Here is a 56797-nt window from a genome sequence, read left to right as displayed (position 1 = left end):
CAACCGATGCGCAGCGACGCCAGGCCGCTTTCCTGAAAAAGCGCAATCTCTTCTTCGATCCGCTTCAGCCGATCCAGTAACTGGACGGCCTCGTCGAGCATGTAGCGGCCCGCGGGGGCGATTTGCAGCCGCTGGTTCTCCCGCGTGAACAGACGGATGCCCAGGGTGTCCTCGAGCCGCGCGAGCGCATGGCTGGCGGCGGACTGGGTGATGCCGAGCTGCACGCCGGCTTGCCGGGTTGACCCCGTGGTCGCGATCGCATGAAAGATCTCCATGTCGCGCACGCTGATTTCTGCCCGCATTCCCGGCTCCATACATCACTTGATGAAAAAACATCATATGTTGACAGACAAAAACAGGAAAGTGAGACTCCGATCCACAACGACGTTGAGCAAAACCACCATGGCACGGCGCTCTGCCGGATAGAGGCATGCTATGAACAAAGTTGCTCACCCCCTTCACGCAGCCCCCCGGCATCGCCCGCTTCATGGCCGGCGATGGGCGATGACGCAGAGAGCCCCATGCTTGACATCCACATCGTTTCCGAATACCTGCCGATGCTGTGTCAGGCCGCCGGCACCACGGTCGAACTCACCCTGTTGGCGACGATCCTCGGTCTCGTGATCGGTCTGGCGGCCGCTTTGGGGCGACTCTCGCGCCACGCCGCCGTGCGCGCCGTGGCGGGCAGCTACGTCTGGCTGATCCGCTCGACGCCGCTGCTCGTGCAGCTGTTCATCATCTACTTCGGTCTGCCGCAATTCGGCGTCGAACTGTCGCCGTTCGCATCGGGGGTGATCGGCCTCGCGCTGAACGTCGGGGCATACAACGCGGAGACGATCCGCGCCGGGATTCTCGCGGTTCCGCACGGGCAGATCGAGGCGTCGCGCTCGCTGGGATTTGGCGCTGCCAAAACCATGCGGCTCGTGATCCTGCCGCAGGCCCTCCGGCTGATCGTGCCGCCGCTTGGCAACAACCTGATCATCCTGACCAAGGACACGTCGCTGGTCTCCACGATCACGCTGGCCGAACTGTTCATGCGGACCCAGCAGCTCGTCAGCGCCACGTTCAAGCCGTTCGAACTCTACTTTGCGTGCGCGATGATCTATGCGGTGCTCACGACCGCCACGAGCCTGGTCCTGCGGCAACTGGAGCGGCGCCTGGTCCTGCAAGGAGGCCGGGCATGAACGCCGCGCATCCGGATGGCGCGCAAATCGCCCTGCGCGGCGTGCGCAAGACCTACGGCGCGCTGGACGTGTTGAAAGGTATTTCGCTCGACGTGCAGCAAGGCGAAGTGCTGGTCCTGATCGGTCCCAGCGGGTCGGGCAAGAGCACCTTGCTGCGCTGCGTGAACCTGCTCGAGATGCCGACCGGCGGCGAGGTGTGGATTCGGGGCAGCCTCATCAACGACGCCCGCCGCGGCCATCGGGCCCAGGAGCGGTATCTGAACGCGATGCGCATGAAGGTCGGCATGGTGTTCCAGCACTTCAACCTGTTTGCGCATTTGACCGTGCTCGAAAACATCATGCTCGCGCCCGTGCAGTTGCTCGGCCACGGCGTCGCCCAAGCGCGCGCCGAAGCGCGCGCCTTGCTCGAGTCGGTCGGCGTGCTGGACAAGCAAGACGTCTATCCGGGCAAGCTCTCGGGCGGCCAGAAGCAGCGTGTCGCAATCGCCCGCGCGCTGGCGCTCAGACCGGACGCGATGCTGTTCGACGAGCCGACCTCCGCGCTCGACCCCGAGATGGTCGCTGGCGTGCTGGCCGTGATGGAGAAACTCGCGCGCGCCGGCATGACGATGATGGTCGTGACGCACGAAATGCGCTTTGCCGAGAAAGTAGCCGACCGCGTCGTGTTCATCGCGGGCGGTCGGGTGATCGAAGAAGGCCGGCCGGCCGCGATCTTTCATCAACCGGCGCACGAGCGCACCCAGGCTTTTCTGGCCGATATCCTGGTGTCCTGCCCTGCGAATAGCGGCACATGAAACTGCGCCTTTCGCGCCATGGCGGCGTTGCAAATCCTCGCGATACCTACGGGTATCGCTGCGGTTTGCGCCTTGCCCTGACGCGAAATGCATCCGTTTCATTTTGTGCCGCTATTCGCAGGGCAGAACACTGGCCGGACCCCGCATCGAAACCGCATCGAGGAACTGCCGTGCCTGACTATCTGTTCTATCAATCGGCAGTGAAGCTGCCGACCATCGCCCGGGCCCAGGGCGTGTATGCCTGGGACGTGGACGGGAGGCGCTATGTTGACGCCTGTTCGGGCGCCATCGTGGCGCAGATCGGCCACGGCCATCCGGCGGTCCGCGCCGCGATGCTGGATCAGTTGGACAAGGTCGCATTCGCGTACCGGACGCAGTTCGAGAATCAACCCGCGCTCGATCTGGCGCAGCGCTTGGTCGATCTCGGCGGCGGCCGCTTTGACCGCGTGTTTTTTTCCAGCGGCGGTTCTGAGTCGGTCGAGTCGGCGCTGAAGATCGCGCGCCAGTACTGGGTGTGCAGGGGCGAGCCCCAGCGCAAGGTGTTCATCGCGCGCAAGCCGTCCTATCACGGCGCGACGATGGGTGCGCTGTCGATGACGAGCTACACGCCGTTGACGCAGCCCTTCGGGCCAATGTTCCCGCTGTATCCCAAAGTGGCGTCGCCGACCCAGTACCGCGTTCCGGCGGGCCGCAGCGTGGCCGAGCACGCGCTGGCTTGCGCCGACGAACTGGAGGCGGCGATTCTCGAAGCGGGGGCCGCGCACGTGGCCGCCTTCATCGCCGAGCCGATCGGCGGCGCGAGCACCGGGGCCGAAGTTCCGCACGCCGGGTATTTTTCGCGCATCCGTGAAATCTGCTCGCGGCACGGCGTCCTGCTGATCCTCGACGAGGTGATGACGGGCATGGGCCGCACCGGCCGCTGGTTCGGCTACGAGCACTGGGACGTCCGAGCGGACATCGTCTGCCTCGCGAAGGGATTGGGCGCGGGCTACTATCCGGTGTCCGCGATCATGACGCGGGCGGAGGTCACCGATCCCGTGCTGGCCGCAGGCGGTTTCCAGCACGGCTACACCTACGCGGGCAATCCGCTCGCCAGCGCGACGGCGCTCGCCGTCATCGACGTGATCGAGCGCGAAGGGCTGGTCGAGAACGCCGCGAGCACGGGCGCGTATCTGCTCCAATCACTCGAGCAACTGGCATCGCGCCACGGCTTCATCGGCGACGTGCGCGGCCGGGGTTTCTTGCTCGCCGTCGAGTACGTGGCGGATCGCGCGAGCAAGGAGCCCTTTGCGCCAGCGCTCTGCTTCGGCGACGCGATCACCCGCGCGGCGCGCGATTGCGGGCTCATCGTCTATCCGCGCAAATCGCTGATGGGCGAGACGGGCGACCACACGCTGATCGCTCCGCCGCTGATCACGACGCCCGCGCAGTGCGACGAAATCGTCGATCTGCTCGACGCGGCATGCACTGCCGTACAACGCACGGCGGACGCACGATGAGCAAACGCAGGCAGTTGGCGGAAGTCATCGAGGCGATTCCGGATGGCGCGTCGATCATGGTGGGCGGCTTCGGCTCGCCGGGCACGCCGTTCTCATTGCTCGCCGAACTCCAGCGCCAGCGCAAACGCCGTTTGACGATCATCAAGAACGACGCGAATCAGGACGGCTACGGCGTGTCGCGGCTGATCGAGGCGGGCGTGGTCAGCCGGCTGCTGACCACGCACCTCGGTCTGAGCGCACCCGCGCGGCGGGCGCATCTTGCCGGCGCGCTGCAAGTCGAATTTTTCTCTCAGGGGCTGTTCGCCGAGCGCATCCGCTGCGCGGGCGTGGGCTTGCCCGGCGTCGTCACGGATATCGAATTACCCGACGAGCTGGGCGTGGCGCGCGAATCCATCGAGGTGGCCGGTCGTCAGCTGTTCTTCGAGCCGGCGATCAGGGCGGACTACGCATTGCTGCACGCCGATCGGGCCGACGGATTCGGCAATCTGCGCTATCGCGGCGCGGCGCGCAACTTTTCACCGCTGATGGCAATGGCCGCCGACCAGGTCTTCGTCGAAACGCGCACGATCAGCGACGCGCCGCTCGCGCCCGACAGCATTCACACGCCCGGCATGTACGTGCAGGGCCTGGTCCAGGTCGCCGGAGATTCCCATGAATACCAGCCGATCCCCCGCTGATCCGCGCCACGTGATCGCGCGGCGCGCCGCCCGGGAGGTGTCGCGCGGACAGATCATCAATCTCGGCATCGGCTTGCCGACGCTGATCCCGCACTACGTGGACGCGGCTTCGGGGGTGTGGATCCATTCGGAAAACGGCATCCTCGGCGTCGGACCGTCAGGCGACGTCGATGCGCTCGACAGCGAACTCATCGACGCCGGGGGCGGGTACGTGTCGATCGTGCCCGGCGGGGCGGTGGTCGATAGCGCGGTGTCGTTCGGCATGATCCGGCGCGGCATGATCGACATCACGTTTCTCGGGGCCTTGCAGGTTTCGGCGCACGGGGATCTGGCCAACTGGCTCGTGCCCGGCAGCCTCGTGGCCGGCATCGGCGGCGGCGCGGAACTGGCGCAGAGCGCGCGGCGCGTCATCGTCACGATGCTGCACACCGACAGGAACGGCCGGCCGAAGATCGTCAACGCATGCACGCTGCCGCTGACCGCGCGGCGGCGCGTCACCCGGATCGTCACCGAGCACGCGGTGTTCGCCTGCGGCACCGAGGGCCTGCAACTGCTCGAGGTGCTCAGCGACATCGGGCCTGCCGGACTGCGCAACATCACCGACGCGGATTTTCAGGCCATTGCGGACAGCCATGCATGACCGCGGCGGCCAAGGATCGACCAACCCCTCCCCCACCCACTCTGACAGGAGAATTCAGATGACCCGTTTGAAGAAAATCGTGACCGCTGCCTGTTTCATCGTGCTGAGCGCCGCAGCCCATGCCGACGATCTCGACAAGGTGAAGCAGACCGGTCGGCTCACGTTTGCCTTGACGGGCAAGTACCCGCCGTTCAGCTTCATCGACGCGGCGGGTCAGTTGCAGGGCTTCGACGTCGATATCGGCAGCCAGATCGCGAAGAAGATCGGTGTGCAAGCCGTCCCGGTGACGACGGCCTGGGACGGCATCGTCGGCGGCCTGCTGGCCGGCAAGTACCACGCGATCATCGGCAGCATGGCGATCACGGACGAGCGCCTCAGGGCCGTCGATTTCACGCAGCCGTACTATCGGTCGGGCGCGCAATTGTTCGTGCCCAAGGGCAGCGGGGTCGAAGGCATCGACCAGCTGAACGGCAAGGTGCTGGGCGTCACGCTCGGCGAGACCTATGAGGCATGGCTGCGCAAGAACCGCCCCGAGGTGCAAATCAAGACCTACAAGGGCTTGCCCGATATCCTGATCGACCTCCAGAACCGCCGCATCGACGGCTTCGTCACCGACAAGATCGCGGGCATCCTGACCATCCGCGACAAGCAGATCAACGCGAAACCCGTTGGCGCGCTGCTGTACCCCGAGAAAATCGGCATTGCGGTGCGCAAGGACAGCCCCAGGCTGCGCGAGGCGATCGACGCGGCGCTCGGCGAGATCGTGCGCGATGGCGCATACGGCGACATGAGCAGGAAGTGGCTCGGCACCGACGTCCGTTGATCGATGGACCGGTATCACCGCACGCCGGACCATAAGAGGAGTCCATGGACATGCTGGCTTTTTTTCATTCCGAGCAACTGAAACATCATCCGCGCGCCTATCTGTCGCGCGGGCAGATGCGCACGCCGCAGGAAGTGCCCGAGCGGGCACTGCGGCTCGTCGAGGCCGCGAAGTCGTTGGGCTTCGAGGTGCGCGAGCCGGCCGATTTCGGCAGGACGCCGCTTGCCGCCGTGCACGGCATGAACTATCTGCGCTTTCTCGAAGAGGCCCATGCCGAATGGAAGAAGATGCCGCCGGATTGGGGGGACGAAGTGATGTCGAACGTCTACGTGCGCGAGGGCAATCCAATGCGGGGCGTGCTGGGCAAGGCGGCGTGCTATCTCATGGACGGCAGCTGCCCGATCGGCCCGGATACCTGGCGTTCGGCGTACTGGTCCGCGCAGGGCGCGGCCGCTGCGGCTGCCGCGATCAACGCCGGCGTGCGCGAGGCCTACGCGCTGTGCCGTCCCCCCGGCCACCATGCGCGCGCGCAAGGCGCGGGCGGGTTCTGCTATCTGAACAACGCGGCGATCGCTGCGCAAATGCTGCGCGCGCGTTTCGCGCGCGTCACGATTCTCGATACCGACATGCACCACGGGCAGGGTGTGCAGGAAATATTTTATGACCGCGACGACGTGCAGTATGTGTCGATCCATGGCGACCCGACGAACTTCTATCCGGTCGTCGCGGGCTATGAGGACGAGCGTGGCGCAGGCGCAGGCGATGGCTACAACGTGAATCTGCCGATGCCGCATGGCTCCAGCGAAGAGACGTTTTTCGAGCAGCTGTCTGCCGCCGTGCGCGCGGTCCGGCGCTTCGAGCCGAATGCGTTGGTGCTTGCGCTCGGCTTCGACATTTACCGCAACGACCCGCAGTCGATGGTGGCCGTCACGACGCAGGGATTCGGGCGCCTTGGCAGCGTCGTCGGTGCGCTGGGACTGCCCACCCTCATCGTGCAGGAAGGCGGCTACGACCTCGAGAGCCTCGAAGCGAACGCGCGCTCGTTCTTCCATGGATTCGCATTGCCGCGCTGACTGCTCGAAGTTAAGATCCCGATCCCTTGGGGTACCGCTTCCAGTCTGGTGATCGCGCTCGGTACAAGCGCGTAGCCTGAGGAGGTGTGCCATGAGCGCACAGGGATTTTCGTGGTTGCTCATTGCAGCCAGTGTGGGTGCCGAGGTTGCGGGCACGATCGCGCTGCGTTTCGCGGACGGGCTCACCCGCCCTTTGCCATCCATCGCCGTTTTCCTGTCGTATGGTGTGGCGATCTGGCTCATGTCCCTCGCGGTGAGACAGCTCGAAGTGGGTCTTACCTACGCCGTGTGGGCCGGCAGCGGGACAGCGCTCATCGCGCTGATCGGGATCCTCTGCTTCAATGAGTCGGCCCATGCCATGCGCTTGCTGGGCTTCGTCTTCATCGTGCTGGGCGTCGTCACTCTGAACGTCAGCGCGCGCTGATTGCCAGCGCCCGTTCATTGCGCGCCCGCAAGCCTGCGGGAGGCAGCGACCCCGCAAGTAGATAAACATGGATAAACTCCGGGCATCGCCCATTGATACCCCAAGGTGTTGCCATGCGTCAGACCGAATTGCACTTGACCGAAGAAGACCGCGCGGTCTTGGACGATATATGCAGCAAGGGGCAGCATCGTGCGCGCGAGGTCAGGCGCGCGCACGTGCTGTCCTGCCTGGACCGTGGCGTGCCGGAGTCCCAGATCATGGCGGTACTCGGCATAGGGCGCACCACCGTGTGGCGCACGCGCTTGGCGTATCTGCAAGGCGGAATAGATTTGGCGGTGTTCGATCTGAAGCGCTCGGGTCGGCCCCGGCGGTACAACTCGGACGACGAAGCGCGGGTGGTCGCGCTGGCCTGTTCGACGCCCCCCGCAGGCCGAAAGAGTTGGACACTGGGGGAACTCCAGCGCGTCGCGCGCCAGGAGCCCGGTCTGGCCGGCATGGGACGGGAAACCGTGCGGCGCATGCTGAGGAAAACGATTTCAAACCCCGGCGCAGGGTGATGCGCTGCACCGGCGGGCTTGCGCTGTGCTTCAGGCGCAAGCCCGCCCTGTCATGGGGCGCTTACTGCAGCGCCTGCACCCCGGCCACGAGCCAGCCCATGTTGCCGGTCTTGGGCTTGGTCATGTTCCAGACTTCGCGGAAGGGGCTGGGGCCGGCAGAGGGCTCTTCGCGGATCATTCCGGAGAATTCGACGCTCGCCATGTAGTCGTCGCCCAGGTCCTCGATGCCGAGCAGTTGGGCCTCGATCATGACCACGTCCGTATGGTTCGGCTGTGCGCCGCGCTGCGCGGTGCTCTCCTTGAGCTGCGTGCGGATCTCGCCGAGCATGCTGTCGGTCATCATGGAGCGCAGCGTGTCGATTTCCGCACCGTCCCAGGCGGCCTGCAGCGTGACGAAATTGCGCTTCGCGGCGGACAGGAAGCCTTGCATGTCAAAGCCCTCGGGAATGCTCCAGTTCTGCGCGCCCGACAGGCCCGAGCCGATGACCGTGCCGCTGCCGCTCTGCATCCCCTGTGGCTGGCGCCCGGAATCGAAGTTCGTTGCGCCGCGCTCCCAGGGGCGCGCCGATGCGTCGTTGCCCACGTTGCCGGGGCTGTACTGCGCGGGCGCCTGCGCTGCGTCCGCGCCCTGGAAGGCGAGCGCGGAGCCGCCCTGGCGGGAACGCATCAGCATCTTGAAAGCGGCGTACGCGAGCAGCGCGAACAGCCCGATCAAGAGCGCCTGGCCAAAGCCTGCGCCCAGGCCCAGCGAATGGGCCAGCCAGGCCAGCCCCAGACCCGCAGCCAGACCGCCGAGCATTGCGCCCCAGGGTTTCTTGGCTGCTGCGGCCGGCGGCGCAGCCGTGGCCGGCTTGGCCGCAGCGGCGTTGGTGGCGTTCTGTGCCGGGGCACTTGGCGCTGCCGACTCGCGTTGCGTGACGTTGCCCGACTGCCTGCCGACCGACTTTCCGCCCCCCAGTCGACGGGCGTCGGCATCCGCGTGTACCAACGCCAGTGCCGCGACCAATACCACAGACCACAGTTTCTGCATCATGACTTCTCCGTTTCTTCATTTACCGGGCGACATGCCCATTCAACATTTTCAACACTTGATTCCAACATGCAGGGCCACGATGCCCCCGGTCATGTTGTGGTAGTCCACGTGCCCGAAGCCATTTTTCTGCATCAGGCTCTTGAGCGCTTCCTGCCCGGGGTGCATGCGGATCGACTCGGCCAGGTAGCGGTAGCTCGCCGGGTCGCCCGCGACCAGCCTGCCCAGCTGGGGCAGCACCTTGAACGAGTACCAGTCGTAGATCTTCTCCAGTGGCTTGGCGACCTTGGAAAACTCCAGCACCAGCAGCTTGCCGCCCGGTTTGAGCACCCGGCACATCTCGGCGATGGCCCGGTCCTTGTGCGTCATGTTGCGCAGGCCGAAGGCCACGCTCACCAAGTCGAAGCGCGCGTCCGGAAAGGGGAGTTTTTCTGCATCGCAGACCAGCGTTGGCAGCACCACGCCGGCGTCGATGAGGCGGTCGCGGCCCATGCGCAGCATGGCTTCGTTGATGTCGGTATGCACCACGCACCCCGAGTGTCCCACCTTCTTGGCAAAGGCCAGCGCCAGATCGCCCGTTCCGCCCGCAATGTCGAGCACCTGGCTGCCCTCGTCCAGGTTCGCCGCGAGCACGGTGCAGGCCTTCCAGACGCGGTGCAGGCCGACCGACATGAGATCGTTCATCAGATCGTATCTGGCGGCGACGGAGTCGAACACGGCGCGCACGCGGCCCGCCTTGTCCTGCGCGTCGATGGATTGAAAACCGAAGTCTGTGTGGCTCATGGGGAGCATGCTAGGCGCATGGGCGCCAAAGGTACAGCGACAACCCTGCGCTGAATCCGGGAATTTGTTGCAAATTTGCCAATTTCTTGGGCAATGGCGTACGAAACCCGGGGCGGCGCTCAGTCCCGCGAGGCGCGCCGCTGCACGCAGGCGACGTAGGCCTGGCCGTCGGGCGGGCCGCCTGCGCGCTGGCTTTCCCAGAGCATCTCGCCGAGGCAGTCCATTGCCGCGTGGTGCGCGTCGTGCAGCGAATCGAGGCGTGCGCTCAGCCGCTCTACCGCCTGGCGTATTCCGGGCGGCTGGTCGATGCTGCACTGTTCGCTGATCGACAGGTGCATGGACAGGTGCAGAAACGGGTTGCCCTGCCCCGGCGCTGCGTCGTAGTTGCGCGCCACGGCCGCGTCGGCGTCGCGCAGGTCGGCGTGGTATTCGGGATGCTCGGCAATCCACAGGCTGGCCAGCGTCTCGATGGCCTGCAGGGGGGCGCCGCTTCGGGTCCTGGCGTACACCCCGCAGAAAAAGTGGCGCGCGTCGGCTCGGGAGGGACTGAACATGGCACGCGAGCGTAGCACGCAGCCTCTGCCCGCAGGCGGCTGCGTCGGACCCGGCGCACGGCCCGCGCCTGCCGCTCAGCGCTGTCGCCTGCGTGCAACGCAGGGGCCCCGTCCGTGCCATACATTGCGGCACCGGCCCGTCCGCCCGTGCGGAGACTTCGGCGCCCATTTTTCACGACCCCCAGGAGACCCCTGCATGAGCAGCACAGCACAAGCCTTCATCTGCGACGCCATCCGCACCCCTTTCGGCCGCTATGGCGGGGCGCTGAGCAGCGTGCGCACCGACGACCTGGGCGCCATCCCCATCAAGGCGCTGATGGAGCGCAACCCCGGCGTGGACTGGGCGGCGGTGGGCGACGTGCTCTACGGCTGCGCGAACCAGGCCGGGGAAGACAACCGCAACGTGGCCCATATGGCCAGCCTGCTCGCGGGCCTGCCGATCGACGTGCCCGGCGCCACCATCAACCGCCTGTGCGGCTCGGGCCTGGACGCGGTGGGAACGGCGGCACGCGCCATCAAGGCGGGCGAGGCGCAGCTGATGATCGCCGGCGGCGTGGAAAGCATGAGCCGCGCGCCCTTCGTCATGCCCAAGGCCGATGCGGCGTTCAGCCGCAACAACGTGGTGTACGACACCACGATCGGCTGGCGCTTCGTGAACCGGCTGATGCAGGAAAAGTACGGCGTGGACTCGATGCCCGAGACCGCCGAGAACGTCGCCGCCGAATTCGGCATCGAACGCGAGGCGCAGGACCGCATGGCCCTGGCCAGCCAGTTGCGGGCCATGGCAGCGCAAAAGGCCGGCCACCTGGCGCGCGAAATCGTTGCCGTGCGCGGTGCAGGAAAGGGCGAAGCCAGCGTGCTGAGCCAGGACGAACACCCCCGCGAAACCAGCCTGCAAGCGCTGGCCGGGCTGCGCAGCGTGGTGCGGCCCGGCGGCACGGTGACGGCGGGCAACGCATCGGGAGTGAACGACGGCGCCTGCGCACTGCTGCTGGCCAGCGAGGCCGGTGCCGCGAAGCACGGCCTCGCGCCCCGCGCGCGCGTGCTCGGGATGGCCGTCGCCGGTGTGGCGCCGCGCATCATGGGTTTCGGCCCGGCTCCCGCGACGCGCAAGCTGCTGGCGCAAACCGGTCTCGCCATCGAGCAACTGGACGTGATCGAACTCAACGAAGCCTTCGCCGCGCAGGGCCTGGCCGTGCTGCGCGCCTTGGGCCTGAAGGACGACGACGCGCGCGTGAACGCCTGGGGCGGCGCCATCGCGCTGGGCCACCCGCTGGGCGCCAGCGGCGCGCGCCTGGCCACCACGGCCGTGAACCGCCTGCACGCAACCGCGGGCAGGTACGCGCTGTGCACCATGTGCATCGGCGTGGGGCAGGGCATTGCCGTGCTTCTGGAGCGCGTGTAGGCGGGGTATTTTGCGCAAGGCGGCCGCATCAGCCGTCGCGCGCGCCCTTGGCCGTGTCCGGGAAATCGCTGAACACGCCGTCCACCCCGAGGTCGAAGAACAGCCGGTATTCGGCCCGGGGGTCGCCCCGGAAGTCCGACGCCAGGCGCCGGGCCTCGTTGCGGAAGGTGTAGGCGTGCACGAACAGGCCAGCCGCATGCGCGTTCTTGAGCACTTCGGTGGCGGGCAGCAGCACCCGGTCGCGCTCGTCGATCGTGCCGTCGCCGTTCAGATCGTCGGCCTTGCCGTCCTGGTTCGTGTCCACCTGCCGGGAAGAAATCAGATACGGCTTCCAGGGGCCGATTCCGTCGGCGTAGGTCTTGACCTCCTTCAGGCCCTCGGGGGTCAGCAGGCTGGCGAAGGTGCGTGCATCGCCGGCCACGGCAAAGTCATAGGGCCGGTCGTAGGGCGCGCTCAGGTCCATGCTGCCGTCGGGATGGACGCCGTTGGCGTCGACCAATTGCACCAGGCGCAGCCCGGTCTTGCTGCGCAGGTACTTGAGGTTGGAGACTTCGAACGACTGCACGATGACGGGCGCAGCCGGGGTGGTGTAGCCGTATTTCGCGAGGATGGCGAGCAGGCGGTCCTCCAGCGGCAGGCCCTGCCTGGCGTGGTAGCTGGGGTGCTTGGTCTCCGGGTACACGCCCACGCTGCGGCCCGCTTTGGCGCCCTCGGTTTTGGCCAAGTCCAGCACCTCCTCGAACGTGGGTATCTGGAACTTGCCGTTGTACGACTGGTCGCGCTCGGCCATGGGCTGGACGGCGCGCAGCGTCTTGATTTCCGCGAGCGTGAAGTCCGTGACGAACCAGCCCTCCTCCTGCACGCCGTCGATCATTTTCTTCGTCTTGCGGCTGGCGAATTCGGGGCGCTGCGACACATCGGTGGTCGCCGTGATGTTCGGCTCGTGGCGCGCGACCAGCGCGCCGTCGCTGGTGGCCACCAGATCCGGTTCGATGAAGTCGGCGCCCAACGCGATGGCGCGCCGGTAGCCCTCCAGCGTGTGCTCCGGCAGGTAGCCGCTGGCGCCGCGGTGACCGATGACCAGGGGCTTGTTGCCGTCGAGCGTGGGGTAGTCGGGCGCATCGCTGCCGCTACACGCCGCGAGCGCGAGCACCAGGGCCGACGCGCCCCATTGGGCACCAGAAACAGAGGGGGTCGATTCAGGAAGAGGTCCATGCAGCGCGCTGTCCTTCATGCCAACTCCGATAGTTTTGGAAGCGCGATTGTGTCGCGGTCCGCGAAGGCAATCGGGAAAAAATCACCGGGATGAATGGTAAGAACTTGCTGCCTTGTCCAACGGGGTACGGAGCCTGAAAGAGCCCCCTGTTTCCCTTCTTTCAGTCCGCCATCCCGACCCCGCCGGCTGTGCCCGGTGTCGCTTCTTGAAGTTTTTGCAAGCCATGGGCAGACAACGCGCTGTCTACCCCCAGCGCAATCCCTCCGATGATCCCTGCATCACGCCCTGCCCGTGCGCTTTCAATGCTGAGCCGGCGGGTCGCCAATGGGGGAGCGCGGCGATAGACCGCAGCCCGCACACCCGACAGGAGGTCATCGCTCATATGCGCCAGTTTTCCACCCAACACGATGCATGCCGGATTGAACATGTTCACCAAAGTGGCCACGACCTCTCCGATCTGAGCCGACGCTTCGCGCACGAGTCTTATGGCGGTGATGTCCCCCGACGAAACGAGTACGCCCAGCTCTGGCAGTTCGATGGTCTCGTCGCCTTTGGCCACCCTGATTTGGCGCATGATCGAGGGCACGGAGGCAACGGCTTCGATGCAACCTGTATTGCCACAGACGCATGTCAGACCAGACGCCTGCGCTACGCGAATATGGCCGATATCCCCGGCGTCACCGTCTGCGCCACGGTGCAACGCACCCCCCTGGGTGATGATGCCGCAACCGATGCCGCTGGCGACCTTGATGAAGATCAAGGGAGACTCGGATGGAGGGCGTGAACGAGCCTCTCCGAGGGCCATCAGATTCACGTCGTTGTCCACCAGCACGGTCACATGCATTCGTTTCTCAAGCCACTCCCCAACCGGGAACCCATCCCATCCAGGCATGATCGGGGGCCGCACCGGAACGCCTCTTTCGAAGTCAACAGGACTCGGTATGCCCACCACCATGGCGCGGAGCGGAATATCCACGAGCTGTTGTGTCTGGAACAGTTCCTGAAAGCGTGATGCAATGCGCTCCAGCATGGTCTCGGGAGGAACGGAATAGTCGGGAGGGAGCGCGTCCTCTGCCAGTTTTTGACGCGCCAGATCCGTCACCACCAAGCGCACGTGCGTAATGCCGATGTCGGCCACCAGAATGATCCCGGCCCGCGCATTCAGCGTCAGCCCCAGCGACGGACGCCCTCTGCCGGCGTAGCGGGCCTTTTGCTCGCTGAACAAGCCCGTATCGAGCAGTGGCTGTATGTGGTCCGAAACGGTGGAGCGGGCCATTCCCGTGATGCGCGCGACGTCCGCCCGGCCAATACCCGGTTGGTCTGAAATCAAATGCGCCAACTCACTTTGAACTTCCAGCCTTCTGAGCCGGAACGCCATTCCCAGTGATGGGCCCACGGCGTCCATCCCGGAAGTTCTTGCTGCTGTTTGCATGGTCTGCTTTGCGGAATCGGCGCGTGCCAAGGCAGTCGTCCCCTGATCCACGCAGCTTTTTTTCGGGTTTATTGGGCGTTCGCGGGCATATCCATTTCGCCGCGTGGCGAATTTAGCATGATAAGCGTTTGGTATTAACCCTGATCTATTGATAGTTCTGCTATTTACGACGGAATCAGTCATAAATCATACAAAATATGGGAAAACTTTCTCTGCGCATAGACTCCCGGCCAATTTAATAAGCGCATGTAGCGCGGCAGGAGACAGGAATGACGACCTTGGGTTTGGCTATCGCCAACGCAGGAACGATTGCATTTTGGTATGGGCGAACCACGTTGGCGAGCGCAAACCGCCCGGGCCAAGGCTGGGTCGCGGATGCCGCGCGCCCTGTCATGGGGGAGCTTTCCCAGGGACCGAAGACGCAGACCGCAGCGCAGAAGCCGTTGTGCGCGCTCCACAGCAATATGGATACCTGACACGCTATCCACCGGGCAACAAAAACTGCGCAACCGCGCGACAGGAGAGCACATGAAACCGAAGAAAATCGCCCTCGCACTGGCAGCCAGCGCAGGCATGGCTTTTGCCCTGATTGCAAATGTCCACGCTGCTGACTACGCCATCGTCCTCAAAACATTGGCAAGCCCGTACTGGGTGGCCATGCGGGATGGCATAGCCGCCGAAGCCAGGAAGCGCGGAGTGCAGGCAGATGTCTTTGCTGCTGCTGGCGAGGATGACATCACCGGACAACAGCGCCTGCTGGAGGATGTGGTGAACAAAAACTACAAAGCCATCGGCGTCGCGCCAATCTCTCCCGTGAACTTGATTCAGGCCATGGCCGCAGCAAGCAAGAAAGGAATCTACGTCGTGAACATCGACGAGCGTGCTGACATGGGTCAGCTGAGTTCTGCCGGGGGCAGCGTGGTGGCCTTCCTGTCCACCGACAACCTGGCATTGGGCGAGAAGGCAGGCGGGTTCATTCTGAGCAAGATGGGTTCTGCGGGTGGAAAAGTCGCCATCGTCGAAGGCAAAGCGGGAAACGCGAGCGGCGATGCACGCCGGGACGGTGTGAGAAAAGCACTGCAGACCCAATCCAATGTGCAACTCGTGGCCAGTTTGCCGGGTGACTGGGATCGATCCAGGGCCCTGGACGTCAGCAGCACGATTTTGCAGCGCAATCCGGACCTGAAGGCCATTTATGCAGCGAATGACACAATGGCTCTGGGCGCATTGCAGGCCGTGAAGAATGCGAACAAGCTCGGCAAAGTGCTCGTCATCGGCACCGACGGTGTGCCGGAAGCCATCCATTCGGTCAAGCAGGGGGAGCTCACGGCAACAGTCGCCCAAGATTCAGCAGCCATGGGCGCCAAGGCATTGGGCGTAATGATCGACACGCTCAAGAGCCGGCCGGTCATCAGGGTGGATCAGCCACCCCTGTTCATCGCAGTGGATTCCAAAATAGTCTCCAAAGACTGATGCGCCAGCGCCATGAACAGCCTGGTCGCCGTTCGTGACCTTGTGAAACGGTTTGGCAGCGTGACCGCGTTGCAGGGCGTCAGTTTCAATGTTCTCCCGGGAGAGGTGCATGCCTTGTTGGGAGAGAACGGTGCAGGCAAGTCGACATTGATGAAAATTCTCAGCGGCATCCATCAGCCCACGGCGGGTGAAATTCAGCTGGGTGAATCAACGTACAAGGCGCTCACGCCTGATGTATCGAAGAAATTTGGCATCCGGCTGATTTATCAGGAATTGAGCGTCATCGACTATCTGTCCATCGAGGAAAACCTGTTCGTCGGCAATTTGCCGACCCGCAGGGTGCTGGGCGTTCCCGTGGTGCATCGCGCCCTGATGCGCGAGAAAACGGTGCACGCACTCCGGCGGGTGGGTTCGAAGCGGGACCCGGCAACGCCAGTCGGTCAGCTGTCCCTGTCTGAAAAGCAGCAGGTCGAGATCGCCAAGGCCTTGGTGAGTGATGCGCGGCTCATCATCATGGATGAACCCACTTCCTCGCTCACGGATGAAGAAGTCGGGCACCTGTTTCGAATAATTCATGAACTCAGGGCCGAGGGTATCGGGATTGTCTACATTTCCCATAAGCTCAAAGAGATTCCCGTCATCGCTGACCGGGTTTCGGTATTGAAAGACGGCTGCCATATTGCCACGTATCCGGCGAAGACCACCGAGCCCCAGCGCTTGGTGGCGGCCATGGTCGGGCGCGAGCTGGAAGCGGGACGGCCTGTACCATGGGATGGTGCAGAGCACGAGGAAATCTTCAAGGCTGTGAACTTGCAGACGGTGGACGGACGGGTCCGCAACGTCAGCTTTGGCTTGCGGCGCGGAGAGATTCTGGGCTTTGCCGGCTTGATCGGGTCTGGCCGCAGCGAATTGATGGAAGCCATTTTTGGCGCCCGCAAACTCCAGTCAGGCCATGTGCAGTGCCGGGGCAAAACGGTCAGCGTGGAATCGCCCTATGCAGCTGTCAAAGCGGGCATGGCTTTTGTGACAGAAGATCGACGCCATACGGGATTTTTCCACAATTTCTCCATCGCAGAAAACATTTCCATTCTGCATTTTCTGAAAAGTGCAAAGCGTCAGTTATCACTGGAACGCATCAACTTTTCCAAGGAAAAAATTCTCGGGGAAGAATACAGGTCCAGGCTGCGCATTCGCTGTACATCCGTCAGGCAGAACATTGCTGAGCTGTCGGGTGGGAACCAGCAGAAAGTCATCATTGCCAAATGGTTGGCAGCCGGCAGTGATTTGTTCATTTTTGACGAGCCCACGCGCGGAATCGACGTCGGGGCCAAGAGCGAAATCTACCGGATCATGCGCCAGCTGGCCGGGTCTGGCAAGGGCATCTTGATGGTGTCTTCCGAGTTGCCGGAATTGCTCGGCATATGTGACCGCATAGCAGTCTACAAGGATGGACGCATCGCCAGTATTTTGAATAATGCAGACGCCACGGAAGAGAAGATTGTCCGGATTGCAACAGAGTGAAGGCCGATCGAGCATGAAAGACAGCGTGACGAGTGCCCATGAAAATGCGGGTGGCACAGCTTCGAGAAAACCGGGTCTGGCTCTCGGGACGCTGTGGCAAAGCAGCGGAACCCTCGCGATTTTGTTGCTGCTGCTGGCCATTTGCAGTGTCTTGTCGCCGCAATTCTTTCTGACCAAAGACAATCTGGTGCAGGTTCTTCTGCAAAGCTCCGTGATGATCTTGCTGGCCTGTGGCGTGTTCTTCACCATCCTGATTGCAGGGATTGATTTGTCCGTCGGGTCCATGCTCGCGCTGACCGGGATGGTGACGGCGCAGCTCATGGTGGCGGGCTGCCCACCCTGGCTCGCCGTATTGCTCGGGGGTGTGCTGCTGGGGGCCTTGCTCGGTGTCGTGAACGGTTTTCTGGTGAATGTCACGCAATTGCATCCCTTCATCATTACGCTGGGAATGATGGCGATTTACCGGGGATTGACCTTGATCATTTCGGATGCCCGTTCGGTGTTCGGGTTTCCGGTCGGTTTTTCGAATGTGCTGGCGGGGCGCGTGCTGGGTATGCCCGTGCCCGTGCTGGTCGCTATTGCGGTGGCGGGATTTCTGTATTTTCTGGCGTCGTACACCAGGCTGGGTCGTAATATTTATGCACTGGGGGGAAACGCCCAGGCGGCCTGGTTTTCCGGAATCAACATCAAGCTGCACACCTTGGTCGTTTTCGTCATTTCGGGCGTTTGCTCCGGAATTGCCGGTGTTCTCACGGTAGCGCGCACCGGTGCAGCGGAGCCGAATGCCGGCACCGGCTTTGAGACCCTGGCCATTGCCTCGGCCATCATCGGTGGAACCAGCTTCTTTGGTGGCCGTGGCCGGGTCACCGGCGTGGTGGTGGGCGGCTTGATCATTGGCGTGATCAGCAATATCCTGAACATCATGAACGTGCAATCGTACTACCAGCAAATCGTCATGGGTGCCTTGATCATTGGCACCGTCACCGCAGACAAGATTTTCGGCAAGAAGAAGTAATCCAGGATTTCCACCTCCATAGTGCGAGCTGCCATGATGCCATCTGACAAAACCATTCTTCTGGTTCCTGCACCGCGCAAGGTCGCAGACATCTTTACGGAAAACCAATTGGAGCGCTTGCGTGCCCTGGGGGAACTCCGTATCCATGACGATGGACCTCCCACGCAGGCCGAATTCGAAGCGCTGGCGCCGAGGCTGCAAATACTCATCGGCCAGATCGATATGCCGGAATCGCGTTTGCGCATGGCGCCTCATTTGCGGGCGATATTCAATGTGGAAGGCAATTTTCTGCCGAACATCGACTATGGCTGCGCCATGTCACGGGGTGTCCGGATCCTGAACATCAGCCCCGTATTTGCTGAGCCGGTCGCAGAAGCAGCGCTTGGCATGGCCATCGATTTGGCGCGTGGCATCAGCCGCTCGGACCGGTATTTCCGCGAGGGGACAGAGAAATACGGCCTCGATGCGAATCGGGGAGCCTATTCCTTGCGCCAACAAAACGTCGGGTTCATCGGCTTTGGCGATCTGGGCCGCGCCATCGTGCCCTTGCTCGCGCCGTTTCATCCGCTGGTCAAAGTCCATGACCCGTGGTTATCCCGGGAGTACATTCGGTCATTTGGCTATGAGGCCGCTACGTTGGAGGCGGTGCTGACGAGCTCGAAAATTGTATTCGTGGTCGCGGGCGTGACCTCTGAGAACCAGGGCTTTCTGGGTCGGGAAGCCTTTGCGTCCATGCAGGCGGGGGCCTCGCTGGTGCTCGTCAGCCGTGCCGGGGTCGTGGATTTTGAAGCCATGCTGGACGTGGCCGCGACAGGCCATATTCGCGTAGCGACGGACGTATTTCCGGTCGAGCCATTGCCTTTGGACCACCGTGCCCGCAGGGCTGATTCCCTGTTGCTTTCGCCGCATCAGGCGGGCGCTTTGAATGCGACCCTGGCTGGCATCGGAGCCATGGTGACTTCGGACGCCGAACTGATCTCCCGCGGCCTGCCCCCCTGCCTGTGCAAGGTCGCGCAGCCGGAAACGGTGGCACTGCTGCGCAGCAAGCCCGTGGACAAGAGCTGATTTTCAAGGCACGTATGCGCGCCGGGGAACATGCGCTTTCGCTGGAAATTTTCAAAGGATGGCCTGCCATCGTCCTGCGGCAGGGGGACTTGGCGCTGAGTCTGGTGCCTGCCGTGGGCGGTCGTCTCATGGGAATTCGTGCGGGTGTGCACGAGCTGTGCTTTGTCCATCCCGGTTTGCAGGGGAAAACCTTCTCCGGGGATGAACGGCAATGGCGGGACCTTTGCGGCGACTGGGCGTTTCCGCTATGGGGCGGAGGAAAGACCTGGGTGGCCCCGGAGTCTGCGTGGCCTCGCGGGTCCCCCCACCGGGATCTGGACAGTCTGGCTTGGAAACTCACGGCGTCCTGGTGCCATGCAAGTGCCATGGGACTTTCGCTGGAGAGTCCCATCTGCTCGGATTCAGGGCTGCAAATCATCCGCCGATTGGATTGGCCCGTGGGCGCGCGGGAGTGGAGCATTGCGCACACGCTTCGCAATGCGGGGACACGGACCGTGCGCTGTGGCGTATGGGACGTGCTGATGCTGCGCCGGCCAGCCATTGTCCGGATTCCATTGCCTCCGACGCCTTCTGGTTCGGCGCCAGGCGTGACGTCCTTGCCCGGAAAAGCATCGGTCGCGTCGCTGATGGAAGAAGGAATCATCGATGGGACGGCTTGCAGCGCGCATGTGCACTGCCATATCGCCAAGGAATTCAAGTGCGGATTCCAGAGTGAGCGGGGTGAGATCGAAGTGGAATTTACCGAATGGAACGTTCGCTATGCCAGGCGTTCCGAGGTCGATGCGACGCGGGCCCATGCACATGCCCATCCGTTGGAAGTCTTCAATGCAGCGCAACTGCCTTACTTTGAAGTCGAGACCCATTCCCCTTTGCAGACCCTGGCGCCTGGGGACTTCATCCACTACGCGATCCATGAACGGGTGGAGTTCACGCAATCACTCGGCCCCTCGGCGCGGCCGTGAGCCTCGACCCATGGTGCTCGGCTGCGCGGTACCGGCGCGTGTGAATGCAGGCGACGAGAGCAAGGGATCGCGCATGATGCGCATCGCGCAGCGCCGCATACGGGTTTGTGCGCCGCAGGGAGAGGGCAGGCTCGATCGCCTGCGCTGCGCCCCAACATGGCCAAGAAGGCCGATGGCGTCGAGGCCACCGACCCTTTCCAGAAGGTCATGAACAGGTCCGTGGCTCCGCATGGGGCATTCGGATTCAGAAAGAACGACCAGGATTTGCGCGCCGCGTTCAACAAGGGGTTGCTGCCATTCATCGGCTCCGGGGAACACCTGGCCCTCGTGGCACCGTTCGGTTTCGGCAAAAAGGGGTTTCTGCCGACGAAGACGACCGCGCAGATTTGCGGCGCATGACGCGGGCCTGTGTGCCCGCATGCCACGCGCTGCACGCGAGGCAGGCTCAGCACTCGACGATGTTCACGGCCAGGCCGCCGCGCGCGGTCTCCTTGTATTTGCTCATCATGTCGGCGCCGGTCTCGCGCATGGTCTTGATGACCTTGTCCAGGCTCACGTGGTGCGTGCCGTCGCCGTGCAGCGCCATGCGCGCGGCGTTGATGGCCTTGACCGAGGCGATCGCGTTGCGCTCGATGCAGGGGATCTGCACCAGGCCGCCGACCGGATCGCAGGTCAGGCCCAGGTGGTGCTCCATGCCGATTTCGGCGGCGTTCTCCACCTGTTCGGGCGTACCGCCGAGCACCGCGCACAGGGCTGCGGCGGCCATGGAGCAGGCGACCCCGACCTCGCCCTGGCAGCCGACCTCGGCGCCGGAGAGTGATGCGTTTTCCTTGTACAAGATGCCGATCGCGGCGGCGGTCAGCAGGCAGTCGACGACGCCTTCGGAACGGGCGCTGGCGACGAACCGGGTGTAGTAGTGCAGCACGGCCGGAACGATTCCCGCGGCGCCGTTGGTCGGCGCGGTGACGACCCGGCCCCCGGCGGCGTTCTCCTCGTTCACCGCGAGCGCGTAGAGGTTCACCCAGTCGAGCACGCGCAGGGGATCGTCTGCGCCACCGATCGGGTTTCCGGGCCCGGAGTGCGCGCAGAGCCTGGCGTGCAGGTCGGCGGCGCGCCGCTTCACCTTGAAGCCGCCGGGCAGCACGCCCCGGGTCCGGCAGCCGCGCACGACGCAGGCCTGCATCACGTCCCAGATTCTGAGCAGGCCCGCGTCGATCTCGGCGTCGCTGCGCCAGTGGCGTTCGTTGTGGCGCATCAGGGCGGCAATCGACAGGCCGCTGGCCCGGCATTGCTGCAGCAACTCGTCGCCGCTGCGAAAGGGATGGGGCAGCACGGTCTGGTCCGGGAGCAGCATCCTGTGCTTGCGCCCGTCGGCGAGCACCTCGTCGCTGACCACGAAGCCGCCCCCCACCGAGTAGTAGCAGCGGTTGAGCAGTTCCACGCCCGCGGCGTCGTACGCCACGCAGCGCATGCCGTTGGGGTGAAAGGGCAGGGTCTCGCGCCGGTAGAACGTCAGGTGGTCCTTCTCCCGGAACGCGATCGGGTGCTGGCTCGCCAGGTGCAGTTCGCCGGTGTCGCGGATGCGTTCGAGCAAGGAGGCGATGGCCTCCACGTCCACGCTTTCGGGGTCATGGCCCGCGAGCCCGAGCAGCACCGCCTTGTCGCTGCCGTGGCCCTTGCCCGTTGACCCCAGCGAGCCATAGAGCTTGACCTCGACGCGGGCGCAGCCCGCGAGCAGCCCCTGGTGCAGCAGGCGTTCGGCGAACAGGCGCGCCGCGCGCATCGGCCCCACGGTGTGCGAGCTGCTCGGACCGATGCCGATCTTGAAGATGTCGAAAACGCTGACGGCCATAGGGGGGTCCTTCGTGCGGCGCTGCGCGCTTTGGCGGGAAGGCAGTATCCCCCTTCGGGGCCCTGCGCGTCAGGCGGCCTGCGCGAGCAGCCCGTGCGGGTCGATGACGAATTTCTTCGGCGCCCCGGCGTCGAACTCGGCGTAGCCGGTCGGCGCCTCGTCGAGCGGGATCACCTGCACGCCCACCACGTCGGCAATCCGGATGCGCTCCCAGAGGATGGCCTGCATCAGCGCGCGGTTGTATTTCATGACCGGGGTCTGGCCGGTAAAAAAGCTGTGCGACTTGGCCCAGCCCAGCCCGAAGCGGATGCTCAGCGCACCGTGCTGCGCGGCCTTGTCAGCGGCGCCCGGATCCTGCGTGACGTACAGGCCGGGGATGCCGATCCGCCCCGCCGCGCGCGTGATCTCCATCAATGCATTCAGGACCGTCGCCGGGGCCTCCACCTGCGCGCCCGCGTGGCCGTGGCCGCGCGCCTCGAAGCCCACCGCGTCGATGGCGGAATCGACTTCCGGGGTTCCCAGAATCTGCCCGATTTGTTCCGCCAGCGTCGCGTCCCTGGACAGGTCGGTGGTTTCAAAGCCCACCTTGCGCGCATGCTCCAGACGCGCCGGATTCACGTCGCCGACGATGACCACTGCCGCCCCGAGCAGCCGCGCCGACGCGGCCGCCGCCAGACCCACCGGCCCGGCTCCCGCCACGTACACCGTGCTGCCCGGGCCGACCCCGGCAGTGACCGCGCCGTGGTAGCCGGTGGGAAGAATGTCGGACAGGCAGGTCAGGTCGCGGATTTTCTCCATCGCCTGCGCGCGGTCGGGGAACTTCAGCAGGTTGAAGTCGGCGTACGGAACCATCACGTATTCGGCCTGCCCACCGATCCAGCCGCCCATGTCAACGTAGCCGTAGGCACCGCCGGCGCGCGCGGGGTTGACGCTCAGGCAGACGCCGGTGTTTTGCTCCTTGCAGCTGCGGCAGCGCCCGCAGGCCACGTTGAACGGCACGGAAACCATGTCGCCGGGTTTGAGCGTCTCGACGTCGCGGCCGGCCTCCAGCACCTCGCCCGTGATTTCATGGCCCAGCACCAGCCCGGCCGGCGCCGTGGTGCGGCCGCGCACCATGTGCTGGTCGGAGCCGCAGATATTGGTGCTCAGAACCCGCAGGATCACGCCGTGCTCGGCGCTCTTGCCCAGGGGATCGAGCAGCTTGGGGAAGGGGATGGACTGGACCTCGACCTGGCCCGGGCGCAGGTAAACGACAGCGCGATTCGTTGACATGGGGAGTCTCCTTGGGTTTTGCTTGGGACGAAGATTTCATCGCCGGAGCGCCGCCGCGACGGCGGGCAGGCCGTCCTGGCCGGAAAAGGTTTTCACGCCCTGGAGCCATCCGTCGAGCAGGGCGGGGTTTTTCTTCAGATAGGCTCTGGCCGCGGCGTTGGGCCGGGCTTTTTCGAGAATGCCGAGCATCACCGCGTTTTCGACGTCGGTGCTGAATTGCAGGTTTTTCAGCAGCGTCGCGACGTTCGGGCAGCGTGCCTCGTAGCTTGGTGGAATGGCGGTGAATACCTTGGCCTCCCCGAAGTTCGGGCCAAACACGGCGTCACCGCCCTCCAGGTATTTCATCTTCATCTGCACGTTCATGGGGTGCGGCTCCCAGCCCAGAAAGACGATCGCCCGGCTGCCGCGCGCCGCGCGCTGGACTTCGGCGAGCATTCCCGCTTCGCTGGACTCGACCAGCCTGAAGCCTCCCAGGCCGTACTCGTTCTTGTCGATCATGCGTTGCATCAGCGCGTTGCCATCGTTGCCGGGCTCAATGCCGTGGAGCTTGCCGTCGAGTTCCTTGCGGAACCCGGCGATATCGGCAAAGGTTTTCAGCCCCTTTTCGTACAGATACGCAGGGACCGCGAGGGTGTACTTGGCGCCCACCAGATTCGGCCGCTCGAGCACCCTGATCTGCCCGGCCTTGACGAAGGGCTCGATGATCGGCGTCATGCTCGGGCTCCAGTAGCCCAGGAAGGCGTCGATCTGCTTGGCCTTGATGCTGGCAAACGCAATCGGCACCGAGGCCATGGTCACGGTCGGCTTGTAGCCCAGACCTTCGAGAACCACCGAGGCCAGCCCCGTGGTCGCCGCAATGTCGCTCCAGCCCACGTCGGCAAAGCGCACGGTTTTGCAAGCGGCGTCCTCCGCCCAAGCCGCAGGCGCGCACAGCAGGGCGATCGAGACGCCCAGCGCGGGGAGTCCGGGGAAAGCGGCAGCGGCATTCGATGGCATGGCCTGTTCCTTGTGCATGGGAGACGACGACGGCAGGCGGTACGCGGCGCTGGCCGGGGACCCCGCACTCTCACAGCTTGGCGCGCAAGGGCTTGGCCGCAAACGACGCGAAGTTGTCCGCAAACGGCATCTCTGCGGTGCTGTGTGGCGGGTTGCGTCCGTGGCGTGCGCCCCGCATGACGGTCCATCACCGAGGTTGCGCGAGGAGAGCACCACGTGTTCATGCCCTTGTTCCGTGCCAACCAGGCATCGTTTCGTACAAATTATGTAACGTTCAATCCAAATCATTGCTTTCAAAGTTACCATGTGTCATTCCTTCTTCACACGACCCGTCAGGCAGTTCTGACATGTTCCGCACGCTCTCCGACACATGCGTTACCAAGCTTTTGTTTTGACGCAGGCAACGGCTGGCTGCCAGGGGGCACAGCAGATATGCTGGATGAATTTACCGACGCAAGTCCCTGATTGCGCAAACCCCGGGAGTTATGATGACTTCTATCAAGAGAAAAATCTTTCGCTGGACTATTTTTCTGGTGCCGTTGATGATTTTTCTTTATTGGAATCATTGGTTCAGAACTTTTGAAGATCGTTCTTTTGAATCCATGTTGATTGAAAAATTGATCTTCAATAAAGAGGTAAAAATCAATGAAATAATCCAGAAAGGAGAGCGTGTGTGCTTTTTTCCCTCATACGCAACGCCGAATCGAGCGATGTCATTGTCCAGGACGCAAATAGATTTTCTGTATGGAATAATTCATTCCCCCAATAACTTGGGCGATCATGTTTGGTGGATTGTTGTTCTGTCAAAAGATGAAGTTATTAATGCCTACAGGATGTCTGCTGGTGTCAGGTCAAATCTCAAAGGCGGCATATGTGTAAAACAAAAAGATTCGAAACTTATATTTTCCAAAAAAGATAGATTCACCGTATATTTCGATCTTTTAGAAGAATTTCGATTACGATAGAAGTTGTGCCAGTAGCAGCAACATACCGAAGATTGCGTAGTCACCGAACCCCGGGGCCTGATGGTCATTGTTCCCGACAGCGCCATCATGGGTGCAGAGGTCACGCTGGAAAGTTCTATTGTTTTACGATGGAGTTTTGTTGTGTCTTGCAAAAAAACCTGATGCCGCCCGCGTGCCATTGCTGAAGGTCAGCAAGATTTTTTCCGATCACCGGAAACTGACGAACAACTTTATTTTTGGCAACCTGAACATGCTGTTGCTGGGGCGTGGAATGGAACCCGGAACAGGTTGTAGAGATTATTTAACCGCTGCAGTTTTTTCAGGGGTGTAATGATGGGAAGTGGGGGCAGGCCAGAGGTTGGTGATATTTTCAAAGCCAATGATGATGCAGCGAATTGCCTGCTGGCAAAGATGGGTCCCCGCCTACGCCGTGCCAAGCACCACCTGCGCGGAGAACGGGGCGAAGTGCGGCAGGGCCGCGGGTTCGAGCCGGGCGCTGCGCGCGGGCGAGGCACTCGCGCGCCATGTGGTGGTGCGTGGTTGCGCGGCGCCGGCGTGGCGGCGCCTTTCTTCGCTGGGTGAATGTCCGAACAGGCTGCGGTAGGCCTTGCAGAAATGCGATGACGATTGGAATCCGCAAGCCACCGTGACCTGCATGATCAGCAGGCTGCTGTGCGTGAGCAGTTCCTGCGCGCGGCGCAGGCGCAGGTGCATGTAGTACTGCGCGGGGTTCATGCTGAAGTAGCGGTGGAACAGGCGCTCCAGTTGGCGCAGCGAGAGTCCGACGCAACGCGCCAGCTCGGTCAGCGGCAGCGGCTCTTCGATGCGCGCGGCCATGATCTCCACCGCCTCGGTCAGGTGCTGGTAGCCCGGCCCGATGCACGCGGGCTGGGGGATGCTCTGGCGCTCGTCGCTGGCGCGCAGCCGCTCGACGAGGAATTGTTCCGAGATGTCCATCACCAGCTGGGCGCCGTGGTGCGCGCGCACCAGATGCAGCATGAGGTGCAGCGGCGCGGTGCCGCCGGAGCAGGTGATGCGGTCGCGGTCCAGGACGAAGATCTCGGAAGAGAACCGCACCTTGGGGAATTCCTCGCTGATGGCGGCGAGGTTCTCCCAATGGATCGCGCAGCGGTAGCCGTCGAGCAGGCCCGCGCTGGCGAGCGCGAAGGCCCCCGTGCAGAGCGCGCCCATGGGCACGCCGAAGCTGGCGCAGCGGCGCAGCAGCCGGCGCACGGCGTCGCTGGTGTTGCGGCGGACGTCCACGCCGCCGCAGACGAACACCATGTCGCACCCGGGCAGGTTCGCGGGATCCGCGCTGGCCGTGATGGCCAGACCGTTGCTTGCAGGCACCGCCGTCTGGTCGGGACTGAGCACGCTCCAGCGGTAGAGCGCGCGGCGACTCAGGTAGTTGGCCATGCGCAATGTTTCCACGGCATTCGCGAAGGCGATCATCGAATAGTCCGGCAGCAGGATGAAGCCCACGTGCGTGCCATGCAGGCCATGCGCTTCGGCAGCACCGGCGCCCTGGGTGTGCATGCGCTTGTCGGGAATGGCTCCAGGGGAGACGCGCAGCATCGGGGGCCTCCTGTTTTTTTGTGCGCGCTGGGCTCAGTTTGCGCGATCCTGGTGCGCCACGCCGAAGCTTTCGGTGAGCCGGTCCAGGATGATCGCCAGCAGCACCACCGCGAGACCGCTTTCAAATCCCAGGCCGATGTCCAGGCGCTGTATGCTCGCGAGCACGTCGTTGCCCAGGCCGCCGGCGCCGACCATGGACGCGATGATGACCATCGACAGGGCCATCATGATGGTCTGGTTCACACCGGCCATGATCGTCGGCAGGGCAATGGGCAACTGCACCTTGAACAGCAGCTGCGTCGCGGTGCAGCCAAAGGCGTTTCCGGCCTCCACCTGTTCGACGTTTACTTGGCGGATTCCCAGGCTGGTCAGCCGCACCATCGGCGGCATGGCGAAGATCACGGTGGCGACCGTTCCGGGAACCCGGCCCAGGCCGAACAGCATGGCTGCGGGAATCAGGTAGACGAAGGCCGGCATGGTCTGCATGAAGTCGAGCACCGGCCGCACGCAGGCGTTCACCCGGTCGTTGCGCGCGCACCAGACGCCCAGCGGAATGCCGAAGAACAGGCTGATGAGCGTTGCCGACAGCGTCAGCGACAGGGTCACCATGGTTTGCGGCCAGAAGCCGGTGACCACGATCAGCGTCAGCGAGAGCAGCACGAACACGCCAAAGCCCGGCCCCAGGCGGCGCCATCCGAGCACGGCGACGGCCGGGATCACGAGCCAGAACGGCACCGCGAGCATGCCCTCCTCGATCCACTGGGCAAAGCCCTCCACCAGGGTGCCGATCGAGTCGAAGAAGGTGGCGCCGTGGTCGAGCAGGAACTTCACGCCCAGGTTCACCCAGCGCCCCAGGGGCAGCAGGTCGTGCAGGGCGTCGATGGCGGGGCGCAGCAGCTCAGACATGGCGGGCCTCTTGGGACATTCTGGCGAGCAGGCTGCGCGCGGAGATGCAGCCGAGCAGGCGGTCGGTGGCGTCGAACACGCCGATCGGTTGGTCGATTCCGAGCACGGTCTGCATGGCTTCGGGCAGCGGGGTGGACCAGGGCAGGCGCGGGCCGCCGCCGTACGAGTGGCCGTTCAGCCCGGGGTCGATCAGGTCCGCCGCGGTCAGGTAGCGCGAGGTGTCGATGCCCTCGAAAAACTTGCGCACGTAGGCGTTCGCCGGCTGGGTGATGATCTGGTGCGCGCTGCCTTCCTGCACCAGATTGCCGCTTTCCATGATCGCGATGCGGGTGCCGATGCGCAGCGCCTCCTCGAGGTCGTGCGAGACGAAGATCACGGTGCGCTGCTGCGCGCGCTGCAGGTCGAGCAACAGGCTCTGCATCTCCACGCGCTTGAGCGGATCGAGCGCGGAGAAGGCTTCGTCCATGAGCAGGATCTCGGGATCGACCGCGAGGGCCCGCGCCAGGCCGACGCGCTGCTGCATTCCGCCCGACAGCTGCGCGGGGTACTTGGCGGCGTAGGTTTGCAGGCCGACCTGGGCCAGCACCTCCATGGCGCGCGCCTCGCGCGCCTTGCGCGGCGTTCCCGCCATCTCCAGACCGAGGGCGGCGTTCGCCAGCACGTTGCGGTGCGGCATCAGCGCGAACGACTGGAACACCATGGCCACCCGCCGGCGCCGCCATTTCACGAGCTCGGCCCGCGACAGCGCGGCAATGTCCAGCCCGTCCACGTTGATCGAGCCGCGCGACGGTTCGACCAGCCGGTTGATGAGCCGCACCAAGGTGGACTTGCCCGACCCGGACAAGCCCATGAGCACGTAAATCTCGCCGGGCTGCACGGCGAAGCTGACCCGGTTCACGCCCACGACGTTCCCGGTCTGGGCAAAAATCTCGTCCTTGCTGCGCCCCGCGTCGAGCAGTTCGATGGCCTGCGGGACGTTGTCGCCGAACACCTTGCAGAGGTTCTTGACGCTGATTTTCGGGTCTGGCATCGCGCGGCTCTCCGTGGGTTTTCTTGCGGCCGGGCCGCAGTATTTTCAATTCGACGCTGCGCCGTGTCGCGCCGCAGCGTTCCCCGAGATTGGCAGGACTGCCGCGCCACCGGAATGGTTATTACCCTTATTCCATTGCCACGCCGTGCGGCAATGGGTCTGCGCTACCGGTCCAGTGCAATGTCGCTCAGGGCCCTGCTGCAGCAGGGAAGGATCCAGCCCTGGTCGATTTCACGCTGCCGAATTCCACCGGAATGCCGGATTTCCACCTGGCCGGATATTTTCTTGCTCTTGCACGTTCCGCAGGCGCCGTTGGCGCAGGAGAAGGGCAGGCGCAACCCGGCCGCAGTCGCCGCTTCCAGTATGGTTTGCCCGGGAAGGCACGCAAATTCCGCGCCCGTTTTTTGCAGCCGCACCTGGTAGCTGGTGGCGCTGGACGTGGAGCGCTCGCTGCGCGTCTCTGCGGCATCGGCGGCTTGCGGCGCTTCAAAGGAGAAGCTCTCCTGCCGGTAGCGCGACATGGCGAATCCCGCGTCGGCCAGCTGCGCGCGGATGGTGGCCATGAACGGCGCCGGACCACAGGTATAGATGTCGCGTTGCAGGAAGTCCGGGGCGATGTGCGCCAGCCGCGCGGCGTCCAGGCGGCCCAGATGGCCGGCGTACGCGCTGCCGGGGACTTGCTGCTCGCAGACCATGGCGAGCCGCAGGTGCGGCATATTCCGCGCCATCAGGCCGAGCTCTTCGGGAAACAGCAGGTCGGCGGGGCTGCGCGCGCAGTGCACGAAAACGACGTCGGCGTCGCTGCCCAGGTCGTGCAGCGCCCGCGTCATCGACATCAGCGGCGTGATGCCGCTGCCGCCCGAGAGAAACAGGTAGCGCTGCGCGGGCGCCGCGAAGCAGCTGAACGCGCCGCCCGGGCCGCGCACGCTGAGCGCCATGCCCACGCGCAGCGCGTCGTGCAGCCAGTTCGACACCGGGCCGCCCGCAACCCGCTTCACCGTGATGCCCACCAGGTCGGGGCGCGTGGGGGTGGACGAGAGGGTGTAGCAGCGGTTCATCCGGCGGCCCGCGACGTCCAGTTCCAGCGTGATGAATTGGCCCGGCAGGTAGCGAAAGCTGCGCGGCGCGTCGGCCCCGAGCACAAAGGTTCTGACGTCGTGTGTTTCCTGCCGGATCTGCACGCAGCGCAGGGTCTCGTCGCGCTCGGCGCACCAGGGCTGCGGCGCGGGCGCCGCGAAGTCGGAGGGCAGCAGCATGGGCGCAATGGCTGCGGCAGGGACGGACATGGCGGCGCGCCGGGGCGAACAGGGGACGGTTCAGCGGACCAGCGCGCTGAGCCGCTGCACGTACCAGTTGCAGAACTTGTCGAGCAGCCCTTCGATGAACGGGGAGAACGGGCCGGGTTCGTAGGCGCCGCTGGCGATGCCGATTTGCGACTCTTCGACCAGGCGGCGGTCCTGGTCGTTGGTCGCGTTCCACACGGCGGTCAGGTTCTCGACGCTGTAGTCCACCCCCTCGACCGCGTCCTTGTGCACGCACCAGGTGGTGCGCACCAGCGTCTTGCCCGCGGTGATCGGCAGCACGCTGAAGCTGATGATGTGGTCGCTCATGAAGTGGTGCCAGGAATTCGGCTGCGTCCAGAATGAGAGCCCGCCGAGCGCCGGGTCCACGAAGTCGGCGAGCAGCTTCTTCGACGCGACCTCGGTGTTCAGGGTCTGCGACTGCCCGCAGCGATCGAGCGGCAGGCGCTGCGTGCGAAAGCCGGTGACGCGCTCGTCCAGGGTGTCGATCTCGGCCGACGGCAGGCCCATGGCTTCCCAGCGGGCGTGGCTGCGCTCCAGGATCTCCTGGAAGCCTTGGAGCTTGTCCGCGTTGTGCGCGTCCGGCTTGTAGCCAAAGCCGTGTTCGTACAGCGAGACGGTGAGCTCGGGGTGGGTGGCCAGGCAGTGGTAGCACTCCCGGTTGTTCTCCATGGTGATCTTCCAGTTGCAGTTCTCCACCAGATCGACCTGCGCCGCGACCTTGCACTGCTGCAGCTGGTGCGGCGCGAGGTAGGGCGTCATGGCGGTGGCCATCTGCTCGAAGTCTTGCGGCGGCGCATCGCCCAGGCAGATGAAGATCAGGCCCAGGAGGCTGCGCACGTGCACGGGTCGGAGGTTCAGGTCGCTGAAGTCGAAATCGTCGGGCATGTGCTTGGCGTGGACCAGCTTGCCCGTCAGGTCGTAGGACCATTGGTGGTAGGGGCAGACGATGTTCCCCAGCACGCCCTGGCGGTCGGCGCACAGGCGCGACCCGCGGTGGCGGCAGACGTTGTGGAAGGCCCGGATCTGCAGGTCGTCGCTGCGCACGATGAGGATCGAGCGGGAGCCCATGTCGATCGTGACGTAGTCCCCGGCTTCGGCAATTTGCGGCTCGACGGCGACGAAGATCCAGTGCGCGCCGAAGATGTGCTCCATGTCGGCCCGGAACAGCTCCTCGCTCAGGTAGAACGGGGCCTCCAGGCCGTAGCCGGGGCGGCGGCGCGCGAGCAGGTCGCGGACCATCAGGGTGTGTGCGGACAGGGGCTGGGGGTGGTTCATGGGAAGCCTCTTTTTGACCTTCTCAGAAAGACACAAGGGAATGGTTGCGCAGGTAGTCCAGGACCGCCTGCGCCTTGCTGCCGGGGTCGCCGGCTTCTATGACGCGGCCCCCGGTGGGGGCCGCGGACTCTATGGCCCCGAGCATCCGGGAGTGGCCGCTTTGCACGCTCCTGGCTTCGAGCAGCCGGCGCCGCTGGGCCGCCGGGACGCGTTCGCCGGGGGGCGCGTCGGGGCACGGGCCGGGCGTGGGCGCGATGCGCTCGATCCGGCCCGCCCGGGCGGCGGCCAGCGAATGGCGCAGCTGCACTGTGGCGGCGGCGCTGACCGCGAGCACGGCAGGCGCCTGCACGCGCAGGCGCCGCCGCGCGCCCTGCGGCAGCGCCTGCGTGACGATGCAGACCCTGCCCTCGGGTCCCTCGGGTTCGAGCGCGAGCACGTCGGTCACCAGCGGCCGTTGCAGCGCGGCGGCCAGCGCATGCGGCAGGACGGCGCTGCCGCGCTCCGCTGGCGCGCGCGTTCCGGTGAGCACCCAGTCCGTGGCGCGCACCGCGGGCAGCAGGGACGCGAACAGCAGCGCACCGTCGGCGCATGGCCGGATCTCGATGAGCCGCGCACCCAGCGCCAGGTAGTCGTGCGCGACCGCGTGCGGCATGTCGCCCGCGCTGAGCAGACGCACGGGAAGCGACAGCCCCAGGGCCAGTGCGACCGCCGTGGCGTCGGCCGGGCAGCGCGTCGGGCGCTGGCTCACGGGGTGGATGCGCGCGGCGACGAGTACCGTCACGGTAGCCGCGGTGTTCATGCGCTTTCCTTTTGCTGGCGCACCAGCGCGATCAGCGCCTGCATCAGCGCCGTGCTGTCCTCGACCACCGTGAGATTCGCGCGGCTGGCGATGGGCGCGGACGCGTCGATGGTCACCGCGATGACGTGGCGGCAGTCCCGGATGCCTTGCAGATGCTGGACGGCGCCCGAGATCCCCAGCGCCACGTAGGCCGAAGCGGAAACGCTCTTGCCGGTGGCGCCGATTTGCTGTGCGCGGGCAAAGCGCCCGGCGTCCACCGCGACGCGCGAGGCCCCGACGGCGGCGCCGACTTCGTGCGCCAGCGCATGGAACAGCGCCAGATCGTGCACCCCGTTGCCGGCCGCGAGGATCAGGTCGGCCTCTTCCAGCGCCAGCGTCCGCGGGTCGCCGGCCTGCACGCCCAGGTCCTCGACGCCGGGTTCGGGCCGCTGCGGCAGCGGCGGCGCGGTCTCGCGCAGACCCTGGCCGACAAAGGGCAGCCGGGGGTTGACGAGGCCCGGGCCGAGCAGCATCACCGGGGCGTGCGGGCGCAGCCAGTCGTCGCGGCTGTCTGCGGGAACGCGCAGGCTTTCGGCGCCGAGCTCCAGCACGCCGCAGGCCAGGTCCAGCCCGGACTGCACGGCAAAACGCCGGCCCAGCTCGCCGTCGGCGCCGTGGTCGGCGAACAGCCAATGCGCGGGGGCCCAGGCGCTGCGCAGGCCCTGCAACCATTGCACGCAGGCCGTGGGCTGGTAGCGCCGGGCGTCGAAAGCCTCGGGGACGAGCAGGCGGTCCACGCCGAGCGTCGCGACGTCGTCGTGGCAGGCGCCGAGCGCCGCGACGACGACCTGCGTCTGCGCGTTCGCCAGAATCGCCGCTGCCGCGATCGCCTGGCGCGCCGCGTCGCTGAACGCGCCGCGCTCGGTGTGCGCGACGACCAGCAGGGTGTTGTGGAAGGGGCCGTTGCTGCGCAGCGGCTTGGCGCTGGCTGCGGGCGCGTGCGGTTGCGTTGGTTGCGCGGCCACGGGATCGCCCGCACCCGCGCCGAGCACGCTGCGCCGCACGCCCTGCGGCGTGAGCTGCGCCGCGCGGCGCGGGTCGATGCGGCGTACCGCGGGCGGCTGCGTGCTCATGCGATCTCCAGCGCGTGCGCCAGCAGTTCGGCGATGTCCAGCACCTCGGGGCGCGGCCCGACCACGCCCTCGAGCATGGCCGTGCAGTTCGGGCAGGCGACGGCGAGCACGCCAGCGCCCGTGCCCTTTGCGTCCGCGATGCGGATGTCCGGGATGCGCCGGGCGCCGGGAACGTCGGTGAACGGTGCGCCGCCGCCACCGCCGCAGCAGCGCCCCTTCTCGCGGTTGCGCGGCATTTCGACGAGCTGCACGCCAAGGGCCTGGAGCAGCGCGCGCGGGGCGTCCACTTCGCGCGCGTAGCGGCCCAGGTAGCAATGGTCGTGGTAGGTCACGCACTGGCTGCTCGCGGTGCGCAGGGGTTGCAGCCGGCCGCGGGCGAGCAGGTCGGCGAGCAGCTGGCTGTGGTGCCACACGTCGAAATGGCCACCCAGCGCCGGGTACTCGTTCTTCAGCGCGTGCAAGAGGTGCGGGTCGGGCGCCACGATGCGCTGGAAGCTGCGCGCCCCGAGGGTTTTGATGCGCTGCGCCGCGCGGCGCGGGTCGATGCGGCGTACCGCGGGCGGCTGCGTGCTCATGCGATCTCCAGCGCGTGCGCCAGCAGTTCGGCGATGTCCAGCACCTCGGGGCGCGGCCCGACCACGCCCTCGAGCATGGCCGTGCAGTTCGGGCAGGCGACGGCGAGCACGCCGGCGCCCGTGCCCTTTGCGTCTGCGATGCGGATGTCCGGGATGCGCCGGGCGCCGGGGACGTCGGTGAACGGCGCGCCGCCGCCACCGCCGCAGCAGCGCCCCTTCTCGCGGTTGCGCGGCATTTCGACGAGTTGCACGCCAAGGGCCTGGAGCAGCGCGCGCGGGGCGTCCACTTCGCGCGCGTAGCGGCCCAGGTAGCACGGGTCGTGGTAGGTCACGCACTGGCTGCTCGCGGCGCGCAGGGGTTGCAGCTGGCCCCGGGCGAGCAGGTCGGCGAGCAGCTGGCTGTGGTGCCACACGTCGAAATGACCGCCCAGCGCCGGGTACTCGTTCTTCAGCGCGTGCAAGAGGTGCGGGTCGGGCGTCACGATGCGCTGGAAGCTGCGCGCCCCGAGGGTTTTGATGAGCTGCGCCGCGAGGCGCTGGAAGCCCGCCTCGTCGCCCAGGCGCCGCGCCAGGTCGCCGCAGTCGGTCTCCGCCGCGCCCAGCAGCGCGATGTCCAGGCCGGCGCTTTGCAGCGTCTTCACGAGGGCGCGCAGCGTGCGCTGGTAGCGCATGTCGAAGCCGCCTTCGCCGACCAGCAGCAGCCAGTCCGCCTGCATGCCCATGCTCAGCACCGGCACGTTCAGGTCGGCGGCCCAGTGGTGGCGCGCCGCGAGCGGGAAACTGCCCACGGTATCCGTGTCGCGCAGCTGTTCGAGCGCCTGCATGCCCTGGTTCGGCAGCACGCCGCCGACCAGCGTGAGGTGGCGGCGCATGTCGACGATCGCGTCCACGTGTTCGATCAGCATCGGGCATTCCTGCACGCAGGCGCGGCAGGTGGTGCAGGACCACAGCGTGTCGCTGGCGATGAGTCCGGGAACGATGGGCGCGTCCGGCGCGCCATGGTGCCGGCCGGTGCCTGCGCCGGGGTGGGGGCTGCCGGCGTAGCGCGCGTCGCTCGCCGAGCCCATTCCTGCGACCAGGTCCTGGATCAGCTTTTTCGGGTTCAGCGGTTGGCCCGCCGCGAAGGCCGGGCAGGCGGCCTCGCATTTGCCGCACTGCACGCAGGCGTCGAACGACAGCAGCCGGTTCCAGGCGAAATCGGCGGGCCGGCCCACGCCCAGGTCGCCGGCGTCCAGGCGCAGGGGCTGCAAGGCCGTGGCCGCGCGTTTGTCGACGCGAAAGCGCTCGGGCCGGGGGTGCAATCCCAGGTGCAGCAGGCCCGCGAGCGCATGCTTCATGGGCCCGCCCAGTCCCGGGCCCAGCGCGAGCTCCGCGGCGCCCGCGGCAAACGCCAGGCTGATGCAGGCTGCGAGCCAGGGCGCCAGCGCGACCCCCGTGAACCCCACGGCAGCCGTGAGCGCCACCGCCAGCGCGAACAGCAGCAGGGTCCAGGGCAGGCGCTGCCATGGCCCGCGCGACAGGCGCGCCGCTGCGCCCTGGCGGCGCCAGGCCATGGCGCCGGCGCCGGCGAGCATCAGCAGGCCGGCGAGCAGCAGCAGCGCGTCCAGGCTGCGCGCGTGCAGGCCCAGGCCGTAGTTGAGCGCCACCAGCGCCAGCGCGAGCAAGGCGCCGCCGGCGACGCCCACGTGGGCCCGCGCAACAAAGGGCTCCCGCGCCACGACCTCGTGCAGATCGACCAGGTAGCGCTTCGGAATCTGTAGCAGTCCGCGCAGATCCACGGCGCTCGCGCGCCCCGTGCGCCAGAGCCGCGCGCGCCGCGCAAGACCCCAGGCCAGGCCGAGCAGCGCGAGCCAGAAGATTCCACCGATGAATTGCGCCAGCATGTCAGAAGTCCTTGCACAGGCGCAGCGCGTCGTAGATCGCGCCGTGGATGTCGTGCATCGAGACGCAGTCGCCGACGCGGTAGAGCAGGAAGTCGCCATCGCCGGTGGGCAGACTCAGGCCCGGCTGCGCCTGCGCGTCGTACAGCGCGTCGATGTCGGTCTGGCCCTGGTTCAGCGACAGCGGCTTGAGCTGCCAGTACAGGCCGTCGTTGGGCAGGACGCCGTTCTCCAGCACCACCTGGTCCACGGCGCGCTCCTCCAGGGCCTCGGTGTATTCGTTCTTCAGGACCGCGATGCGCTTGTCGCCTTCGAGGTAGACCTTTTCCAGCCAGCAATTGGGCGTCTGTATCACCCCCTTCGCGTAGAGCTGGCGGTAGAAGATCGGGAAGGTGGTCCCGCCCACGTCGTCGGCGACCTTCGCGTCGGGCGTGACGATTTCCACCTGCTTGCCGCGCGTGGCGATGAAGTCGGCAACGCCGGTGCCCGCGTGGGCGCCGATGCTGTCGTACACGAGGACGTTCTCGCCCGGCGCAACGGCGCCCGACAGGATGTCCCAGCTGCTCACGCACAGGCCCTGCGCCGCGCCCCAGGCCGGCGTCTGGCCGGTGTGCGCAACACCGCCGGTGGCCAGCACCACGATGTCGGGCGCTTCGGCGAGCACCATCGCCACGTCGGCCGTGACGCCCAGGCGCCGCTGCACGCCCAGGCGCCGGGTTTCCATGTCGAACCAGCGGATGATTCCGGCCATCTGCTCGCGCTGGGGCGCCTTCGCGGCCAGATTCACCTGGCCGCCGACCGCGGACGCCTGCTCGAACAGCAGCACCTCGTGGCCGCGCGCACGCGCCACGCGCGCGGCCTCCAGGCCCGCGGGGCCGGCGCCGACGACGACCACCTTGCGGTGTACGCCGGCGCTCTTTTCGAGCACCTGCGGCATGCTCTGTTCACGGCCCGTGGCGGCGTTCTGGATGCACAGCACGTCCAGGCCCTTGTACTGCCGGTCGATGCAGTAATTCGCGCCAACGCATTGTTTGATCTGGTCCTCCCGGCCGTCGCGGATCTTCACGACCATGTGCGGGTCGGCAATCTGCGCGCGCGTCATGCCCACCAGATCGACCATGCCGGCGGCCAGGATGCGTTCCGCCTGCGCGGCGTCGCGGATTCCCTGCGCGTGCAGCACCGGCACCCTGGAGACGGACTTGATCCCCGCGGCCAGATGCACGAAGGGCTCGGGCGGCAGCGCCATGGGCGGCATGCAGTTGGCCAGGGTGTTGTGCGTGTCGGCGCCCGATCCGACCACGTCCAGAAAATCGATGAGGCCGCTTTCCGACATGGCCTGGGCGATCTCCTTGGCCACCTCGTGGTCGATTCCGTCTTCGTGGAACTCGTCGGCGCTCACGCGCAGGCCGACGCAGAAGTCGGCGCCGACCTGCTCGCGCACGGCCTCGAGCACCTGCATGCCGAAACGCAGGCGGTTCTCCAGGCTGCCGCCGTACTCGTCGCTGCGCTGGTTCACGCGCGGGCTCCAGAATTGGTCGATCAGATGCTGGTGCGCGGCGGAGATCTCGATCCCGTCGAGCCCGGCGTCCTGCACCCGTTTCGCGGCCCGGCCAAAGTCGGCGACGATGCGCCGGATCTCCTCGACCTCGATGGTCTTCGCGTTGCCCCGGTGCACCGGCTCGCGGATTCCCGAGGGGCTGACCAGATGCGGCCAGTCGAAGCCGCCCCAGGCGTTGCGCCGCCCCATGTGCGTGGCCTGGATCATCAGCTTCGTGCCGTGCCGGTGCATGGTTTCGGCGAGCCTGGACAGCGGCTCGATGACCGCGTCGCGCGTCAGATTGATCGAGCTCCACCAGGACCAGGGGCTGTCGCGCGACACCGGGCTGGAGCCGCCGCAAATCGCCAGGCCGACGCCCCCCCGGGCCTTCTCTTCGTAGTAGCGGATGTAGCGCGGCGTCGGGACCCCGTCGCGGCCGTAGACCTCGGCGTGCGCGGTGCTCACGATGCGGTTGCGCAGCAGCAGCTGGTTCAGGCGCAGGGGTTCAAACAGATGCGGGTAGCGCATGGTCCGGCCCTGAGTTCAAAGGGGGTGAACGGTGAAGATGCAGTGCGGCGGCTGCGGCGGTGCGCCTTCGGCCGGTCCGGCGTGCTCGGTATGTTCGGCGTGTTCGGCCGCGCACCGGTCCTCGGCGCAGGTCGTGCGCAGGCGCGATCCGCCAGATTCGAGCACCCAGTCCATCGCGCCGGCGAACCAGCCGGCGAAGGCGTAGCAGATCCTGTCGCGCCGCACCGGAACGCCGGCAATGCCTTGCGCGAGCACGAACACCGAATGCGCCACCCGGACCTGGGCGCAGCCCGTGTCGGCGTCGGCGTGGAGGAACGCGAACTGCCCCCAGCCGCGTTGCGACAGGCGCTGGAGGTAGTGCCGGTAGACCGCGAGCCCCTTCAACCCGTGGGTCACGGCCTCTTGCTGGCACCAGAAATGCGCCGAGCGGTGGCCGGCCTTGTACAGCGCGGGCGCGTACCGCTCGCGCCCGACGACGGCCTCGGTCTCGACGTGGTTGTTCACGAAGAAATGCCGCGGCATGTAAATCATCGGCAGACCGTCGGTGGTCCAGATGCCGCTGTCGGCGGCTACATCGATGGGCAGTTGCGGGGTCATCGGGGGGCCTCGTGGGGGTGGGTGTCGTTTTGCGTTCAGGGCGCGAGCCAGCTGGCGACGCGCTCCGGGTTGTCGTGCATCCACTTTTCGGCCGCGGCCTCGGGTTTCGCCCCGCCCTCGATGGCCAGCATCACGCTGCCGATCTCCTCGGGCCTCCACGACAGCCGGCTCAGCAAGGCCACGACCGCAGGGGCCTTGCTGCCCAGCCCGGGGTGCACGACGCTGTGCACGTTCTCTTCGGCGCCGTAGACGTTCTTCGGGTCGGCCAGGAAGTGCAGCTTGTATTTGGAAAACATCCAGTGCGGGATCCAGCCGGTGACGACGATGGGCTTGTTCGCGCGGTACGCGCGGTCGAGTTCCGCGCTCATCGCCGGCCCCGAGCTCGATTGCAGGCGCATCTCCAGGCCGTAGGCCTTGATGGCCTCCTCGGTCTTGCGCATGATCCCCGCGCCCGCGTCGATGCCGACGATGCGGTTGTCGAAGTCCGCGCGCAGGCCGTTCAGGTCCGCGAGGCTCGTGGCCTTGACGTAGTCGGGAACGATGAGACCGATCTTCGCGCCGGCGTAGTTCACGCCCAGGACCTGTACCTTGTCCTTGAAGTTGGCCATGTACGCCCCGTGCGTGACCGGCAGCCAGGCCGCGAGCGTGGCGTCCAGGTCGCCGCGCGCAACGCCTTGCCACATCAGGCCCGCGGCCACCGACACCAGCTCGACGGGGTGGCCGAGCTTGCTGCGGATCACGGCGGCGGCGAGCTGGGTCGTGGCGACGCTGTCCGCCCAGCCATCGACGACGCCGATGCGGATCGCCGGCTTGCCCTGCTGCGCCCACGCGGCGCGGCCCGGGAGCGCCAGCGCGGCGGCCAGGCCCAGGGTGCGGGTCAGAAACGGGCGGCGGTGCCGCGGGGAATGGGTGCGTTGCTGGAACATGCTGGACCTCCTTGAAGAATGGACCCTGGCGGGTGTGGATGTCTGGTGCGGCGCTCGGGGCGGCCCCTCACGCGCCCCAGACCTGGGCAAACACGCGCAGCCAGTTGCGCCCCATCACCTTGGTGATCTTGGGCATCGGCCAGCGCGCGCGCTCCATGGCCGCGGTCAGGTTCGGCATTTCGCCGATGGTGCGGATGCCCAGCGGGTTCTGGATCGGGCCAAACTCGGTCAGGCGGCGGTTCACGCCCTTGTCGTGCGTGAGCCAGTCGAAGAAATCCTGGCCGTAGCCCTGGGTGAAGTCGGTGCCGATTCCCACGCAGTCCTCGCCGACCAGGTTGATCACATAGTCGAGCGCTTGCACGTAGTCGTCCACCGTGGCGTTCACGCCGCGCTGGAGAAACGGCGGGAACATGGTCACGCCGATGAAGCCGCCGTGGTCGGCGATGAACCGCAGCTGCGCGTCGCTCTTGTTGCGCGGGTGCTCCTTCAGGCCGGCCGGCAGGCAATGCGAGTAGGTGACCGGCTGCTTCGACGCCAGAATCGCCTCCTCCGAGGTCTTTGCGCCGACGTGCGACAGATCGACCATGATGCCGACGCGGTTCATCTCGGCGACGACCTCGTGGCCGTAGCCCGAGAGGCCGCCGTCGCGCTCGTAGCAGCCGGTGCCGATCAGGTTCTGCGTGTTGTAGCAGAGCTGGACCACGCGCACCCCCATGTCGTGAAAGGCTTCGACGTAGCCGAGCTGGTCCTCGAAGGCGTGCGCGTTCTGGAAACCCAGAACGATCGCGGTCTTGCCGTCTTTCTTCGCCTGTTCGATGTCGGCCGTGCTGCGCGCCAGGGTCAGCAGGTCGCCGTTGGCGCGGATCAGCTGCTTCATGCGGGCGATGTTCGCCACCGTGCCGCGGAAGTCTTCCCACACCGAGACGGTGCAGTTCGCGGCGCTCAGCCCGCCCTTTCTCATGTCCTCGAAAACCGCGCGCTCCCACTTGGAAATGATGAGGCCGTCGATGATCAATGCGTCCTGGTGCAGCGTGCTCATGGGGGGTCTTTCGGGTGGAGAGAGAGGGAAGGGGGCTTTCAGGTGCCCTCGACCAGGGGCGTGAAAACCGGGTCGGCGCACTGCGCCAGGCGGGTGACGCAGGGCCGGCAGGGCTGCGCGGTGCGCTCGATCAGGCGCCAGACGTAGTCGGCAAAACTGCGGCGAAACAGCAGCAGCACGCCGGCCGCGTCGGTGCGCACCACGCTCACGCCGGCCTTGGAGAACACGGTGCTCACGCAGTGCCCGACCTCCAGGCTGGCGAAGTCGCAGGGGCCGAGCTGGCGCAGCAGCAGCAGGTGGTCGGGGCCGGCCAGGCGCAGCGTGGTCAGGCCGCCGCTGTTGTCCACGACCTGGGAGAAGACTGCGTGCAGCGCGGCGCCCAGGTCGGCGAGCAGCGCGGCGCGGCAGGAGCGCTGGCACACCAGCAGCCATTCGTCGGGCGAGACCCAGAGCACCACGCCGCGCGCCGTGGGCAGGACCGCCATCGGCTGCGTCGGCAGCGGCTGGCCCAGGACAGCGGCCACGGCCTGCATGAACGCCGCGTCGTCGGCCCTGCCGCGCAGCACCAGATAGCCCAGGTGCGGCAACTCGCAGAGCCGCACGCGGTGGTGCTCCGCGGGGACGCAGGCCCGGTCCGGCAGCGCGAAGGCGTGCAGCGGCGAGCGCAGCAGATCAGGATCAGGCATTTTGGCGCTCCCCCTGCGCGTCCACGAACACGCTGCCCGCCACGCGCGCGGCCGTGGCCCGGCCCTGCGCGTGCGCGTACAGGGTCTGGTGCACGCGCTGGCTGCCCCCGGCGACCACGGCGAGCGCGATCGAGCGGCCCAGGAAGGCGCTGTGGTAGCTCGAAGTCACATGGCCGAGCATCGGGTTGTGCGCGCCGACGTGGGCGCTTTCCATGATCTGCGCGCCCTCGGAGAGCACCACCGAAGGGTCCTCGGGCAGCAGACCGACCAGCTGCTTGCGGTCTGCGCGCGCGGTGTCGCTGCGCGCCAGCGAGCGTTTTCCGAGGAAGCTGAACGCCTTCTTCATGCCCACGGCCCAGCCCATTCCCAGGTCCAGCGGGCTCACCGATCCGTCGGTGTCCTGCCCGACGATGATGAAGCCCTTTTCGGCGCGCAGCACGTGCATGGTCTCCGTGCCGTAGGGCGTGATGTCGAAATCCGCCCCGGCGGCGATCACGGCCTCCCACAGCGCGTGGCCGTAGCCGGATTCGACGTTCAGCTCGTACGCCAGCTCGCCGGAAAAGCTGACGCGAAAAACCCGGGCCGGCAGACCGTGCACCGTGCCCGCGCGCCAGTCCATGAAGCGGAAGTTTTCGGCCGAGAGATCGATGTCCGGGCACAGCCGGGCCAGCACCGCGCGGGCCTTCGGGCCGACGAGCGCAATCGTCGACCAGTGGTCCGTGACCGAGGTCAGCCACACCCTGAGTTCGGGCCACTCGCTCTGGTGCCAGCGCTCCAGCCAGTTCAGCACCCGCGCCGCGCCGCCGGTGGTCGTGGTCATGTAGAACTGGTTCGGCGTGATGCACGCGGTCACGCCGTCGTCCATTACCATGCCGTTCTCATCGAGCATCAGGCCGTAGCGGCACTTGCCCACCGCGAGCTGGGTCCAGGCGTTGGCGTAGACGCGGTTGAGGAACTCGCGCGCGTCCGGGCCGTCGATCTGGATCTTGCCCAGGGTGGACGCGTCCATGAGCGCGACGCCGTTGCGCGCAGCCAGGCACTCGCGGCCCACGGCGGCGCGCAAGTCCTCCCCGGCCCGGGGGAAGTACCAGGGCCGCAGCCACTGGCCCACCGGCTCCAGCGCCGCGCCGCGCGCCACGTGCGCCGCGTGCAGCGCGGTGTAGCGGCTGGGGTCGAAGCAGTCCTGCACCATCGTCCCGGCGAGCGCGCCCAGGCTCACCGGGGTGTAGGCCGGGCGGTAGGTGGTGGTGCCGACCTCGCCCATGGAGCGCTTCAGGGCGCGGGCGGTGATGGCGATGCCATTCACGTTCGACAGCTTGCCCTGGTCGGTGCCGAAACCCAGCGCGGTGTAGCGCTTCACATGCTCGATCGCGTGGTAGTTCTCGCGCACGGCGATCTCGATGTCCGCCGCGGACACGTCGTTCTGGTAGTCCACGAAGGCCACGGCGCCCGCGCCCTCGGGCCGGCCGTCGGGCATGCGGAACATCGGCCGCATGGCCAGCTGCTGGCGCGCGGGGCAGTCCGGCGTCTGCAAGGGCGCGGTCCTGCCGAACGCCGCCAGAACGCCCTGCATGGCCTCGGTGGTCTGCGCCAGCGCCGCCGGCAGATCGAAGGCCCCCGTGACCGCGCCCACGCAGGCCACGCCCTGGCGCCCGGCGCGCGGGAGAACGAAGGCCGCCGCCGTCTCGTCCCACGCGGGGTGGCTGCCGTCGTGGCAGAACAGATGCACCGTCGGCGACAACCCGCCCGAGCTCAGCACCACGTCGCAGGCGACGTGCGTTGCCGGGCCGGCGACCTCGTCGCGCGTGGCGTGCAGCGCGACCAGGCGCGCGCCCGTGACCTCGCGGCCGCCGCAGGCCTCGGCAATGCCATGGCCCGCGAGCACCTGGTAGCTGCCGTTGCGCGCGCACGCGCCATGGCGCACGTCGGCGACGGTGACGCGGGCCCCGGCCTGCGCCAGGGCCTCGGCGCCATCGTGGATCAGATCGCTGGTTCCGCAGATCAGCACGCGCTGCCCGACGCGCACGCCGTAGCGCTGCAGAAAGGTCTGCGCGGCGGACACCGTCATCACGCCCGGCAGGTCATTGTTGCCAAACACCAGCGGGCGCTCGATCGCGCCGGTCGCCAGAACCACCTGGCGCGCGCGGATCTTGTGCAGGCGCTGGCGCGGCAGATGCACCAGGCGCCCGGCCGGGGCGATATGGTCCTGCACCAACTCCACCGCGTGCACCAGGTTCTGCGCGTGCATGCCGAACGCGGTGCTGCGGGTCAGCACGTCCACGTGCGGCATGCCGGACAGGGCCGCCTGCACCGAGCGGATATAGGCGTCGCCGTCGCGCCCGTCGATGCGCGCCGCCGGGTCCGAGAGCAACCAGCCGCCGGGCTCGCTCTGCTCGTCGAGCAGCAGCGTCTTCAGGCCCGCGCGCCCGGCCTGCAACGCGGCCAGCAGGCCGCAGGCGCCGGCGCCGACCACGAGCACGTCCACGTGGTGGTGCAAATGGTCGTAGCACTCGGGGTCGGGCATGTCGGGCGCCGCGCCAAAGCCGGCGCATTTGCGGATCAGCGCCTCGTACAACGGCCACAGCCTGCGCGGCCATTTGAAGGTCTTGCCGTAGAACCCTGCGGGCATGAAGCGCGCGCCCAGGCCGAGCAGCGATTTCACGTCGCACTCCAGCGACGGCCAGCCCGAGGTCGGGCGCGCGCTCAGCCCCTCGTACAGCTCGACCTGCGTGGCTTTCAGGTTCGGCGTCGTGAGCGCGCCCACGCCGAGCTGCACGAGCGCATTCGGCTCCTCCGCGCCGGCGCCGACGATCCCGCGCGGCCGCCCGTACTTGAAGCTGCGCGCGACGCAGCGCACCCCCTGCGCGAGCAGCGCCGAGGCCAGCGTGTCGCCCGGGTGCCCGGTGTAGTTGCGGCCGTCGAAGCAAAACCGTATCTGGCGCGTGGTGTCGATGCGCGCGCCTGCCTGCCGGACCCGGGTGCCGCTCATGCTGCCTCCCGGGCCATGTCCGCGAGAAACAGCGCCCGGCCCTCGGCCAGCGTCCAGCTCCCGGCCACCTCGTACGTGGCGGTGTGGCGCTTGACGACGAACAGCTTGCGGCAGGCCACCGTGTGCTGCCATTGCTCCCAGAACCAGCCCTTGGTGTTGCGGCGCATGAAGAGATAGTCGCCCCAGGTGGCGTCGTCCACCGCATCGGGCTGCTGCGGGCGCGCGATGAAGGCCTCGCCGGCGTGGCTGAACTCCTGCTCGTCGCGCACCGCGTCGCAATGGGGGCAATGCAATAAAAACATGTCAATGCGCGACGCCTGCGGCGCCGTGCTCATCGATCAGATGGCCGGTATGGAAACGGTCGAGCGCAAACGCCTGCGCCAGCGGATGCGGGCGCTCGTGCGCCAACAGATGGGCAAACACGTGGCCCGAACCCGGCGTGGCCTTGAAGCCGCCCGTGCCCCAGCCGCAGTTGAAGTACAGGCCCTGCACCGCGGTCGCGGAAATGATCGGGCAGGCGTCCGGCGTCACGTCCACGATCCCGCCCCACTGGCGGTTCATGCGCACGCGCGAGAACTGGGGAAACAGCTCGACGATCGCCGCCGCCGTGTGCTCTATCACCAGCGGGCTGCCGCGCTGGCCGTAGCCCAGGTAGCTGTCGATGCCGGCGCCGATCACCAGCTCGCCCTTGTCCGACTGGCTCAGATAGCCGTGCACGGCGTTCGACATGACCACGCAGTCGAGCACGCGCTGCATCGACTCCGAGACAAAGGCCTGCAACGGATGGCTCTCCAGCGGCATGCGCAGCCCGGCCATGCGCGCGAGCACCGAGGAATGCCCGGCGGCGACGCAGCCCACACGCCCGGCCCGGACCATGCCCAGGCTGGTTTGCAGCCCGCAGACGCGCCCGCCCTGAATGTCCATGCCCGTGACCTCGCAGCCCTCGATCAGGTCCACCCCCAGGCGGCTCGCGGCCCGTGCGAAGCCGCGCGCGACCGCGTCATGGTGCGCCACGCCGGCGCGCGGCTGCCAGCTGGCGCCGAGCACCGGGTAGCGGCGGCTGTGGCTGCAATCGAGCTGCGGTATTTTCTCCTGCACCTCGCGCGCGCTGAGCACGTGCGCGTCGATCCCCTGCAACGCATTGGCGTTCACCCGGCGCTCGATGTCGCGCATGTCCTGCAAGGTATGGCCCAGGTTGAACACGCCGCGCTGGCTGAACATCACGTTGAAATTCAGCTCCTGGCTCAGCCCCTCCCACAGCTTCAGGGAGTGTTCATAGAGCTGCGCCGCCTCGTCCCACAGATAGTTCGAGCGCACGATGGTGGTGTTGCGCGCCGTATTCCCCCCGCCCAGATAGCCCTTCTCCAGCACCGCGATGCGCCCCACCTGCGGATGGTTCTTGGCCAGGTAGTAGGCAGTCGCCAGCCCATGCCCGCCGCCGCCGACGATCACCACGTCGTAAGCCGGCCCGAGCGCCACCCGCTCCCAGGCCGGCTCCCAGGTCTGGTGGTTCCTGAAGCCGTGCTTGAGCAAACTCCAGACAGAATAGTTTTGGCCGCGCATGGGTTTTCGTGGGAGGCTTCAAGGAAGCCGTAGCGAATTGTTCGCCGTCCCCCGCGCGCGGGCTTGCGTCGGCTGGACGCACAGTTGTCCAAATTCGACATGGTGTCGTGTTCGGGGTTGTGTGCGCATGCCAGCCCGTGTGCGCAGGCAGATCACGCCCCCCGGGCAACGATCTCGACGTAGCCGATCAATTCGGCCGAGTAGCTGCCAGCGCCATTTGCTGCGCCCCTGTGCTGGAGCTCACGTTGCAGCATGGGCTCCACCGTGCGGGCAAAGAGATCGAGCCGCTGATCCGGCGACAGGCTTGGCGTGGCGGCCGGGGCCTGCATGTAGCGCTCGCACTGCCGCTCCACTGCGGGGACCCGCGTGCCGTCTTGCTGGATCGCGATCGGCTGCACCACGGCCAGGCGTGCGCCATTTTTGCCAAAGGCCTCGACCATCCAGAGCGACAGCAGCACCGGCTCGACCACGTCGCCCGACACGGCGATGCCGACTTCCTCCGCTGGCAGGCTGCGCCAGCGCCCCAATTCTTCCTGCACCAGGGGGTGGTCCAGGCCGAGCAACTGCAAATCATCCTGATCCGTTGCCGCTGCACGGTTCAGGCTGAAACGGGCGCGGCGCGCGCCATCGGCGGTGACGAGGTCGTAGGTCGCGTCATCCACGGGCAGCAGTTTCTGCTGGCGCTGCGCAACTGCCGCCGAGAGGAAGCGCAGCAACCGATCCAGACCCGAAGATACGTCGGAGAACGGTTTGTAGTCATCGAGGCTGAAGCCTTCGAGGTCCTGGAACAGGTCGAACACCACCTGCCGCGCCTCGCGGGAATTGGACAGCGCGGCCTCCAGTTCGAGCTGCGTGCGTTTGAGCTCGGGGTCGGACAGCGCCTCCTGGTACAGACGGTCGTAGTTCAGGCGTTCGGACAGCTGTCCCAGAATCTGCGCGCGCAGGTCTTCGGCGACATTCCCCTGGCTATCGACCTTGCCGACCGTGCGCGCGATCTCGCGCAGCTTCTCGTCGAGCAGCAGGAAGATGCGGCCTTCGATGGTGTCCGACAGCACGAGGTTGTAGACCTGCGCCGTGTGGTTCTGGCCGTAGCGGTGGATGCGCCCGATGCGCTGCTCCATGTCCATCGGGTTCCACGGCAGGTCGAAGTTGAACAGGATGCGCGCGAATTGCAGGTTGATGCCCTCGCGTCCCGCTGCCGTGCAGACCAGCACGCGCGGCCCCTCCTTGTTCCGGAAGCGGCGCTCAGCCGCCACCTTGGCCCCGTGGTCGCCGCCGCGCAGCACGGCCACCCCCTGGCCGGGGAAGGTTTGCCCGATCTCGCGGGCGAGCATGTCCACCGTGCCCAGATAGGTGGCGAAGATCACGATCTTCTCGTCCGGGTTCTGCCGCCACAGCGCGCCCAAGCCGTCGAGCAGCTTGTGCATCTTGGTCTCGCGCTGCGGCGGAAAGACGCGCAGCAGGTCGCCGATGCGCAAGCGCTCCTCGGGCAGATGCAGATGCACCACCGCCGAGGCGGCGTCCTCGGCCTGCGCGGACGCATATTCGTTGCCGTAGGGGTCGCAGGCCTGTTCCACCAGCACCTCCTCGTCCAGCGTCCTGAGCAGCCGGTGCTTCAGGTTGGCGAGCACGCGATCGACCTCGCTGCGCCCGAGGCTGTTGCGCGGCAGGTCGAATTCCTCGTGGATCAGCTCGCGCGCTTGCCCGGTCAGGCGTTCGCGGCCTTCGATGTCCAGCGCCTTGTCGCGCAGCAAGGCCTCGTGCAACGTCAGCATCAGCAGGCGGCGTTTGAGCGTGCGCCGCACGGCGGCAAAGCTCGAGGCCGCGATCTTCTGGAAGATCGCCATCAGAAAGCCCAGCGTGCGGCCTTGACGGCCTTGGCGGCGCGCGAGGTCAAAACCATCCTCCAGGTACCCGCGCAGCTTCTCGTAAAACAACTTCTCGTCGGGGTGCATCACAAAGGACTCGGTGTGCACCCCGCGGCGCGCGAACAGGGGAGAACCGTCGGGCTGGCAGGCGTCGGCCTTGGTGCGGCGGAACATCACCGTATTGAGCCGGTGGCGCTGTTCCAGCATCTCCTCGGGGCTGCGAAACAGCGTCGGATTCAGCAGTTGCGCCAGCATCCAGAACGGGAAGTGATGGCCCTGGTGCGGCGTGGCCGAGAGCAGCAGCAGATCGCGCGCGTGGTCCTTCAGGGCCTCGGCCAGCTTGTAGTTCTCGGTCTTCCGAACCTTGCCGCCGGTGCGGCTGGCCGTCAGATGGTGGGCCTCGTCGAACACCACCAGATCCCAACGCGGCGCGGCCAGCAGGCGCCTGATGCGCGCCGGGCGTTTCAGCGTATCGATGCTCGCGATCAGCCGGTCATGTTTGGCAAAGGCATTGGTCTTGCGGTCGGTGATGTCGCCCTCGGAGCCGAACACCTCGAAGTCGAGGTGAAACACCCCGTTCAATTCGCGGTGCCAGTTATTCACCAGACCGGCGGGCACCACCATCAGCGCGCGGCTCAGTTCGCCCCGGCTGGCCAACTCGCGCAGAATCAGCGCCGTCTCTATGGTCTTGCCCAAACCCACCTCGTCGGCGATCAGGTAGCGCCGGGGCGACGCGCTGGCAATGCGGTGCGTCAGCACCACCTGGTGCGGCAGCAGGTCGATCTTGGCCGAAGTCAGCGCCGACGCGCTTTCCATGACCGGCAGCGCATGGGCCTCGTAGCAGAGCCAGGCCTTGTGCGCGCGCTGCGCACCGCCATCGACCGCGCGCAGGACGCGCGCGCTGCGCGAGAGCGCACGCTGCACCGAATCCGCCGGCACCCGGCGCTCGCCGACGCCGAAAAAAGCGCGCAGGTAACCGCCATGCGCCGGGTCGAGGACTACGCCCGGGCCAAACTCGGGGTGGGTGATGCGCTCGCCGGATGGGAGCGGGGCTTTGGCGTCCGTCACGGGGCTCCCTTGCCCAGGGCTTCCAACCGGATTAACCAGCCATGGAAATGCGGGCATTCCGCCCGGATCGTGGCAAGACCGATCTTCCCCAGCAGCGTGGGGCCATCGGAGGTTTCCTTGTAGTCGCACTCCATGCTCTTTAACCGGGCCTTCGGATGCGTCGTCGGGCCGTGGTTGATGCACTCCGGTGCACCGGCCGCGCGCAATTTGGCGGCCAAAGAGTTGTCTCCGAAATGCTCCGCCACCGTATCCGGCGCGCTGAACAGCCACGCCTCAAATTCGTGCAGCGCCAGAAACGGTATGAACCGTAGGTGGTGCGGCAGCGCAGCCGCAAAGCGTTCCTGCAGCACCGCGACCTTCTCTTGCGGATTGCCTGTCTCCAATGCGTCCGGAAACCCCGGAAAATCCTTTGGCAAGCCGTAAAAATCCAGCAAGGTGCTGACCCATGCATCGCTATCGTGCATCAAGGGCCGCAGGCTCTCGCAAATCTTTTTCCAGCTCGACACCCCACCGCGAAAGCCGCCGCCGTCGCGCCGACGTTTTGTCCAGAGCACGGTGGGCTGCACATGCACGCCGCGCTGTGCAAGATGGGGTTGGAGAACCTGTTTGACGAATATCTCCTCGGACTGCCCTTCCACCAGCATGAGCAGCCGCATCATGGGCGGCCTCCCAGGACATTTTTCTCCCACAGCTCGCCCAGGCTGAAATCATCCAGCCAATCCTTGAGCTTTTCTTCATCAAGCCGGTTGAACGTGGTCTTCAGGCCATCGTTTTCCGCGACGATCACGTCCTGCGGCGCGAAATGGTTGAGCAGCGTCACCGACTGCGTCGCCAGCAGGACCTGCACATGCTTGGACGCGGCTTCCAGCATCTCGGCCAAGATGCGAATGGCAAACGGATGCAGACCCAGTTCCGGTTCGTCCAGCAGAATCAGTGCAGGCGGCGACGGTTGCAGCAGCAGCGTGGCAAGACAGATGAAGCGCAAGCTGCCGTCGGACAAGGAATAGGCGTCAAAGTACGCATCGGAGCCTTTTTGTCGCCACTCCAGCTTGATTTTCCTCTCGTTGAGCCTGGACGGGGCCAGCACGAATTTCTCGAAGAACGGCGCGACCAGTCGGATATGCTCCTCGATATGGCGGAACTGCACCGGGTGCTTTTCCTGCAACCAGTACAGATAGGCTGCAAGATTGGCCGCGTCAGGGCGCAGGAAACGGTTGTCGTCGACATCCGCCATTTGCTTGGCGGGCGAATTGTCGGACATGTCCTGGAAGTGGTGGATAGACGATAGATCCTGGAGCTGGAAAAACACAGACTGCGAAAAATTGATCTCGGTGGACGAAGTTGCTTTCTTTGCGAGTCTGCTCTCCTCATGACCGACATACAAAACACCTCTGTCGGGTCCCAATTCACAGCGCTCAAATCTGAAAATCAGCGTATTCTGCGCCGCTTGGAGTCCGAATTCATAGGAAGTTTGCTCAAATGAGAAATCCAGCGACAACATCGGCGTCTTCTTGCGTCCGTGGTGCAGGAGCCGATCCGGATCGCTGGCGACATAAAGTTGAAGGTTTTGGGAGAGCACGCGTTCCAGCAATTTGAAAACGCCAATCAGGTTTGATTTTCCCGAGCCATTCGCGCCAATCACCACATTCAAATCGCCAATCTCCAGTGTGGCACTTTCTATGGATTTAAATCCTTTGATTTCGACCTTGTGCAAGGTTTTCATCGGGCATCCCTCAAGTAATCCGCCGATGGAACAAGCCGGCGGACTTGCTGCCATCTTGCAGAAAAATCTCCTGCGGGTATTCATTTGCCTCGCCCCACAGAATGCGGCCAAATGGCAGCAGGCGGTCGGTGTCCGGGGCTGCGCAGCGCCATTCGATGGAGTCGGTGGCGGGGTGGCGCTTGATGCGGTCCTGGCCGCAAGGCAGCCAGAAGATCAATGCCGTCTCACCCTGGTAGTGGGACTGGAACGAGAGGATTGCTTCCTTGATCTCCTCGCCCAGCCACGCCTCGGCATCGTCGGGCGTCAGCAGATCAAGGCTGCCATCCAGGCCCCCGACAACCAGCGTGTTGCCGTGCTTGCTTGGCAGACCCTCGGGCCACTGCTCAACCGCTTGCAGGAATTGGCGCAGGCTCCAGACCTCGCTGGCCGTGCACAGCTGATTGCGTGCTTGCGCGCTCCAAATCCAACTCGTGCCGTGCCGTTGCCACACCGGGTCCCGCAATGGCCTCATGACGCGTACTCCTCGAACAGCGAGCCCTGCGTCGGCTTGACGGCCTGGCCCGCCGACCACGCGGTATGGATGGATACGGCGCGCGCGGCCGCGTTGCGGCTGGCCGGATCCGGCTCGTTCCTGTGCAGCCATTCCAGCAAGGGCCTGAGCGCCACGTGGGGCCTGAAGTTTTCGTTCCTCAGCGTGTCCGAGGCATTGATTCCGCTGCCGTCAAAGCAGGCCCCGACAAGCACCAGCGCCTGATCCAGGTCAGAGGTCAAGCGGCGCTTGTGCCGGCCGGACCATTCGCGCGCGAAATCGAGCGGATTGACCCGCGTAAATACCTTGCCCTTTTCCGAACACCAGCCGCGCTCTTTGAATTCGTCAGGCGTCGTGATCGACCCCTTGAGGAATTTCTGCAACTGGTCGCGCTGTACCTCGGCCGCGTTGCCAAAGGTGCGCAGAAACTGGCGCGTGATCGGCTCGGCATGGGCCGGCGGTGCTTCCCTGCCCTGGTTCGCGTCCTCGTCGATGAGTTGGTTGATGCCGAGCAGCGCATCCTTGACGGAGATGCTGCGGCCCTCGTCCACGTAGACTTGACCATAGTGGCGCGAGAAATACTCCAATGCCTTGCCGCGCCGGATGACCTGGATATCTGCTGCGGGAAGCCCCTCCTTGGCATGGTTCTCCAGCATGGTCTGCAATTGCTGCACGTCGGCCATGACCTCGCGGCGCATCCGACCCCAACTCACCGGCCTGGGTTCCCCGGTGCGTTTGCGGCACACATGGATGATGTCGTACTCGATGGTCTTGGAGCCGAACTCGCCCTTGCCCTTGGTCTCGTCGGAACGAATCGGATAGGTTGCCTCCAGGTAGTAGCCCGCGTCGAATAGCGACTCCAGCACCGCCACCCACGGCGCGTCCTCGCTGTGGTGGAAGGTAAAGGCCAGAATGCCGCCGGGCTTCAGGATACGGTGCGTTTCACGCCAGCACGCGGTCAGCAGCCGTTGATAAAAGCCATCGGGGTCCTGCGGCTCCCGCGCGCGGTTGGCGACGGCTTCCAGCGCTTTGGGCGTGTATTCTGCGCTGAAACAGTTCGGGTATTTTTCCTTGAGTACGAGGCGCAGCCAGACGTAGAAGAAATCGGATAGTTCCGAGTAGTGCAGCAAGCCGCCAAAAGGGGGATCGGTAATGACCAGATCAAGGCTGGCGGTGGGAATATGCGGGAGGTCGGTGGACGATCCTTGGTACACGCCGACCTCACCGACCGGATCACCAGGAAAGACCTTCTCACTCTTGCCGGTGAACTGCTCGACCCAGTCCGGAGCGTGCCGTTTCAGTGTTTCAAGGCCCACTGCCTCCCACGGCTGCATGGCCCATTCCCGGCCTTGGACAATGCCTTCGATACAGGATGACCAGTTGCCACGTCCCAGCACCGAAAACACACAGTTTTCGATAACGTTGCTTTTCGGGTGGTAATTGTTGTTGCTCATGTGGGGTACGAGCTTGTCGTACCCGTGGTCCCAGAAACAGAAGGAGTTCTGGTTCCGAAGATACTGTTGGTAGGCACCAAGCACATACTCACGGACCTTCCAACTGTAGGAGCCGACGTTCACAATGGCCCTGAGCAGTTGCGCATGAACCAGCAACTGCCGCGGGTTGAACATTGTCCACCAATGCGTGAAGCCATGGCCTTCGCGGATGTCTCCGTTGGCAATTCCCGTCATGAAACCATAGGGCACAGCGGATCGGGGCCAAAATTCGGCGAGGTCCCCGTCCTTGCGCGCTTCCCACTCGATTGCTGCGCTGTCGAATTGTTTTGAAAGCCTGCCGTCATGGGCCGCAAAGAAGCGCCCGCCATAGGGTTTTCCAGTCGCATCGCGCTTGGGCGCGTAGCCCTGAATTGCGTAGGCTGCCATCGGTCCTGTCTTGGCTGTTGCCTTGACGGTTGTCAGAACGTCTTGGACCGTGCCGCAGGCGCCACAAGCGTAGTGGGACCTTTTGGGCACTGTCCCGGCGCCAAGTTTGAAGGTCACCTTGGTTTCCGGGCAACTCACTTCTTCTGGAAGCGTTCCGCGGACCTCCAGCAAACGCATCTTGGACGCGCGCTCGTTGTTCCAACGGGCAGATGACGCTGCATCGTCCTGCGCCGACCCACCAAATGCCTGGCCACTGGCGTCCTGCTTGGCACTGCCCTTGAGCCATTGCGGGTGCACCAGCAGGCTCAGTGCCACTTTTTTGTTCTTTCCCTTGCCCAGATGCACCAACTCCGCATAGCCGCAATGCGGGCAGACCACGCCCTTTCTGCGGTCCAGCACGGAGTAGGGGTGTTCGGTGGGCGCAATGTACAGCGGCACGTCGGGGGCCATGCGCGCCGCGTCTTCCTCGACGTGGAATTCGCCGTCACATGCGTTGCAGCGGTGTTCCCAATGCTTGACGGTCAGCGTCTTGACCGCCATGACCGGGCTGCTCATGATGGGCGTCCGGTGGCCGCAGCCCGTTACCTGGCAGGGGCCATGCTTGGCCCAAAACGTGTAGATGATCTCCGGGCCCTGGTAGCTGTACTCCGCCCGTTGCCCGCGCGGGATGCTGAGCGGGTCAAAGTCCGCAGGCATCACGCGCCGGGTGGGGACGTGCGTCCATTCGCCCGGCTCACCGTCCGGTCCGTCGCAGCAGTAGTACGGCATGATCTGCGGCCTGAGCTCGGCCTCGATGTCGGCGAGCAAGCGCCTGACTTCCTCCAGATTGACGTTGGCCAGTTCCTGCTTGACCACAAACCACGCAACCGGATTCAGGTCGTTGCCGACCATTTGCATCCCGAGACGCGAACCCTCGACCAGCGTGGTGCCGCCGCCCATAAAGATGTCGGCCACCTTGAGGTGTTGGAACGCGCCTTTTTTCTGGTGATTGGCGTAGTAGTTGTCCCAGACCAGCCGGGCCGCGTGCGACCCGTCTTCGGGGGCCTTTGTCGCCGCGGCGATCAGCATGGAGCGAAAGACGCTGGAGCGGCGCCGCGCCCACCACTTGGACATCTGATAAATCGGCTTGCCAGCGTTGCCTTCGATGACTGCAACCTGGTTCACGGGCAGGATGGGGAAATCCACCTCCAGACAGGTCTTGGGGCGGTTCGGGTCGTTGAAATCGACCGTTTCGAGCGCGACCGCCTTGCCTGCTCCGACGGCATTTGCTACGGCCTGCGCCAATGATTTTTTGCTTGCCATTAGCGTGTTCCTGTCACTGCATCCACTGCCACTCTTGGCTGGAGTCTGGCGCGAAGCTGTTCATAAATCGGGATGGGAACGTCTTCATCCTCCACTTCCAGTGTGACCGCAAGGCCGTAGGGGATGGCGTGATCGATTTGGGTTGTCGCATCTTTTTTGCAAGCAACTTGGAGCAATATGCTGTGGTCGTCCTGATAGGCTTCGATTTGTTTTTCGCTTTCAAGCACCTCATGCTGTACTGTGCCACGCAGCACTTGGTGGTGGTCTGCATTTTGGCGAGTCAGTTTAAGTGGCAGACTATCCCATTTGCCCGTGGGTGAAAATTCAAGCTTTGCCTCGCGCAAGTTCCGGTGGGATGGATTGATGGGAGTAAACCATGCCAATGTCACCACCATGCGACGCCAGACCCGGGTACTGGCAAGACCCGGGGGGAGTGGCAACTTGTATTCATGGATTTTATTCTCATGAATCTCCCCACAACCCAGCACCGTGCCGCGCTGTTCCGTACAGCCCAGAACCCGTTCAATATCGACGATGCCGTAGCCAAGATAGCGGCTTGCAAGCTCTTTGAACTTTCGTGAATTTTCCGGTGTTCTTAGCGCCGCGTCGAGTGCACGGCGAGCCCCATCATCGTGTTTGGCCCCGTGCACGAGCAGTGCTTTGATGAGCACAGAGATAAGTCCCTCAGGAATGTCTTCGCCCAACTCTGTGCGCAGTGTGTTCAGGACCTCATAAATGCGCGCAGCGCTGCGCGTAGCGAGTGCCGTGGCATTGCTGGAACCCCGTGTATACGCAGTTTTAGAAAAATCGCCGGGCTGATTACTGTCCCAGGCCACTTTCTGTCCTGGTTTACCAATTCCGCTATCCAGATTGTATGATGAGTGCTTATCCAATGCAGGCGTTCTATAGAGTTGGCGACCGCCTGGAAAAAATATTTCTGGTTTGATTGAGCGACGAAAACCGTGCCCCAAACGCGCAGTCGGGCTGAATAGTGATGCATGTGGGAGCAAATCAGTGCGTTGCCCTGGGGGGTAGTCACCAGAATTATCCGTGTGTATTGCGCCAACCGAGATGGAATTTATGGATTCCGCCGGAGACAGAATGCGCCGACCAGACAACCGGGACTGAATGCATTTCAATACATGTGCAACTTTCTCCTCATCTGCCAAAGCCATATAGTTCGGTTGATGGATGCCGATGTCGATCGCATCAGAATAATTTCCTGCGCTGACACAGAAAAGTACCCTGTATTTCCACGACAACCAGTCAAGCAATCTTGCCCAAGGGCTTGGGGTATGGATAAATGGACGATCCGGATCGCCAATGGACAAATTGATAACGCGGACACCGGGCGCTTGCGCGGGAACAGTTCCTTCCCCTTCAAACATGCGCCTGACCGCGCGTTCAATGCGATCCTCGAAGAAAATCTCATCTGGAAAATGTTCGACCGAATCTTTGGTATTCGGATCTGGTTGCATGATGGGGCGCATATAAACCAGACGTTGCAGCGGGTCAGATGAATTCTCCATTGGATCGCCATGAATAACCAGGGATGCCATTGCAGTTCCGTGCTTTCTCTGACCCGGCTGATATTCCGCAGCAAGGTTATCCGGGTCATCAAAAAGCAATCGGTCCTTCAGTTTCTTATGCTGCAAGTTGGGCGCACCATCGAGAATTGCTGCAACGGGCGGTAGTTCAACCTTTTCCAAAGGAAACCCAGCGAATTCACCCTCGCCGTCTTCTGTCCCCAAAGGAAATCCAGCCGCTCCACCCTCACCGTCCTCTGTCACGGCGAGACTCTGGCCGGTAGGGCGGAAATGCATGATGTCGGAAAACTTGAAAAGTTGAATCCTGGTATCCTGTGTGTTGGAATCCAGATCGCTTAAAAGTTGCCTGATGCGCTCCTCGGGTAGCGCCGCCTTTACTGCATGAAAAGCGATGTCGGGTATGTCGATAAATTCACCCAGCGTCCGGCCATCCACATTCGCCAGAAGTGTGCGTATGGCATTCTCTCTCTGCCGGCGTTTTTCTGGTGATTTACGATAAAACAATTCAATCTGAAAAGGAATTGATTGCCCTGGAGTGATTGACTCAAGAAGATCGTGCCAGCGATCCCGCATACCGGTTTCATCCAATGTCTCTTTTATTCCCCAGTGGCGAATTTGTATTATCTGATCAAATATATCCTGCCATTTTGTTCTTCCTCGTGGAAGTTTTTGTTTGCTTTTCCAATGCTTCCATAGAGACAACAACTTCCGCATTCCGGCTTCATTGCTGAGGGACAAAAAAAGGCTTCCTGATAATTTTTTGTTAATGTGGGTGGCGCTGATATTTTTTTGAGAAGAGTTCACACCGGTTTTTGGTTCTTCGTAAAAGTCATCGCTTGGCGAAATATCGTCGATACCCCATTCGCCAAACCATTCCAAGCCGATTTCCTCCACAGCCTGCCTGAAATCATCAATGCGGCCCGCAATCTCGATGACAAGAACCATTTCCGGCTCCAATCCGAGCACAGAATGATTTACACTGGCCTTGTAATATTCAAAGTTCTGCTGAAGCGAAGTCAACTGCTCGCCAAGACGAACCACCTGCCTGCCATGTTCTGGAAAATGGAGTTGACTCGACGAGAAAGACGGCTTCTTTTTTGGAGAAACGATTTTCGCTTGCGGGAACAGCAGCAACGGGAAATGATTTTTCATCAGCTATCAACCTTTTTGCGGGCCGCTGTTTTTTTCGCTGTTGATTTTGCAGCGGCGGGGATGCCATCAACCCTTCTGCGGACTGCTATTTTGGTATTTTCATGCGCCGGTTTCAAACGACTCTTCCATTGCTCAATTTTTCGTTGGGTCAACGGTTTGGTATTTTCCGTTTTCATTTCGAGCATGGCACGACGA

At 64.9% G+C, this 56797-nt stretch carries 50 protein-coding genes and 1 pseudogene (2 of these 51 running past the window's edge); 18 read left to right on the top strand and 33 right to left on the bottom strand.

The window, feature by feature from the left end; all coding sequences use genetic code 11:
• Positions 1-302 carry the 5' end (the start) of a LysR family transcriptional regulator gene (locus D5041_RS01365; RefSeq protein WP_265283689.1) on the bottom strand. It extends 622 nt beyond the left edge of the window, so only the first 302 of its 924 coding nucleotides appear in the window; the start codon lies at positions 300-302; the stop codon falls past the left edge of the window.
• Between the two features lie 219 nt (positions 303-521).
• On the opposite strand from D5041_RS01365, the gene D5041_RS01360 reads away from it, so the two are divergent.
• The 9 genes from D5041_RS01360 to D5041_RS01320 all read left to right on the top strand — a co-directional run bounded on the left by D5041_RS01360 (position 522) and on the right by D5041_RS01320 (position 7671).
• A complete protein-coding gene (locus D5041_RS01360) occupies positions 522-1184 on the top strand; it encodes an amino acid ABC transporter permease (protein ID WP_040892556.1) in 663 nt (220 codons plus the stop codon).
• Positions 1181-1978 (top strand): amino acid ABC transporter ATP-binding protein, encoded by a 798-nt coding sequence (locus tag D5041_RS01355; RefSeq protein ID WP_265283688.1) that lies wholly within the window; start codon positions 1181-1183, stop codon positions 1976-1978. The genes D5041_RS01360 and D5041_RS01355 overlap by 4 nt, the downstream gene beginning before the upstream one ends.
• Before the next feature lie 170 nt (positions 1979-2148).
• A complete protein-coding gene (locus D5041_RS01350) occupies positions 2149-3477 on the top strand; it encodes an aminotransferase family protein (protein ID WP_265283687.1) in 1329 nt (442 codons plus the stop codon).
• Entirely contained in the window at positions 3474-4154 is a 681-nt protein-coding gene (locus D5041_RS01345) for a CoA transferase subunit A (protein ID WP_265283686.1), read from the top strand. Before D5041_RS01350 ends, D5041_RS01345 begins: the two co-directional genes overlap by 4 nt.
• Positions 4129-4794, top strand: a complete 666-nt coding sequence (locus D5041_RS01340; RefSeq protein WP_265283685.1) for a 3-oxoacid CoA-transferase subunit B — start codon at positions 4129-4131, stop codon at positions 4792-4794. The genes D5041_RS01345 and D5041_RS01340 overlap by 26 nt, the downstream gene beginning before the upstream one ends.
• A 58-nt stretch (positions 4795-4852) precedes the next feature.
• Positions 4853-5617, top strand: coding sequence for a transporter substrate-binding domain-containing protein (locus D5041_RS01335; RefSeq protein WP_265282058.1), 765 nt, complete (start codon positions 4853-4855; stop codon positions 5615-5617).
• Positions 5618-5667: 50 nt separating this feature from the next.
• Positions 5668-6690: a histone deacetylase family protein gene (locus D5041_RS01330; protein ID WP_265282057.1), complete on the top strand. Its 1023-nt coding sequence runs from the start codon at positions 5668-5670 to the stop codon at positions 6688-6690.
• 91 nt (positions 6691-6781) lie between these two features.
• Entirely contained in the window at positions 6782-7114 is a 333-nt protein-coding gene (locus tag D5041_RS01325; RefSeq protein WP_010103254.1) for a DMT family transporter, read from the top strand.
• A 113-nt stretch (positions 7115-7227) separates the two neighbouring features.
• Positions 7228-7671 carry a helix-turn-helix domain-containing protein gene (locus tag D5041_RS01320; RefSeq protein WP_265258585.1) on the top strand — a complete coding sequence of 148 codons (444 nt, stop codon included), beginning with the start codon at positions 7228-7230 and terminating at the stop codon, positions 7669-7671.
• Between the two features lie 61 nt (positions 7672-7732).
• Here the strand turns inward: D5041_RS01320 and D5041_RS01315 are convergent, their stop codons facing one another.
• From D5041_RS01315 to D5041_RS01305, 3 genes are all read right to left on the bottom strand, one after another.
• A complete protein-coding gene (locus D5041_RS01315) occupies positions 7733-8701 on the bottom strand; it encodes a Tim44 domain-containing protein (RefSeq protein WP_029554215.1) in 969 nt (322 codons plus the stop codon).
• Positions 8702-8752: 51 nt separating this feature from the next.
• Complete coding sequence (ubiE, locus tag D5041_RS01310) at positions 8753-9484, bottom strand: bifunctional demethylmenaquinone methyltransferase/2-methoxy-6-polyprenyl-1,4-benzoquinol methylase UbiE (RefSeq protein WP_010103251.1); 732 nt, start codon at positions 9482-9484, stop codon at positions 8753-8755.
• A 119-nt stretch (positions 9485-9603) separates the two neighbouring features.
• Positions 9604-10038 (bottom strand): DUF1841 family protein, encoded by a 435-nt coding sequence (locus D5041_RS01305; protein WP_265258587.1) that lies wholly within the window; start codon positions 10036-10038, stop codon positions 9604-9606.
• A 196-nt stretch (positions 10039-10234) separates the two neighbouring features.
• On the opposite strand from D5041_RS01305, the gene pcaF reads away from it, so the two are divergent.
• Positions 10235-11443, top strand: a complete 1209-nt coding sequence (pcaF, locus tag D5041_RS01300; RefSeq protein WP_265283684.1) for a 3-oxoadipyl-CoA thiolase — start codon at positions 10235-10237, stop codon at positions 11441-11443.
• A gap of 28 nt (positions 11444-11471) precedes the next feature.
• On the opposite strand, the gene D5041_RS01295 is transcribed toward pcaF, so the two are convergent.
• Both D5041_RS01295 and D5041_RS01290 read right to left on the bottom strand, forming a co-directional pair.
• Positions 11472-12677 carry a glycerophosphodiester phosphodiesterase gene (locus D5041_RS01295; protein WP_265283683.1) on the bottom strand — a complete coding sequence of 402 codons (1206 nt, stop codon included), beginning with the start codon at positions 12675-12677 and terminating at the stop codon, positions 11472-11474.
• 142 nt (positions 12678-12819) lie between these two features.
• Positions 12820-14091: an ROK family transcriptional regulator gene (locus tag D5041_RS01290; protein WP_265283682.1), complete on the bottom strand. Its 1272-nt coding sequence runs from the start codon at positions 14089-14091 to the stop codon at positions 12820-12822.
• A gap of 528 nt (positions 14092-14619) precedes the next feature.
• Here D5041_RS01290 and alsB point away from each other — a divergent pair.
• The 6 genes from alsB to D5041_RS01260 all read left to right on the top strand — a co-directional run bounded on the left by alsB (position 14620) and on the right by D5041_RS01260 (position 20526).
• Positions 14620-15564 (top strand): D-allose transporter substrate-binding protein, encoded by a 945-nt coding sequence (alsB, locus tag D5041_RS01285; RefSeq protein ID WP_265283681.1) that lies wholly within the window; start codon positions 14620-14622, stop codon positions 15562-15564.
• 12 nt (positions 15565-15576) lie between these two features.
• On the top strand, positions 15577-17085 hold the full coding sequence (locus D5041_RS01280; protein WP_010103242.1) for a sugar ABC transporter ATP-binding protein: 1509 nt from the start codon (positions 15577-15579) through the stop codon (positions 17083-17085).
• Positions 17086-17098: 13 nt separating this feature from the next.
• Positions 17099-18100, top strand: a complete 1002-nt coding sequence (gene alsC / locus D5041_RS01275; protein WP_265258594.1) for a D-allose ABC transporter permease — start codon at positions 17099-17101, stop codon at positions 18098-18100.
• A gap of 33 nt (positions 18101-18133) precedes the next feature.
• Complete coding sequence (locus tag D5041_RS01270; protein ID WP_265283680.1) at positions 18134-19165, top strand: hydroxyacid dehydrogenase; 1032 nt, start codon at positions 18134-18136, stop codon at positions 19163-19165.
• Positions 19166-19530: 365 nt separating this feature from the next.
• Positions 19531-20127, top strand: a complete 597-nt coding sequence (locus D5041_RS01265) for a hypothetical protein (protein ID WP_265283679.1) — start codon at positions 19531-19533, stop codon at positions 20125-20127.
• A gap of 156 nt (positions 20128-20283) precedes the next feature.
• Positions 20284-20526 carry a type 2 periplasmic-binding domain-containing protein gene (locus tag D5041_RS01260; protein ID WP_265282049.1) on the top strand — a complete coding sequence of 81 codons (243 nt, stop codon included), beginning with the start codon at positions 20284-20286 and terminating at the stop codon, positions 20524-20526.
• A gap of 46 nt (positions 20527-20572) precedes the next feature.
• Here D5041_RS01260 and D5041_RS01255 read toward each other — a convergent pair whose 3' ends face one another.
• The 3 genes from D5041_RS01255 to D5041_RS01245 form a co-directional block, all read right to left on the bottom strand.
• Positions 20573-21979, bottom strand: coding sequence for an L-serine ammonia-lyase (locus D5041_RS01255; RefSeq protein WP_265283678.1), 1407 nt, complete (start codon positions 21977-21979; stop codon positions 20573-20575).
• Between the two features lie 69 nt (positions 21980-22048).
• Positions 22049-23251: a formaldehyde dehydrogenase, glutathione-independent gene (gene fdhA, locus D5041_RS01250; protein ID WP_010103225.1), complete on the bottom strand. Its 1203-nt coding sequence runs from the start codon at positions 23249-23251 to the stop codon at positions 22049-22051.
• A 36-nt stretch (positions 23252-23287) separates the two neighbouring features.
• Complete coding sequence (locus D5041_RS01245) at positions 23288-24247, bottom strand: choline ABC transporter substrate-binding protein (RefSeq protein ID WP_265283677.1); 960 nt, start codon at positions 24245-24247, stop codon at positions 23288-23290.
• Between the two features lie 488 nt (positions 24248-24735).
• Here D5041_RS01245 and D5041_RS01240 point away from each other — a divergent pair, with 488 nt between their 5' ends.
• Positions 24736-25212, top strand: coding sequence for a hypothetical protein (locus D5041_RS01240; protein WP_265283676.1), 477 nt, complete (start codon positions 24736-24738; stop codon positions 25210-25212).
• A gap of 118 nt (positions 25213-25330) precedes the next feature.
• On the top strand, positions 25331-25543 hold the full coding sequence (locus D5041_RS01235) for a hypothetical protein (RefSeq protein WP_265283675.1): 213 nt from the start codon (positions 25331-25333) through the stop codon (positions 25541-25543).
• A gap of 92 nt (positions 25544-25635) precedes the next feature.
• On the opposite strand, the gene D5041_RS01230 is transcribed toward D5041_RS01235, so the two are convergent.
• From D5041_RS01230 to D5041_RS01115, 24 genes and pseudogenes are all read right to left on the bottom strand, one after another.
• A complete protein-coding gene (locus D5041_RS01230; RefSeq protein ID WP_265283674.1) occupies positions 25636-26787 on the bottom strand; it encodes a GlxA family transcriptional regulator in 1152 nt (383 codons plus the stop codon).
• A 33-nt stretch (positions 26788-26820) separates the two neighbouring features.
• Entirely contained in the window at positions 26821-27660 is an 840-nt protein-coding gene (locus D5041_RS01225) for an ABC transporter permease (RefSeq protein WP_050809558.1), read from the bottom strand.
• A 25-nt stretch (positions 27661-27685) separates the two neighbouring features.
• Positions 27686-28723, bottom strand: coding sequence for a quaternary amine ABC transporter ATP-binding protein (locus D5041_RS01220; protein WP_010109644.1), 1038 nt, complete (start codon positions 28721-28723; stop codon positions 27686-27688).
• 164 nt (positions 28724-28887) lie between these two features.
• Positions 28888-30009: an FAD-binding oxidoreductase gene (locus tag D5041_RS01215; protein WP_265283673.1), complete on the bottom strand. Its 1122-nt coding sequence runs from the start codon at positions 30007-30009 to the stop codon at positions 28888-28890.
• A 30-nt stretch (positions 30010-30039) separates the two neighbouring features.
• Positions 30040-31302 carry an aromatic ring-hydroxylating oxygenase subunit alpha gene (locus D5041_RS01210; RefSeq protein ID WP_265258615.1) on the bottom strand — a complete coding sequence of 421 codons (1263 nt, stop codon included), beginning with the start codon at positions 31300-31302 and terminating at the stop codon, positions 30040-30042.
• Positions 31303-31324: 22 nt separating this feature from the next.
• Positions 31325-32101, bottom strand: a complete 777-nt coding sequence (locus tag D5041_RS01205; protein ID WP_265258616.1) for a hypothetical protein — start codon at positions 32099-32101, stop codon at positions 31325-31327.
• The gene (locus D5041_RS01200) at positions 32098-33213 is read right to left on the bottom strand and encodes an FAD-binding protein (RefSeq protein ID WP_265283671.1); all 1116 of its coding nucleotides are present in this window, start codon (positions 33211-33213) and stop codon (positions 32098-32100) included. Before D5041_RS01200 ends, D5041_RS01205 begins: the two co-directional genes overlap by 4 nt.
• A pseudogene (locus D5041_RS01195) lies at positions 33210-33743 on the bottom strand ((Fe-S)-binding protein); the annotation flags it as partial. The pseudogene D5041_RS01195 and the gene D5041_RS01200, both read right to left, overlap by 4 nt.
• 41 nt (positions 33744-33784) lie before the next feature.
• Positions 33785-35671 carry a DUF3483 domain-containing protein gene (locus D5041_RS01190; RefSeq protein ID WP_265283670.1) on the bottom strand — a complete coding sequence of 629 codons (1887 nt, stop codon included), beginning with the start codon at positions 35669-35671 and terminating at the stop codon, positions 33785-33787.
• 1 nt (position 35672) lies between these two features.
• Positions 35673-37733, bottom strand: coding sequence for an NADH:flavin oxidoreductase (locus D5041_RS01185; RefSeq protein WP_265283669.1), 2061 nt, complete (start codon positions 37731-37733; stop codon positions 35673-35675).
• 15 nt (positions 37734-37748) lie between these two features.
• Positions 37749-38330, bottom strand: coding sequence for a DUF5943 domain-containing protein (locus tag D5041_RS01180; RefSeq protein ID WP_265283668.1), 582 nt, complete (start codon positions 38328-38330; stop codon positions 37749-37751).
• A gap of 35 nt (positions 38331-38365) precedes the next feature.
• The gene (locus D5041_RS01175; RefSeq protein ID WP_265283667.1) at positions 38366-39256 is read right to left on the bottom strand and encodes a glycine betaine ABC transporter substrate-binding protein; all 891 of its coding nucleotides are present in this window, start codon (positions 39254-39256) and stop codon (positions 38366-38368) included.
• Between the two features lie 67 nt (positions 39257-39323).
• Positions 39324-40295 (bottom strand): dipeptidase, encoded by a 972-nt coding sequence (locus tag D5041_RS01170; RefSeq protein ID WP_265283666.1) that lies wholly within the window; start codon positions 40293-40295, stop codon positions 39324-39326.
• 38 nt (positions 40296-40333) lie between these two features.
• A complete protein-coding gene (locus D5041_RS01165; protein ID WP_265282032.1) occupies positions 40334-40981 on the bottom strand; it encodes a sarcosine oxidase subunit gamma in 648 nt (215 codons plus the stop codon).
• Positions 40974-43970 carry a sarcosine oxidase subunit alpha family protein gene (locus D5041_RS01160; RefSeq protein ID WP_265282029.1) on the bottom strand — a complete coding sequence of 999 codons (2997 nt, stop codon included), beginning with the start codon at positions 43968-43970 and terminating at the stop codon, positions 40974-40976. Before D5041_RS01160 ends, D5041_RS01165 begins: the two co-directional genes overlap by 8 nt.
• The gene (locus D5041_RS01155; RefSeq protein WP_265283665.1) at positions 43967-44272 is read right to left on the bottom strand and encodes a sarcosine oxidase subunit delta; all 306 of its coding nucleotides are present in this window, start codon (positions 44270-44272) and stop codon (positions 43967-43969) included. The genes D5041_RS01160 and D5041_RS01155 overlap by 4 nt, the downstream gene beginning before the upstream one ends.
• 1 nt (position 44273) lies before the next feature.
• The gene (locus tag D5041_RS01150; protein ID WP_265283664.1) at positions 44274-45533 is read right to left on the bottom strand and encodes a sarcosine oxidase subunit beta family protein; all 1260 of its coding nucleotides are present in this window, start codon (positions 45531-45533) and stop codon (positions 44274-44276) included.
• 152 nt (positions 45534-45685) lie between these two features.
• Entirely contained in the window at positions 45686-48469 is a 2784-nt protein-coding gene (locus D5041_RS01145; RefSeq protein WP_265283663.1) for a DEAD/DEAH box helicase, read from the bottom strand.
• Complete coding sequence (locus D5041_RS01140; protein WP_265283662.1) at positions 48466-49128, bottom strand: DUF4276 family protein; 663 nt, start codon at positions 49126-49128, stop codon at positions 48466-48468. Before D5041_RS01140 ends, D5041_RS01145 begins: the two co-directional genes overlap by 4 nt.
• Positions 49125-50192, bottom strand: a complete 1068-nt coding sequence (locus tag D5041_RS01135) for an AAA family ATPase (protein ID WP_265283661.1) — start codon at positions 50190-50192, stop codon at positions 49125-49127. The genes D5041_RS01140 and D5041_RS01135 overlap by 4 nt, the downstream gene beginning before the upstream one ends.
• 10 nt (positions 50193-50202) lie before the next feature.
• Positions 50203-50703 (bottom strand): hypothetical protein, encoded by a 501-nt coding sequence (locus D5041_RS01130; protein WP_265283660.1) that lies wholly within the window; start codon positions 50701-50703, stop codon positions 50203-50205.
• The gene (locus D5041_RS01125) at positions 50700-53903 is read right to left on the bottom strand and encodes a DUF1156 domain-containing protein (RefSeq protein WP_265283659.1); all 3204 of its coding nucleotides are present in this window, start codon (positions 53901-53903) and stop codon (positions 50700-50702) included. Before D5041_RS01125 ends, D5041_RS01130 begins: the two co-directional genes overlap by 4 nt.
• The gene (locus tag D5041_RS01120; protein ID WP_265283658.1) at positions 53903-56602 is read right to left on the bottom strand and encodes a S8 family peptidase; all 2700 of its coding nucleotides are present in this window, start codon (positions 56600-56602) and stop codon (positions 53903-53905) included. Before D5041_RS01120 ends, D5041_RS01125 begins: the two co-directional genes overlap by 1 nt.
• Positions 56602-56797: the end of an AAA family ATPase gene (locus tag D5041_RS01115; protein ID WP_265283657.1), read on the bottom strand. It continues 881 nt past the right edge of the window; only the last 196 of its 1077 coding nucleotides appear in the window; its start codon lies off the right edge, out of view — the gene reads right to left on this strand; its stop codon occupies positions 56602-56604. The genes D5041_RS01120 and D5041_RS01115 overlap by 1 nt, the downstream gene beginning before the upstream one ends.

Source organism: Verminephrobacter aporrectodeae subsp. tuberculatae (assembly GCF_026127385.1).
Taxonomy (GTDB): domain Bacteria; phylum Pseudomonadota; class Gammaproteobacteria; order Burkholderiales; family Burkholderiaceae_C; genus Acidovorax; species Acidovorax aporrectodeae.
The sequence above is the reverse complement of the archived record's forward strand: the minus strand, read 5'-3'. Positions and strand labels throughout refer to the sequence as shown.

What these genes read in the sequence shown, in the direction of transcription:
- D5041_RS01265 (WP_265283679.1), top strand. Translation starts at nt 19,531, where the DNA reads ATGGGACTTTCGCTGGAGAGTCCCATCTGCTCGGATTCAGGGCTGCAA.
- D5041_RS01355 (WP_265283688.1), top strand. Translation starts at nt 1,181, where the DNA reads ATGAACGCCGCGCATCCGGATGGCGCGCAAATCGCCCTGCGCGGCGTG.
- D5041_RS01360 (WP_040892556.1), top strand. Translation starts at nt 522, where the DNA reads ATGCTTGACATCCACATCGTTTCCGAATACCTGCCGATGCTGTGTCAG.
- D5041_RS01175 (WP_265283667.1), bottom strand. Translation starts at nt 39,256, where the DNA reads ATGTTCCAGCAACGCACCCATTCCCCGCGGCACCGCCGCCCGTTTCTG.
- D5041_RS01245 (WP_265283677.1), bottom strand. Translation starts at nt 24,247, where the DNA reads ATGCCATCGAATGCCGCTGCCGCTTTCCCCGGACTCCCCGCGCTGGGC.
- D5041_RS01255 (WP_265283678.1), bottom strand. Translation starts at nt 21,979, where the DNA reads ATGGCCGTCAGCGTTTTCGACATCTTCAAGATCGGCATCGGTCCGAGC.
- D5041_RS01280 (WP_010103242.1), top strand. Translation starts at nt 15,577, where the DNA reads ATGAACAGCCTGGTCGCCGTTCGTGACCTTGTGAAACGGTTTGGCAGC.
- ubiE (WP_010103251.1), bottom strand. Translation starts at nt 9,484, where the DNA reads ATGAGCCACACAGACTTCGGTTTTCAATCCATCGACGCGCAGGACAAG.
- D5041_RS01290 (WP_265283682.1), bottom strand. Translation starts at nt 14,091, where the DNA reads ATGCAAACAGCAGCAAGAACTTCCGGGATGGACGCCGTGGGCCCATCA.
- D5041_RS01270 (WP_265283680.1), top strand. Translation starts at nt 18,134, where the DNA reads ATGATGCCATCTGACAAAACCATTCTTCTGGTTCCTGCACCGCGCAAG.
- D5041_RS01240 (WP_265283676.1), top strand. Translation starts at nt 24,736, where the DNA reads ATGACTTCTATCAAGAGAAAAATCTTTCGCTGGACTATTTTTCTGGTG.
- D5041_RS01305 (WP_265258587.1), bottom strand. Translation starts at nt 10,038, where the DNA reads ATGTTCAGTCCCTCCCGAGCCGACGCGCGCCACTTTTTCTGCGGGGTG.
- D5041_RS01190 (WP_265283670.1), bottom strand. Translation starts at nt 35,671, where the DNA reads ATGCTGGCGCAATTCATCGGTGGAATCTTCTGGCTCGCGCTGCTCGGC.
- D5041_RS01125 (WP_265283659.1), bottom strand. Translation starts at nt 53,903, where the DNA reads ATGGCAAGCAAAAAATCATTGGCGCAGGCCGTAGCAAATGCCGTCGGA.
- D5041_RS01260 (WP_265282049.1), top strand. Translation starts at nt 20,284, where the DNA reads ATGGCCAAGAAGGCCGATGGCGTCGAGGCCACCGACCCTTTCCAGAAG.
- D5041_RS01340 (WP_265283685.1), top strand. Translation starts at nt 4,129, where the DNA reads ATGAATACCAGCCGATCCCCCGCTGATCCGCGCCACGTGATCGCGCGG.
- D5041_RS01160 (WP_265282029.1), bottom strand. Translation starts at nt 43,970, where the DNA reads ATGAGCGGCACCCGGGTCCGGCAGGCAGGCGCGCGCATCGACACCACG.
- D5041_RS01220 (WP_010109644.1), bottom strand. Translation starts at nt 28,723, where the DNA reads ATGCCAGACCCGAAAATCAGCGTCAAGAACCTCTGCAAGGTGTTCGGC.
- D5041_RS01200 (WP_265283671.1), bottom strand. Translation starts at nt 33,213, where the DNA reads ATGAGCACGCAGCCGCCCGCGGTACGCCGCATCGACCCGCGCCGCGCG.
- D5041_RS01320 (WP_265258585.1), top strand. Translation starts at nt 7,228, where the DNA reads ATGCGTCAGACCGAATTGCACTTGACCGAAGAAGACCGCGCGGTCTTG.
- D5041_RS01135 (WP_265283661.1), bottom strand. Translation starts at nt 50,192, where the DNA reads ATGAAAACCTTGCACAAGGTCGAAATCAAAGGATTTAAATCCATAGAA.
- D5041_RS01180 (WP_265283668.1), bottom strand. Translation starts at nt 38,330, where the DNA reads ATGACCCCGCAACTGCCCATCGATGTAGCCGCCGACAGCGGCATCTGG.
- D5041_RS01295 (WP_265283683.1), bottom strand. Translation starts at nt 12,677, where the DNA reads ATGAAGGACAGCGCGCTGCATGGACCTCTTCCTGAATCGACCCCCTCT.
- D5041_RS01325 (WP_010103254.1), top strand. Translation starts at nt 6,782, where the DNA reads ATGAGCGCACAGGGATTTTCGTGGTTGCTCATTGCAGCCAGTGTGGGT.
- D5041_RS01185 (WP_265283669.1), bottom strand. Translation starts at nt 37,733, where the DNA reads ATGCGCTACCCGCATCTGTTTGAACCCCTGCGCCTGAACCAGCTGCTG.
- D5041_RS01210 (WP_265258615.1), bottom strand. Translation starts at nt 31,302, where the DNA reads ATGAACCACCCCCAGCCCCTGTCCGCACACACCCTGATGGTCCGCGAC.
- alsB (WP_265283681.1), top strand. Translation starts at nt 14,620, where the DNA reads ATGAAACCGAAGAAAATCGCCCTCGCACTGGCAGCCAGCGCAGGCATG.
- D5041_RS01230 (WP_265283674.1), bottom strand. Translation starts at nt 26,787, where the DNA reads ATGCTGCGCGTCTCCCCTGGAGCCATTCCCGACAAGCGCATGCACACC.
- D5041_RS01205 (WP_265258616.1), bottom strand. Translation starts at nt 32,101, where the DNA reads ATGAACACCGCGGCTACCGTGACGGTACTCGTCGCCGCGCGCATCCAC.
- D5041_RS01155 (WP_265283665.1), bottom strand. Translation starts at nt 44,272, where the DNA reads ATGTTTTTATTGCATTGCCCCCATTGCGACGCGGTGCGCGACGAGCAG.
- fdhA (WP_010103225.1), bottom strand. Translation starts at nt 23,251, where the DNA reads ATGTCAACGAATCGCGCTGTCGTTTACCTGCGCCCGGGCCAGGTCGAG.
- D5041_RS01330 (WP_265282057.1), top strand. Translation starts at nt 5,668, where the DNA reads ATGCTGGCTTTTTTTCATTCCGAGCAACTGAAACATCATCCGCGCGCC.
- D5041_RS01140 (WP_265283662.1), bottom strand. Translation starts at nt 49,128, where the DNA reads ATGATGCGGCTGCTCATGCTGGTGGAAGGGCAGTCCGAGGAGATATTC.
- D5041_RS01215 (WP_265283673.1), bottom strand. Translation starts at nt 30,009, where the DNA reads ATGTCCGTCCCTGCCGCAGCCATTGCGCCCATGCTGCTGCCCTCCGAC.
- D5041_RS01335 (WP_265282058.1), top strand. Translation starts at nt 4,853, where the DNA reads ATGACCCGTTTGAAGAAAATCGTGACCGCTGCCTGTTTCATCGTGCTG.
- D5041_RS01130 (WP_265283660.1), bottom strand. Translation starts at nt 50,703, where the DNA reads ATGAGGCCATTGCGGGACCCGGTGTGGCAACGGCACGGCACGAGTTGG.
- pcaF (WP_265283684.1), top strand. Translation starts at nt 10,235, where the DNA reads ATGAGCAGCACAGCACAAGCCTTCATCTGCGACGCCATCCGCACCCCT.
- D5041_RS01165 (WP_265282032.1), bottom strand. Translation starts at nt 40,981, where the DNA reads ATGCCTGATCCTGATCTGCTGCGCTCGCCGCTGCACGCCTTCGCGCTG.
- D5041_RS01150 (WP_265283664.1), bottom strand. Translation starts at nt 45,533, where the DNA reads ATGCGCGGCCAAAACTATTCTGTCTGGAGTTTGCTCAAGCACGGCTTC.
- D5041_RS01315 (WP_029554215.1), bottom strand. Translation starts at nt 8,701, where the DNA reads ATGCAGAAACTGTGGTCTGTGGTATTGGTCGCGGCACTGGCGTTGGTA.
- D5041_RS01120 (WP_265283658.1), bottom strand. Translation starts at nt 56,602, where the DNA reads ATGAAAAATCATTTCCCGTTGCTGCTGTTCCCGCAAGCGAAAATCGTT.
- D5041_RS01345 (WP_265283686.1), top strand. Translation starts at nt 3,474, where the DNA reads ATGAGCAAACGCAGGCAGTTGGCGGAAGTCATCGAGGCGATTCCGGAT.
- alsC (WP_265258594.1), top strand. Translation starts at nt 17,099, where the DNA reads ATGAAAGACAGCGTGACGAGTGCCCATGAAAATGCGGGTGGCACAGCT.
- D5041_RS01170 (WP_265283666.1), bottom strand. Translation starts at nt 40,295, where the DNA reads ATGAGCACGCTGCACCAGGACGCATTGATCATCGACGGCCTCATCATT.